The sequence below is a fragment of the Bradyrhizobium sp. UBA2491 genome (assembly GCF_002341725.1).
GTDB lineage: Bacteria > Pseudomonadota > Alphaproteobacteria > Rhizobiales > Xanthobacteraceae > Bradyrhizobium.
This window is the reverse complement of record NZ_DDOP01000001.1, coordinates 1-56,377: the sequence shown is the minus strand read 5'-3', so window position 1 is coordinate 56,377 and position 56,377 is coordinate 1. Positions and strand designations below refer to the sequence as shown.

Genomic DNA, 56,377 nt, shown 5'->3' with positions numbered 1-56,377 from the left:
CGGCGATCCATGCCGAAGCGCGCGGCAGGACCACCTGCAAAGGCGGTCTGCAATAGCCGTTTCTCGGGGCAGCGTCACGTCGTTTCCGGGGCGCCGGTGTGGCAAGAACCCCGCTGCTCCAGCGGCTTGGCTTCAGCGCTGGCAGGTGATCGCGACGTATTCGTCGCAGCCATTGCCGGTGCATTTGGCGTGCGCGGCGTGCGGAACCGCACCGGTGATCTCGTCGGGATCGACGCGGCGGTAGTTGGTGGCCTGCGCAAAATCGCGTGACCGACAATAGGCGCGGGCCGCGGACGCGCCGCAGCGGTCGCCGCGCGCCAGGCACTCGTCGATGCCATAGCCGTCGGCCTGGTTGGCGATGATGAAGACGCGGCTGTCGGCCAGCGCGGCCGCGGGGAGCAGCAGGAACGTGCAGGCAATCAGTGCTGAAATCGGCCGCATGGTGCACCAATGAAAAGGGGCGAGGAATCTTCGGTTCACCGGATACGCCCAATTCCTTAATAATGATTAACCATGAAGGCGTTGCCGTGATTTCTGGCCCCGCGCGATGGCCGAAAGGGAGCGAAAACAGGCCCTTGACGCGATGCGGGGGCCATGAGACATGGTGGAACCATGAACGGCCACCTCGCCATCTGCAGCATTTGCCGCGAGATTATGAGCTAGCGATTCGCTGGCTGAGGCCGTCTTTTCTCAATCGCCTGAGAATCACTGGACGCCTCGCCGCGAGGAACAGGTGATCCATGGATTTGCGCCTTTACGACACGTTGACCCGGGAGAAGCGGCCCCTCGTGCCGCTCGATGCCAACAACGTCCGCATGTATGCCTGCGGACCGACGGTCTACGACTTCGCGCATATCGGCAACGGCCGCGCGGCCATCGTCTTCGACGTGCTGTTCCGCGTGCTGCGCCATCGCTATGGCGCCGGTCACGTGACCTATGTCCGTAACATCACCGACGTCGACGACAAGATCAACGTCCGCGCAGCGCGGGACTATCCCGGCGTGCCGCTGAACGAGGCGATCCGCAAGGTCACCGAGCTGACCTATCGGCAGTACCAGGACGACGTCACGGCGCTCGGCTGCTTGGCCCCGACGGTGCAGCCGCGGGCGACCGAGCACATTCCGGAGATGCGCGCGATCATCGAAAAGCTGGTCGCCGGCGGCTTCGCCTATGTCGCCGAGGATCACGTGCTGTTCTCGCCGCAGGCGATGAACGCGGCCAATTCGGTGCTGCCGCGCTATGGTTCGCTGTCGAAGCGCTCGCTCGACGAGATGATTGCCGGCGCTCGTGTCGACGTCGCGCCCTACAAGCGCGACAACACCGACTTCGTGCTGTGGAAGCCGTCGAAGCCCGGCGAGCCGTCCTGGCCGTCACCCGCAGGAATCGCGGTCGAGGGCCGGCCCGGCTGGCACATCGAGTGCTCGGCGATGGCCTGGAAGCATCTCGGCGAGAAGTTCGACATCCATGGCGGCGGCATCGATCTGGTGTTCCCGCACCATGAGAACGAGCTCGCGCAGACCTGCTGCGCGTTCCACACCGACCGCATGGCCAATGTCTGGATGCACAACGGCTTCTTGCAGATCGAGAGCGAGAAGATGTCGAAATCGCTCGGCAACTTCTTCACGATTCGCGATCTGCTGGCCGACTGGCCCGGCGAGGTGCTGCGCCTCAGCATGCTCAAGACGCATTATCGTTCGCCGCTCGACTGGACGCTGAAGAGCGCCGAGGAGAGCGCGAAGACGCTCGACGATTGGTACGCGGTTGCGGCCGATGCCGAGCCCGGCGCGCCGTCGCAAGCCATGGTCGAGGCGCTCTACGACGACCTCAACACGGCGCAAGCGATGGCCGTGCTGCACGGCCTGCGCAGCGCATCGTCGAGCAGCGAGCAAAGCCGCAGGGAATTCGCCGGCTCGCTGCGGCTGCTCGGTTTCCTGTCAGAGAGCGCGGCCGCCTGGGAGGGCCGCAAGCGGCAGGCAAGCGGCGTCGATGCGGCGGCCGTCGAGGCGCTGCTCGCCGAGCGTACCGCGGCGCGCGCGCGGAAGGACTTCAAGGAGTCGGACCGCATCCGCGATCAGCTCGCCGCGATGGGCGTCGCGATCAAGGATGGCAAGGACGCCGACGGCAAACCGGTGACCACCTGGGAGGTCGCGCGATGAGCCGCTCCGCACCCGCATTGCGCCCCTATCTGCCTGACGACGCGCCGCTGCTGGCGGCGATCTTCGCGGCCTCGATCATGGACCTGACCGGCGACGACTACAGCGAAGCGCAGCAGGAAGCCTGGGCGGCGGCTGCCGACGACGAGCAGGCCTTCGGCAAGAAGCTCGCCGGCCAGCTGACGCTGATTGCGACCTTGCAGGGCGCCCCGGTCGGCTTCGCCTCGCTGAAGGGCACGGATTACGTCGACATGCTCTACGTGCATCCGAGCGCGGTCGGGCAGGGCGTCGGTGCCGCGCTGTGCGATGCGCTGGAGAAGATCGCCAGCGCCCGCGGCACCAAGACCCTGAAGGTCGATGCCAGCGACACCGCGCTCGAATTCTTCCGCAAGCGCGGCTATGTCGCGCAGCAGCGCAATTCGGTCACTATCGGCGACGAATGGCTCGCCAACACCACGATGCAGAAGACGCTCGACGGCGTGGCCGCGCCGGGAGGCCATGCATGAGCCGCGAACGCCTCTATCTGTTCGACACCACGCTGCGCGACGGTGCGCAGACCAATGGCGTCGACTTCACGTTGCAGGACAAGCAGGTGATCGCCGGCATGCTCGATGGGCTCGGCATCGACTATGTCGAGGGCGGCTATCCCGGCGCCAATCCGACGGACACCGAGTTCTTCAGCCGGAAGCCGGCCTTTGAGCATGCGCGCTTCACCGCGTTCGGCATGACGCGGCGGCCGGGCCGCTCGGCCTCGAACGATCCGGGGCTTGCCGGCATCCTCGAAGCCAAGGCCGACGTGATCTGCTTCGTCGCCAAATCATCGGCCTACCAGGTCCGGGTCGCGCTTGAGACCACCAACGCGGAGAACCTCGCCTCGATCCGCGACAGTGTCGCGGCGGCCAGGGCGCAGGGCCGCGAGGTGATGGTCGACTGCGAGCATTTCTTCGACGGCTACAAGGAGGACCGCGACTACGCGCTGGCCTGCGCGATGGCGGCCTACGAGTCCGGCGCGCGCTGGGTGGTGCTGTGCGACACCAATGGCGGCACCATGCCGCATGAGGTCGAGAGCATCGTCGCTGACGTGATCAAGCACGTTCCCGGCGATCATGTCGGCATCCATGCCCATAACGACACCGAGCAGGCGGTCGCCAATTCGCTCGCCGCGGTGCGTGCCGGCGCGCGGCAGATCCAGGGTACGCTGAACGGCCTCGGCGAGCGCTGCGGCAACGCCAATCTCTGCTCGCTGATCCCGACCCTGAAGCTGAAGGGCGAGTTCGCCGACAGGTTCGAGATCGGTGTCACCACCGAGAAGATGGCGACGCTGATGAAGGTGTCACGTACGCTCGATGACATGCTGAACCGCGCGCCCAACCGCCATGCCGCCTATGTCGGCGAGAGCGCGTTCGTCACCAAGACCGGCATCCACGCCTCGGCCGTGATGAAGGATCCGCAGACCTACGAGCACGTGCTGCCGAAACTGGTCGGCAACCACCGCAAGGTGCTGGTCTCCGACCAGGCCGGTCGCTCCAACGTGATGGCCGAACTCGATCGCGCCGGCATCGTCTATGACAAGAGCGATCCGCGGCTGACGCGCCTCGTCGAGGAGTTGAAGGAGCGCGAGGCCGCGGGCTTTGCCTATGAATCCGCCAACGCGTCATTCGACCTGCTGGCGCGCCGTACGCTCGGCAAGGTGCCGGAATATTTCACGGTCGAGCAGTTCGACGTCAATGTCGAGCAGCGCTACAACGCCAACGGCCAGCGCGTCACCGTTGCGCTTGCGGTGGTGAAGGTCGATGTCGCCGGCGAGCGGCTGATCTCGGCCGCCGAAGGCAACGGTCCGGTCAATGCACTCGACGTGGCGCTGCGCAAGGACCTCGGCAAATACCAGAAATACATCGATGGCCTGAAGCTGATCGACTACCGCGTCCGTATCCTCAATGGCGGCTCCGAGGCGGTGACGCGCGTGCTGATCGAGAGCGAGGACGAGACCGGGGACAACTGGACCACGGTCGGCGTGTCGCCCAACATCATCGATGCCTCGTTCCAGGCGCTGATGGATTCGTTGGTCTACAAGCTGGTGAAGTCTGGCGCGCCGGCGTGAGATTGTAGCCCGCATGAGCGAAGCGATATGCGGGATTGTCGCTCCCGGATGTCGCTTCGCTCATCCGGGCTACGCATGCGGAAGGAGGGCACAATGATCGACCACGTCTCCGTCGGCGTCCGCGATCTCGACCGCGCGGCGCGGTTCTATGAACCTGCGCTGGCCGCCCTCGGCCTCAGCCGTCTCGTCACCCGGCCCGCGACGATCGGCTTCGGCAAGGCCTATCCCGAATTCTGGATCAACCTGCGCGCGTCGATGACGCCGGTACCCCATGAGAGCGGCACGCACATCTGCCTGCGCGCGAAGACCACCGCCGAGGTCGTTGCATTCCACGCTGCCGCACTTGCCTCCGGCGGCCGCTCCGATGGCGCGCCGGGTCTCCGCCCGCACGATCGTGTCCGCTACTACGCGGCGTTCGTTCTTGATCCCGATGGCAACCGGATCGAAGCGGTGACGTTTCCGAGTGAGTAGATCTAGTCGGCAAGCGCTCGTCTCAACCCGTCATCCTGAGATGCGAGATCTTGCGAGCCTCGAAGGATGCACGGCCACCAGCGGGGCCGCGCATGCTTCGAGACGCGCGTTCCGCGCTCCTCAGCATGACGGGGAGAGGGCCACGAGGCCTTCGGCTACAGCCGCCGCGCCACTTCGGGCGCCAGTTCCTTGGCGGCTGCCGGTGTTCCGGCCACCGCCGAACGCAGCCGCGGCAGGATCTCGTCGACGCGATCGGCCATCAGCACGTTGATCGGCAGCGTCGCGCGGATGAATTCAGTCGCGCGCATGTGGTTCAGCAGCGAGAGCAGGGGCTCCCAGAAATTGTCGATGTTGGCGAGCAGGATCGGCTTGTGGTGACGGCCGAGCTGCTGCCAGGTCAATTGCTCGACCAGTTCCTCCAAGGTCCCGATGCCGCCGGGCAGTGCCACGAACGCGTCCGAGCGCTCGAACATCAGCCGTTTGCGCTCGTGCATGTCGGGTGTGACGATCATCTCCTGAACCGAGGTCAGCGCGTTCTCGCGCGCGCGCAGGAATTCCGGGATGATGCCGGTGACCGAGCCGCCATGGTCGAGGGTGGATTTGGCGACCGCGCCCATCAGGCCGATCGAGCCGCCGCCATAGACCAGGCGCACGTTGTTGTCGGCAAGGCTCTTGCCGAGTGCGATGGCAGCTTCAACGAAGCGGGGATTGTTACCGGGGCCGGAGCCGCAATAAACACAGACAGTCTTGATTTGGTTCATACGATCCTTGTGGCACTGCAGCGTAAACAGGGTCAAGACTGGCATATGGGGATTGAAGACCAAAAAATCCCGTAAATTCCCGCGAATCGCGAACAATTTTCGTCATAAGCCTGTACGCCGCATTCAAACGATCTATATGACGGGCACAATGGCAAATCGTGGAAAAGATGTGGCAGCGCACCGGCGCGCCACGGCGGCGAGAGCGGGCTCCTGATGGTGCCGCCGCAACAGACCGTGACCGGCGCTGCGCAGCCCACGGCCACGATTCCGGCCGCCGAGAAGGGCACGCTGCTCGGCACGCTCGTTCATCTGTGGCCGTATATTTGGCCGGGCGATCGCGCCGATCTGAAGATGCGCGTGATCTGGTCGGTGGTGCTGCTGCTGTTCGCCAAGCTTGCGACGCTGTCGGTGCCGTTCACCTTCAAATGGGCGATCGATGCGCTGAACGGCGCGGGCTCGGCGCCGGTCGAACCGTCGAACTGGGTGCTGTGGCTGATCGCCTCGCCGGTGTTGATGACGATCAGCTATGGCGCGGTGCGCGTCATCATGGCGGTGCTGACGCAGTGGCGCGACGGCATCTTCGCCCGCGTCGCGATGCACGCGGTGCGCCGGCTCGCCTACATCACCTTCGTGCACATGCACGAGCTGTCGCTGCGCTTCCATCTCGAGCGCAAGACCGGCGGCCTGACCCGCGTGCTGGAGCGCGGCCGCTCCGGGATCGAGACCATCGTGCGGATGGTGATCCTGCAACTGATCCCGACCATCGTCGAGGTCACGCTGCTGGCGGGCGTGCTGCTGTGGCAGTTCGACTGGCGTTATGTGCTGGCGGTGCTGCTCACCGTGGTCGTGTTCATGTACTACACCTACGTCGCGACCGAGTGGCGGATCGAGATCCGCCGCAAGATGAACGATTCCGACACCGAAGCGAACACCAAGGCGATTGACTCGCTGCTCAATTACGAGACGGTGAAGTATTTCGGCGCCGAGGAGCGCGAGGCGCGGCGCTACGACCGCTCGATGGAACGCTACGAGCAGGCCAGCGTGAAGACCTACACCTCGCTCGCCGTGCTCAACACCGGGCAGGCGGTGATCTTCACCGCGGGGCTGACCGCGACGATGCTGATGTGCGCGTTCGGCATCCGCAACGGCACCCACACCGTCGGCGATTTCGTGCTGATCAATTCGATGATGATCCAGCTCTACCAGCCGCTGAATTTCATGGGCATGGTCTATCGCGAGATCAAGCAGGCGATCATCGACATCGAGAAGATGTTCGACGTGCTGGCGCGCGATCCCGAAGTGAAGGACATGCCGGGCGCCATGCCGCTCGTGGTGTCCGCCGGCAGCGTGCGGTTCGATGACGTACGTTTTTCCTACGAATCCGATCGGCCGATCCTGAAAGGCTTGAGCTTCGAGGTGCCGGCCGGCAAGACGGTCGCGATCGTCGGTCCCTCCGGCGCCGGCAAGTCGACGATCTCGCGGCTGCTGTTCCGGCTCTACGACGTGTCGAGCGGCCGCATCCTGATCGACGGCCAGGACATCAAGACCGTGACCCAGGCCTCGCTGCGTTCGGCGATCGGCATGGTGCCGCAGGACACCGTGCTGTTCAACGACACCATCCGCTACAACATCCGTTATGGCCGCTGGGACGCCGGCGACGACGAGGTCGAGGAGGCGGCACGGCTGGCGCAGATCGACGGCTTCATCCGGATGTCGCCGCAGGGTTACGAAACCCAGGTCGGCGAGCGTGGCCTGAAATTGTCCGGCGGCGAGAAGCAGCGCGTCGCGATCGCGCGCACGGTGCTGAAGGCGCCGCCGATCCTGGTGCTGGACGAGGCGACGTCGGCGCTCGACAGTCACACCGAGGCCGAAATCCAGGGCGCGCTGGAGCGGGTGTCGCGCAACCGCACCTCGCTGGTGATCGCGCACCGGCTGTCGACCATCGTCGGCGCCGACGAGATCATCGTGCTGGACCAGGGGCGGATCGCCGAACGCGGCACCCACGCGCGGCTTTTGGCCGCCGGCGGCCTCTATGCCAGCATGTGGAACCGGCAGCGCGAGGCCGAGGAGGCCCGTGAACGGCTGGCCCAGGTCGATGACGACGGCACGGCGCCGAATCGCCTGCCGCCGGTGGTCACTGAATCGTCGGAGGATTCCACCCCTGACGTGGGTGAGAAACCCTTGCCGACCGCCGCGGAATAGTCGATTTAGGGCATGATCCGGAAAAGTGCGAAGCGGTTTTCCGAAAGGGATCATGCCTAAAACAGCCGACTAAAGCGCGATGATCGCGCTTTAAGGCCTCTCCCGCCAAACGGGGCGGGGAAACGCAAGCGAGCTCTGATGTCGATCGCCAATTCCATCCGCGCGCAGATCCCGCCGATCCACCCGGAGGGGTATCCCTTCATCGGTGGTTTCGCGCTGGCGAGCCTGATCCTGTTCTGGATCTGGACCCCGCTGGGGTGGATCGGGACGCTGCTCACGGTCTGGTGCGCATTGTTCTTCCGCGATCCGGTGCGCGTGACGCCGCTGCGCGACGGCATCCTGGTGTCGCCGGCCGATGGCCGGGTCTCCATGGTGGTGCAGGCGCTGCCGCCGGCCGAACTCGGTCTTGGCGACCAGCCGCTGCCGCGCATCTCGGTGTTCATGAGCGTGTTCAACTGCCACGTGAACCGCAGCCCAGTGGCCGGCCGCATCGACCGCATCGCCTATCGCCCCGGTGCTTTCATCAATGCCGAGCTCGACAAGGCGAGCGAGGACAATGAACGCAATTCGCTGGTCATCTCGACCGCCAACGGCCGCATCGGCGTGGTCCAGATCGCAGGCCTGGTAGCGCGCCGCATCGTCTGCTTCGTCAAGGAAGGGCAGTCGATCGGCGCCGGCGAGCGCTTCGGCCTGATCCGGTTCGGCTCGCGGCTCGACGTCTACCTCCCCGAGGGCACCAAGGCGCTGGTTTCCGAAGGCCAGACCGCGGTCGCCGGCGAGACCATCCTGGCGGATTTCCGCAACGCCGATCCCGGCCGCACCTATCGCGCCGATTAACTCTGTTCGGGCAGGCCGATCAGCCGGTTCCCGCGCCGATGGCGGAGCCGGACCATGCTTGCTATATTGATCGAGCCATGACGCCATTCGATAACAATTCCAGCGAGCTGCGCCGCCGCCGGTTCCGCCCGATCCCGGTGCGGATGCTGGTGCCGAACATGATCACGCTGCTGGCGATCTGCGCCGGCCTCACCGCGATCCGCCTGTCGACGGAAGGGCGGATGGAGCTTGCGGTCGCCGCCATCGTGTTCGCGGCGATCCTGGACGGCATCGACGGGCGGGTCGCCCGCATGATCAAAGGCCAGTCGAAATTCGGCGCCGAGCTCGACAGCCTCGCTGACTTCGTCAATTTCGGCGTCGCGCCGGGCCTGATCCTGTATTTCTGGCAGCTGCATGAGCTCAACAATGGCGGCTGGATCGCGGCGATGGTGTTTGCGATCTCCGGCGGCCTGCGGCTGGCGCGCTTCAACGCCTCGATCGACGATCCCAACAAGCCGGCGTTCGCCGCCAATTATTTCACCGGCGTGCCGGCACCGGCCGGCGCGATCACCGTGCTGCTGCCGATCTATCTGGCCTTCCTCGGCGTGCCGATGCCGCCGGCGACGCTGACGGCGTTCTACACGCTCCTGATCGCCTTCCTGATGGTGTCGCGGCTGCCGGTGTTCTCCGGCAAGACCGTGAAGATGCGCGTGCCGCCGGAGATGGTGTTGCCGGTGTTCGTCGCCGTGGTGTTCTTTGTCGCGCTGCTGATCGGCTACCCCTGGCACATCCTGTCGGCCGGTTCGGTGGCCTACCTGATCAGCCTGCCGTGGGGCTGGAAGTCCTATCGCGACCAGGAGCGCAAGCTCGCCGCGCAGAGCCAAGGCGCCGGGGCACCGGCGGCGGCCGCCACGCCCTACGCGGCGCCGGTCACGGATACGGACCACGACGACCGTCCGACGCATCTGCACTGAGGCTCCTGTGTAATCCGTCACCCTGAGGAGCGCGGAACGCGCGTCTCGAAGGGTCGACGGCCCCGCCGGTGGCCGTGCATCCTTCGAGACGCGCTGCGCGCTCCTCAGGGTGACGGTGAGAGCTTGTTCGCACTTCCCAAATATCAGCCATGAGCGGGCCTTGGTTGGGTTCGCTTCCGATCTCGGCTATAGGCTGAAACGGCTCAGCGAACGCCCAAATCAGGAGAGAAACGCCGTGACGACATCCGCTTCCGCCCCGCTTCCTGCCTCCGTTCTTGAAGCGTTGGCGCGCTATGACACGCCGACGATCTGCAACGCGATGGAGATCGTCGCGCCGGAGCGCCGCCTGATTGGCTACACGGTGAAGCCGCTGGTCTGCCCGTTCCCGACCTTGCCGCCGATCGTCGGCTATGCGCGTACGGTCGCGATCCGGTCGGTGCTGAAGTCCGGCCTGTCGGCCGAGGAACAGTCGAAGCGCCGCATCGATTATTATGAGTATGTCGGCACCGGCTTTGGTCCGCGCATCTCGGTCATCCAGGACATCGACGGGCCCGACGTCGGCTACGGCGCGTTCTGGGGCGAGGTGCAGAGCGCCGTCCACAAGGCGCTCGGCTGCCTCGGCGTCATCACCGACGGCTCGATCCGCGATATCCCGCAATGGGCGCCGGGCTTCCAGGCGCTGGCCGGCTCGATCGGCCCGTCGCACGCCTGGGTGCACGCCGAGAGCTTCGGCGGCGAGGTGCGTGTCGCCGGCATGACGGTGCGCTCCGACGATCTGATCCACGCCGACAGTCACGGCGCGATCGTGATCCCCTACGACATCGCGGCGAAGCTGCCCGAGGCCGCCGAGCTCTGCGGCCGCCGCGAGACCCCGATCCTGGAGATCGCGCGCTCCAAGGATTTCACCCTCGAGAAGCTGAAGGACGCGCTGAAGCGTTCGTCGGAAATCCACTGACGCAAGCGCGTATTCGATTGGGCGGACGGCGGGCTGGAAGGCCCGCCGTTTTGCTGTCGATTGTCAGACCGGCGCGACCTTGGCGATCTCGGATGCACCGCGGATCGTCATGTCGATTGCGACATAGAGGATCACGGCGAGGCCGACATAGGCGATCCAGCGGTGGTTTTGCAGCAACCGTGCGATGAAGGTGGCAGCCGCGCCCATCATCGCGATCGAGAGCGCGAGGCCGAATATCAGCACGATCGGCTGCTCGCGCGCCGCGCCCGCGACCGCCAGCACGTTGTCGAGCGACATCGAGACGTCGGCGACGATGATCTGGGTGGTGGCCTGCCACAGTGTCTTGCGCGGGCCTTCCGCACCGTCGGCGCCCATATCGGTGGCGGGATCGTGCGACGTGGCACGCAACTCGCGCCACATCTTCCAGCATACCCACAGCAAGAGGATGCCGCCGGCGAGCAACAGCCCGACGATCTGCATCAATTGCGTGGTGAGCAGCGCGAACAGGATGCGCAGCAGCGTCGCGGCGCCGATGCCGATCAGGATCGCCTTGCCGCGTTGCTTCTCGGGCAGGCCTGCCGCGGCAAGGCCGATCACGACGGCGTTGTCGCCGGCCAGCACGAGGTCGATGACGACGACTTGCAGCAATGCGCTGAGGGCGTCGAATGAAAGCAGTTCGGACATGAATCATGTTCCCCTTGAGGTCGGGGAGTGGACTCGTTCCGACGAAGCCGGTTGTTGCCGTCATGCCGACGGCAAATCCGCCGCGACGGTTTCACGTCGCGGGTCGAAGCAGGGCCACTCCAACTGAGTTCCAGTCCGACATCGCAGCTTGTGGCTGCCAGAGGGGCCCGGCCTGGGATTTATGGTCGCGAGACGGGTCGTAGCGCGGCCTGTTCCTCGAAGAACAGCGCCGCCTGATCCGGCTCGCCGAGGATTGACGCCGCGCATCCCATGAAGGTGAACGCCCCGGCAAAATCCCACAACGTAAGACGTGCCACGCTCGTGCGCACGCGGATCACGCGTGCCGCGATCGCGGCAATGGCTGCCTCGGTGAACAACAGCAGGCTGAGCGCGGGCAGCACGAGTGCGGGCTCGACCCAACGAAGCGTCAGGACAATCGGCAGCGCTGACAGCACTGCGAACAACAGGAGCATGCCGAAAGGCTCCAGCGAGGGAGTTTTCCGCGCGATCCGGTCTGGAATGGTCGAGGACATTCCGATCCTGACTTGTCGTCGTTCCGGTCAACAATACCAGAACGCATGCATGTTGACGCGCGACGCGGCGCCGCGCGACCGCAGGCCGCGCCGCAGGCTGTACGCCGGTGAGCACCGAGGAGCGCCCGGCCGGGTCATTTTGGTGCCGTTTTGGCGTTGATGGCGCCATGGCAAAGTCCGCAGCGGGGATTTATCTTTGCTGGCAGCGCTGGGCGGAACGATCGAAAGGCGATTTTCGATGAATATGGCAGGCAAGACCGTGCTGATCACCGGTTCCACCGACGGCGTCGGCCGCTATGTGGCGATGAAGCTGGCGGCCGCCGGCGCCCGGGTCCTGATCCACGGCCGCGACACCCAGAGGGCGCAGACGCTTGCCGACGAGATCAAGCGCGTCAGCGGCCGCGAGCCGATGTTCTACCAGGCCGACCTGTCGTCGCTTGCCGATGTCCGCGAGTTCGCCCAGCTGGTGCTCGACGACCAGGATCGCCTCGATGTCCTGGTCAGCAACGCCGGCATCGGCTCGCAGAACGAGGGGCCGGCGCGGCAGACCAGCAAGGACGGTCACGAGCTGCGCTTCGCCGTCAACTATCTCGCCGGCTTCCTGCTGGCGCATCTGCTGCTGCCGCGGCTCAAGGCGAGCTCGCCCGCGCGCATCGTCAATGTCGCCTCGCTCGGCCAGCACCCGATCGATTTCGCCGACGTGATGATCACCAGGAACTACAGCGGCGGCCGCGCATATGCCCAGAGCAAGCTGTCGCAGATCATGTTCACCATCGATCTCGCCGAGCAGTTGCAGGGCTCCGGCGTGACCGTCAATTCGCTGCATCCGGCGACCTACATGAACACCACGATGGTGCGTGCCAGCGGCGCCACGCCGATCTCGACCGTGGAGCAGGGCGGCGAGGCGATCCTGCGGCTGGTGCAGGGGGATGACGTCGCCGAAAGGAGCGGGCTGTTCTTCGACGGCCTGCGCGAGGCCCGCGCGCATGCGCAAGCCTATGATGCCGAGGCGCGCAAGCGGCTGCGGGCGCTGAGCCTCAAGCTGGCGGGACTTGGCTGAGATTGTCGTCTGTTCACTGGGTCCGCGGTCCGGCCAGGGCGACGACCTTGCGCCAGCGCGCCGTCTCGGCGGTGAGCATGTTGCCGAAGGCGTCCGCGTTGCCGATGATCGGCAGCGCGCCGAGCTGGCCGATCTGCTGTTTGATCGCCGGATCGGCGAGTGCGGCATTGATCTCGCGGTTGAGCAGATCGATGATTTCGGTCGGCGTGCCGCTGGGGGCGCCGACGCCGTAGAACGAGCTGGTCTCGTAGCCGGTCAACACGTCCGATATCGGCGGCACGTCCGGCAGCGTCGCCGAGCGCTCCTTCGTCGTCACGCCGAGCGCGCGGATCTTGCCGGCGCGGATCAGCTCCAGCGACGAGGTGACGTTGTCGAACATGGCCTGGATCTGCCCGGACATCAGGTCGGTCAGTCCGGGCGCCGAGCCGCGGTAGGGAACGTGGACCAGATCGATGCCGGCCATCGCCTTGAACAACTCGCCGGACAGGTGCAGCGAGGTCCCGACGCCCGACGATCCGGTGCTGAGCTTGCCCGGGTTGGCTTTCGCATAGGCGATGAACTCGGCGACATTGCGCACCGGCAGGGCGTTGTTGACCACGAGCACCAGTGGGATTCGCGCGATCCCCGCCACTGGCGCGATGCTCTTGCCGAAATCGTAATGGATGGTCGGATCGAACGAGGCGTTGATGGCATTCGCCGTGCTGGTCAGCAGCAACGTGTAGCCGTCCGCTGGCGAGGTGATCACGGCCTCGGTGCCGATATTGCTGCCGGCGCCGGGCTTGTTCTCGACCACGAAGGGATGCCCGAGCCGTTCGGTCAGGCGCTGGCAGATCAGGCGCGACAGCACGTCGGTGGCGCCGCCGGCAGCATAGGGCACGATCCAGCGCACCGGCCGCGCCGGGTAGGCGGCCTCGGCGAAGGCTGGATGGCGACCGGCCGTCGTGGCGAGACAGGCGGTACCGAACAGCGAGAGGAACGCTCTGCGGGCGATCATGCTGGGCTTCTCCCTTTGCGCCCTTCGGACATACGGCCGCTTGGCCCGCGGCGCATCATGTTCCCGACGGTGTGGTAAAGACGGCTTGGCCTGGATCGAAGAAAGCGGGGCGCAATCCGGCCGCCGGCCGTTAATCAAGGATGAGGGATGAGGGCGTGGTCCGCAGGCTTAACCATCGCCGTTAACGTTCGCGGGCGCGCGGGCGGCTATAGCCGATGGGATGACGCGGTCCTGATCTGATGATGACCATTTCGAATCGAGCTGGCGGCAATGACGGCAAGGCAACGTCGGCCGCGAAGCTCTGGCTCAAGGCGATCGAGCTGACCTCGCGGATCGACGCGACGCCCGATCGGTTGCTTGCCGATCTGATCGACGACTGGGCCGCACGCAGTCCCGCGCAGCCGGCGCTGCTGTCGGACCGCGAGAGCCTCGATTATCGCGAGCTCGCCGGGCGGATCCGCCGCTATGCGCGTTGGGCGATGGCCGAACGGATCGCGGCCGGCGATTGCGTCGGCCTGCTGATGCCGAACCGGCCGGACTATCTCGCGGCCTGGCTCGGGCTCAGCCGGGCCGGTGTGGTGGTCGCGCTGATGAACAGCAACCTGGTCGGCGCCTCGCTCGCGCATTGCATCGATGTGTCAGGTGCCGGGCACCTGATCGTCGCGGCCGAACTGCGCGATGCATTCGAGCGCGCGATGCCGCACCTTGCGCGCCTGCCGAAGCTTCTGCTGCAAGGCGGCGAGGCGGGCGGGCTCGCTACCGCGCTCGCCGGATATGACGACGGCCCGCTATCGCCGGCGGAACGCCGTGCGGTGACGCTCGATCATCGCGCGCTGATGATCTTCACCTCGGGCACCACGGGCCTGCCCAAGGCCGCCAATGTCAGCCATCGGCGCGTGCTGACATGGGCGCGCTGGTTCGAGGGCCTGATGGAAGCGACCACCGCCGACCGGCTGTATGACTGCCTGCCGCTCTGTCACAGCGTCGGTGGCGTGGTGGCGCCTTGCAGCATGCTGGCGGCGGGGGCCTCGGTGGTGATCGCGGACAAGTTCTCGGCCAGCCGGTTCTGGCAGGACATCGCGCGCTGGGATTGCAGCATTGTCCAGTACATCGGCGAGCTCGGCCGCTATCTGCTGCAATCGCCGCCGTCCGATGCCGACCGAGCGCACCGGCTGCGGCTCGCCTGCGGCAACGGCCTGCGCGGCGACATCTGGGAGGCGGTGAAGACGCGCTTCGGCGTTCCACGGATCCTGGAATTCTACGCCGCGACCGAGGGCAATTTCTCGCTCTACAATGTCGAGGGCAAACGGGGCGCCATCGGCCGCGTCCCGCCGTTCCTGAAGCATCGCTTTCCAGCCGCGATCATCCGCCTCGGCGCCGACGGCGCGCCGCTGCGCTCGGCTGACGGATGGTGCGAATTGTGCGGGCCTGATGAGCCCGGCGAAGCGATCGGCCGCATCGGAGCCAGCGAAGAACGTGGCGGCCGCTTCGAGGGCTACACGGATGCAGCCGACACCGAGCGGAAGATCCTGCGCGATGTGTTCGCGCCCGGCGATGCCTGGTTCCGGACCGGTGACCTGATGCGGCTCGACCGCGCCGGCTATTTCTATTTTGTCGATCGGATCGGCGACACTTTCCGCTGGAAGGGCGAGAACGTCGCGACGGCGGAGGTCGATGCAGCCTTGCTCGCCTGTCCTGGCATCGTCGATGCCGTCAGCTACGGCGTCATGATCCCGGGTGCCGACGGCCGCGCCGGAATGGCGGCGATTGCCATCGACGACCGCTTCGACATCGCGGCGCTGCATCAGCATCTTGCCGGCCGGTTGCCGCCCTATGCCCAGCCGGTCCTGATCCGCATCCGCGACCGCCTCGACCTCACCGACACGTTCAAGCTGAAGCGCAGCGAGCTGGTCCGCGATGGCTTCGATCCTGCGACCGTCGGCGACCGCCTGTTCTACCGCGATGCCGCGGGCATGACCTATCGCCGGCTCGATGTCGAAGGCTTCGCTGCCATCGTTGCGGGTAGGTTGCGCCTTTAGAGCATGATCCGGAAAAGTGTGAAGCGGTTTTCCGAAGAGATCATGCTCAAACAAGGAGCTCGAGCGCGATGACGATTCAACTCAATCTCATTGCGCTTTAGAGACCGTAGATCGCAAGCTCGGTATCGGCGAGGTCGCCGAGCTGGGGCTGGTGCGGTCCCCTGAAATACTTCCGGCCCTGCTCTTCACTGTAGCGGCCGGGAATTCCGGCCAGCGGGCCGTTGGCATCGAGGATGACGACAGGCTTGCCGCGCAACAGAAGATAGCGTCCGAGCGCCGCGGCGCAGGCCGTGAAGTCGGCGATCGACGGGCAATAAGCGAGCTGCATCGCGGGCATCGGGATGAAGCCGCGCCGCTTGCGCAACGGCATGAAGATGAACGGCCGCGCGCGGCCGCCGCCACGGCACACCAGGCTCAGATTGCCGTAGTCGGCATGACGCCGCAGCATCGCGGTGTCCTCAGTGTTCACGCCGTCGATCGGCGTGCTGCCGCCGGCGACCCGCGCGACCGACATCGTGGCGCCGCGCCACGACAGCCACGGCAACGCGAAATATTGCCCGCTGCAATAGCGCCGGTAGCCCTGCGCTTCGAGGATCGGCCATGTCGGCTGCACCGGCGTGACGTTGAAATAGGTGACGTCCTTGCGCTTCTGCACCATCGAGGCGAACAGCGCGCCGAAGTTGCGATACGCGGGGTCGACGTACCAGCTCGAGACGTTGCATCTGTCCGCGATCGCGCCATTGATGGTTCGGCGCGTGCAGATCAGCAGCAGGCAGCCGACGGCCTGGCCGTCATGCTCCATCAGATAGCCGAAGCGCGGCGCATTCGGCGGGATCTCGCGCTTCGCCTGGCGCAGCAGGCCGCGCATCCAGTACTCGCGCGATCGGTACACGAACCCCCGCGTCAGCAGGTCGCCGACGGCGTCGAGATCCTGTTCCGTGATTTCCCGGATGCGGGGCGGCGGGCTAGCCATCGATTTACCAAGGCCTGCAAAAAGACCGGCAGAGCCGCAGCAAATTGTCGCGGGCCGGCCTATGTTTCTTGTCATAGCTGGCACGGAAAGCAAAAGGCCGATGTCGATAAGGTTAAAGATCATTGCCGAGATGCAGCAGGTTGCGCGGGAGCAGAACGTCACGCTGCCGCCGTTGAATGACGACCTGGCGCTGCACGCTACGGGCCTGGATTCCCTGGGCTTTGCGATTCTGGTCGCGCGGCTCGAGGACGAGACCGGACGCGATCCTTTCACGGTGTCGGACGAGGTGTCGTTCCCCCTCACGATAGGCGACTTCGTCAGGGCGTATGAGAATGTCCCGGCCTGAGCTTCGGGCCTTGCGCGGTTGGCTCGGCGCCGCGCCCGCGGGCCGGACCATGTCCGACGCCGAGGCACGCGTGTCGCTCAGCGGCATGTCGGAGCAAAGCTGGTTCGCTGGCGGGCTCGTGGAGCTCGCCGGCCGTTCGGTGCTGCTCGATCTGTCGACGCAGCTGCAATCCGCCATCGCGCTGGCCGAACTCGACGGCGTTGCACGGCGGATGTTGCTGCTGCCATCCGATGTCAGCCCCGATCATCTCGCAGCGCTGGTGACGGCCGCCGCGATTGATGCCGTGGTGTCGGACGATCCCGCGCGCTGGGCCGGCAGCAATATCCCGACATACACAATGTTGGCCGAGCCGCAGCCGTCACGGCCGCCAGCCGACGCAGCCGCCGCGACGGAGTGGCTGATGCTGACCTCGGGCACGTCGGGCGTACCCAAGATCGTCAGTCATACGCTCGCGGGCCTCAGCGGTGCGATCGTCGCCGATACGGTTGCGGCCGGATCGCCGGTGTGGGCGACCTTCTACGACATCCGTCGCTACGGCGGCTTGCAGATATTGCTGCGCGCCATGATCGGCGGCGGCTCCATGGTGCTGTCGGATCCGCGCGAGGAGATGGTCGATTGGGTCGCCCGCCTGAATGCGCGCGGCGTCACCCACATCTCAGGTACGCCGACGCATTGGCGCAAGCTCTTGATGAGCGGTGCCGCGCGTGGTTTCGCACCACGCTACGTGCGCCTGTCCGGCGAGATCGCGGATCAGGCGATCCTCGATGCGCTCAAGCAGGCATTTCCGGCGGCGTCGGTCGGCCATGCCTACGCCTCGACCGAGGCTGGGGTCGGCTTTGCCGTCAATGACGGTCTGGAGGGTTTTCCCGAGGCGATGCTCGGCGGCGGCCGCGACGGCGTCGACATGAAGATCGAGCACGGCTCGCTGCGGATTCGCTCGGGCCGGGTCGCGACCGGCTATGTCGGCGCCAAAGCGGCATTGACCGATGCCGACGGCTTCGTCGACACCGGCGACATGATCGAGGTTCGGAACGGCCGCTGTTATTTTGCCGGCCGGCGCGGCGGCATCATCAATATCGGCGGCCACAAGGTGCACCCCGAGGAGATCGAGGCCGTGATCAACGCCTGTCCCGGTGTGCGCATGTCGCGGGCGCGGGCGCAGCGCAACCCGATCACCGGCGCAATCGCGGCGGCCGACGTCGTGCTCGCGGATGGCTCGCAGGCCGGCGACCACGCCGCAATGCGTGATGGCATCCTGACCGCATGCCGCGCGGCGCTGGCGCCGTACAAGGTGCCGGCCATCCTGCGCTTCGTGCCCGCGCTGGCGGTGACGCCGGCCGGCAAGCTGGCGCGCGCCGATGCGTAGCATCCTCGTCACCGGCGCAAGCCGCGGCATCGGACTTGCCATCGCCCGCCGCCTGGCGCGCGGCGGCGATCGCGTGATCGCGGTGGCGCGCAGCCGCGGCGCGGAGCTCGACGACGCCATTGCAACTGGGGCCGGCAGCGGCGGAGAAATCTGCTTCAGGGCGTTCGATCTCAGCGAGGTCGATGCGATTCCGGCCTTCGTGCAGGAGCTGCGCCGTGCGTTCGGTCCGATCTTCGGCCTGGTCAACAATGCCGGCATCGGGACCGAGGGCCTGCTTGCGACCATGCACAACAGCCAGATCGAAGCCCTGGTCCGCCTCAACGTGCTCTCGCCGATCATCCTGACCAAATACGTCGCGCGGCAGATGATGGCCGATGGTGCGGGCCGCATCATCAACATGTCCTCGATCGTGGCCGCGACCGGCTACAAGGGCCTCTCGGTCTATGGCGCGAGCAAGGCGGCTGCCACCGGCTTCACGCGGTCGCTGGCGCGCGAGGTCGGCCAGCTCGGCATCACCGTGAATGCGATCGCGCCCGGCTTCATCGATACCGAGCTGACCAAGGGACTGGGCGACGACGACCGCGCGCGGATCGCTAGCCGCAGCGCGCTGCGCCGGCTGGCGACGGCCGACGATGTGGCCGCGATGGCGGAATTCCTGCTCGGCGAGGGTGGTAGCAACATCACCGGCACGGTTCAGGTCATCGACGCCGGCAGTACGGCCTAGCTCTGCCGCTGTGCGAGGTAGAAGCCGGCCAGAACCGTGATCAGTCCCGCTGCCTGCAACGTGGTCGGCGGCTCGCCGATCAGCAGCCAGCCCAACAGCAGGGTCAGCGCCGGTACAATCGCGGGAAAGACCGCCGCGCGGGCAACGCCGAGACGCTGGATCGACTGGGCGAACATATAGAGCGCGGCGGGCCCGGCCAGGATGCCCTGGGCGATCGCCTGTAGCGCATTCTCGTCGAGGCCGATGGCCGCGTCGCGAGCGAGACCACCCGATGCGGCATAGAGCGGAAACAGCGCGAGCGACAGCACGCTGATGACCGTCGCGACCGAGAACGCCGACACACGCCAGTAGCGCACCAGCGTGGCGAAGCCTGCAAACATCAGCCCGGTGAGGACGAAGATCAGATCGCCCATCACCGCGCTCGGTCCCATATGGCCGATCGACTCGCTGCCGATCACGGCAAGGCCGCACACGATGACGACGGCGCCGGCAAGCCGGGAGAGCGAAATCGTTTCCTTGAGCAGGACGACCGCGAGAAACAACCCGCCGAGTGTCGCACAGGAAGGCTGGATCACGCTGCCGTGCCCGAGCGGCACGAACATGAAGCCCGCATAGCTGATGATCGACATCACCGGTCCGCCCAGCATCATCAGCGCCATGCCGCGGCCCCATCCGATGCCGCAGAGATCGCCGAGGCCGGCGCGCAGGACCAGCGGGACGAACACGATGCCCGACCACAGATAGCGGTGCATCAGCAGGTCCACCGGCGTGAACCCGATTTTCAGGCCGTGCCGGGTCGCCACGAAGCCGAGCGCCCAGCAAAGCGACGCGCCGAGTCCGCATGCGATCCCCGGCAACATGGATTTGGTATCGAGAAGGGGTGTCGTCCCGGCGCCGGCCGCGTGTTCGGTCATCGTGGACGACTACGTGACCTCTTGGGGCGGATCAACCCATCCGGATGCAAGGCTGATTGGCGCTGAAGCCGATCGTGTCAGGAGTCCTGCTTCGCCTCGGCCGGCTTTTTCGCAAACTGCGGAAATGTCTCGGCCACGACCGGCCCGTCCAGCCGCCACGAATAGCAGCCGCCGACGAAGAACGGCGGCTCCTTGACGTCGCGCTGGTGATCGAGCGCACCGCGGCCCTGCGGGTCCTTACCCGAGGTCGCGGTCTGAAACAGCGTCGTCACCGCCGGTCCGAGCAGCTCGGCCAGGTGAGTGCAGGTCTCGAGCTTGCCGATCTTGTGGCGGACCAGCTCGCGCCAGCCCTTGCCGATGCGCTCGCCGACCAGGCGCTGCAAGATGCCTTCGACGTCGAGGCAGGACGGGTAGGGCGTCGAGGCCATCGTGGTGCCGGTCTCGCGGATCGTGAAACTGTCGTCGACCGCGAGCCGCAGCCTGATGTCGTGCACGGGATCGTCGGGCTGCTGTAGGCCGCGATGCTTGTCCTGCCGTGCATAGGGCTTGGTGTCGACGAGGCGGGCCTCGACCTCCCACAGGCCGTCGTCGCGGAGAAAGCCGAGGCATTCGACGGAGCGACGGTGCATCAGGCGGCGGCCCTTGCCGTCGGCGTTGGTATCGGGTGCGGACATCGGAACTCGCTCGATTGAATCTGGAATCAATCCAACCGGCCGCGTGCGCTGATGTCAACGGGCGCTGCCCGCGCAGCGGCATGCACCGCGTAGGGCAGGTTAGCCGCAGGCGAAACCCGCCGTCTTTGTGCGGCGAAATGGCGGGTTACGCTTTGCGAACCCGCCTTACAATCCCGCGATCAGCTCACCCGCCGTTCGCGGTTCTCCCAATACGGCTTGCGCAGCTCGCGCTTCAGGATCTTGCCGGCGCCGGAGAGCGGCAGCGGGGTTGCGGTGATGTCGACGCTGCGCGGGCATTTGTAGCCGGCGATCAGCGCCTTGCAGTGCTCCATCAGCTCTTCCGCTGTGGCGCTGGCGCCGCTCTTCATCACCACGACGGCGTGGACCTGCTCGCCCCAGCGCTCGCTCGGAATGCCGATCACGGCGCATTGCGCCACCGCGGGGTGCTGGGCGAGGGCGTTCTCGACCTCGGCCGAATAGACGTTCTCGCCTCCGGAGATGATCATGTCCTTGACGCGGTCGACGACGTAGACGAAGCCGTCGGCATCCATGTAGCCGCCGTCGCCGGTGTGCATCCAGCCGTCGATCACGGCGCGCGCGGTCTCTTCGGGCCGCTCCCAATAGCCCATCATCACCATATCGCCGCGCACCGCGATCTCGCCAACGGTGCCGAGTGGGACCACCTGATCCAGGGCATCGACGATCTTCACTTCGGCACCCAGCGTCGCCCGGCCGGCGCCGCGATGCCGGCCCTTGGCACGGCCATCGCCGATATGCTCCTTCCAGTGCAGCAGCGTCGCGATCGGCGACAGCTCGGTCATGCCGTAAGCCTGGGTGAATTCGACATGCGGCAGCGCCTTCATGGCCCGCATCAGCACCGCGTCGCTGATGACCGATGCGCCGTAGGCGATCCGCTTCATCGACGACAGGTCGTAATTGCCGAGCGTCGGATGATCGACGAACATCTGGATCATGGTCGGCACCAGCAACACATCGGTGATGCGCTCCTTCTGCACCGCGGCCGCGACGCCATCGGGCGTGAAGCTCTGGATCACGACGTTGGATCCGCCGGACAGCAGCACCGAATACATCGCCGCGCCGTTGGCGAGGTGGAACATCGGCGCCGCATGCAGATAGATCGTGCTGCTGGGCCACAGGCCTTCGCCGAGCGCATTCAGCGCGTTGGCCATCAGATTGCCGTGGCTCAGCATCACGCCCTTGGAGCGGCCGGTGGTGCCGCCGGTGTAGAAGATGCCGGCGAGATCGTCGCGGGTGCGCATCGCATCCGGAATAGGTTCGCTACGCGCGATCAGCGTCTCGTAATTCTCCATGCCGGCGGGCGTTTCGCCCTCGTCGGCATAGATCAGCTTGAGGCCGGGGATCGCGCTTGCCAGCGTGGTACCGACCGCTGCGAACGCCTTGTCGACGAACAGGATCGTGGCGCGGCAGTCGCGCAGCGCGTCCTCATTCTCGATCGGCGACCAGCGGATGTTGAGCGGCACGATCACCGCGCCGGTCCAGCCGACCGCCAGGTAGAGCTCGAGATAGCGGTCCGAGTTCAGCGACAGGATCGCGACGCGGTCGCCGGTCTCGGCGCCGAGGCTGCGGATGCCGGCGGCGAGGCGGGCGACCCGTTCGCCGACCTCGCGCCAGCTGCGGCGTCGCTCACCGCAGACGACTGCGAGCCCGTTTGGATTGACCTGCTGCGCGCGCCGCAGTCCGTGCGTGATGTTCACCCTCATCCTCCCTTGGTGCGTTTCCGTTGCGAGGCGGTTTGTCCGCCTTCTCTGCAGCCGGAACGGCTGCCTTCTGCGCTGTCTTGCGCGTTGTTGTCGTGGCAATCCCCTCGGTGAGGCGGATTGCGAATTCCTCGGCCACCGCGCGTCCGGTCATCTCGCCGCCGGGCTGAAACCAGTGCCCGATCCAGTTCAGCGAACCCGCAATCGCGAATGCCGAGAGCTTCGGATCGCACTGTTTCACCGAACCGTCTTTGATGCCATCGGCGATATAGTCGCGGAAGGCGCGGTCGATCCGCCGCTTGGCGGTCTGCACGATCTTGCGATTGTGTTCGCTGAGATCGCGGATGTCGAAGCGGACCAGGCTCTTGCCGTAGTCCTCGGTCATCAGCTCGGCATAGCGGACGATCAGCTTGCGCAGCTTGGCAAGCCCGCTGCCGCTGCCCGCCGATGTTTCGGCGATGCATTCGTCGACCAGTTCGTTGCCGAGCGACCAGCACTCGTAGAGAATCTCGTCCTTGCCGCGGAAGTAGTTGTAGAGCGCCGGCTTGGTAATGTTGAGCCGCTTGGCGACCTCGTTCAGCGTGGCGCGGTGATAGCCCTGTTCCAGGAACAGCGCGACGGCCGTGCGCAACACCGCCTCGCGCTTTTCGTCGCGGGCACGGCGCCGGCTCTCGAACGGCAGCCAGGGGGAGGCGCTGGAAGAGGGGGTATGTTCGTCCATCTCGTGAAGCCGATGCCGCATTGACTCTGCGTGATGCGACGTATATTACCCATGGGTAATAAATAGTCCAGTGGGTAATTTTCGGGAGGACACGCGATGACGTCACGCACCTATGTTGCCGGGGTCGGCATGATCCCGTTCGTCAAGCCCGGCGCCAATGCGCCGTATCATGTAATGGGCGCCGAGGCCGCGAAGCTTGCGCTCGCCGATGCCGGTCTCGACTACGGCCGCGTGCAGCAGGCCTATGTCGGCTATGTCTATGGCGACTCCACCTGCGGCCAGCGTGCGCTCTATCCGGTCGGCATGACCGGCATTCCGATCGTCAACGTCAACAACAACTGCTCGACCGGCTCGACCGCTTTGTTTCTGGCGCGGCAGGCGATCGAATCGGGCGCGGCCGATTGCGTGATGGCGCTCGGCTTCGAGCAGATGAAGCCCGGCGCACTCGGGGCCGTGTTCACTGATCGTCCGAGCGCGTTCGACGATTTCGACGCCGCCGCCGACAAGCTGGTCGACGCGCCCGGCGTGCCGCTGGCGCTGCGCTATTTCGGCGGCGCCGGCCTCAGCCATATGAAGAAATACGGCACGCCGCTCTCGGCGTTCGCGAAAGTGCGCGCCAAGGCGAGCCGCCACGCCAAGAACAACCCGCTGGCGCTGTTCCGCAAGGAGGTCACCGCCGACGACGTGATGAACGACCAGGTGATCTGGCCCGGCGTGATGACGCGGCTGATGGCGTGCCCGCCGACCTGCGGCGCCGCTGCCGCGATCCTGGTCTCGGACAAGTTCGCCGAGCAGCACGGCCTCAACAGGCAGGTCCGCATCGCCGCGCAGGCGATGACGACGGATACGCCGTCGACCTTTGGGGCCTCCGACATGATGCAGGTGGTCGGCTACGACATGGCGCGCGATGCCGCCAACAAGGTCTATGAAGCTGCTGGCATCGGCCCAAAGGACATTGACGTCGTCGAGCTGCACGACTGCTTCGCGCACAACGAGCTCATCACCTATGAAGGGCTCGGCCTGTGCGGGCAGGGTGAGGCGGCGAAGTTCATCGACGACGGCGACAACACCTATGGCGGCAAGTTCGTCACCAATCCCTCCGGCGGGTTGCTGTCGAAGGGCCATCCGCTCGGTGCCACCGGCCTCGCACAGTGCTACGAGCTCACGCGGCAGTTGCGCGGCACCGCTGCGGCGACGCAGGTGGAGGGCGCGCGGCTCGGCTTGCAGCACAATCTCGGCCTCGGCGGCGCCTGCGTCGTGACGCTCTACCAACGCGCCTGAGGTCACCATGGTCGATCAATCCGCTGTCGGGCGTACATTCGCGCCCGTGACCGCGCGCGTCGAGCCGGGGCGTCTGCGCTTCTTCCTCGACACGCTCGGCGACACCAACCCGGTCTATCGCGACGGGGCGGCCGCACGTGCGGCCGGCTTCACTGCGGCGCCGGTGCCGCCGACCTATCTGTTCTGCCTGGAGATGATGGACGCGCCCGATCCGTTCGAATTCCTGACCGCGCTCGACATCGATCTCGCCCGCGTGCTGCATGGCGAGCAGCGCTTCGACTATCACGCGCCGGTGGTCGTCGGCGACACGCTGACCCTGACGTCGCGCGTCACCGAAGTCACCGACAAGAAGGGCGGGGCGATGACCCTGATCGTCATCGTCACTGCGGTCACCAACCAGAACGGCATTCACGTCGCCGATACCTCGCGCACGGTCGTGGTGCGCAATGCGAGGCCGTCATGAGCGCTGCCATTCCGTCGGTCGGCGACCGCCTGGTCCACAAGGAGTTTCCGCCGATCACCCGCCATCGCCTGGCGCTGTATTGCGGGGCTTCGGGGGATCACAACCCGATCCATGTCGATCTCGATTTCGCCAAGGCGGCGGGTTTCCCCGACGTGTTCTCGCACGGCATGCTGGTGATGGGCTATCTCGGTCAGGCGTTGACCGATGCGGTCGTGCCGTCGCGGATCCGCTCGTTCTCGACCCGCTTCGCCGCCATCACGCAACTTGGGGCGAAGCTGACCTGCGAGGGCGTGGTGATCGAGCTGATCGAGCATCATGGCGAACGGCGCGCAAAGCTCGCGCTGACGACCAAGGACCAGAACGGCGAGATCAAGCTTGCCGGCGAAGCCATCATCGCGCTGTAGGGAGAGATCATGTCGAAGCTGCAAGGGAAGGTCGCGCTGGTCTCCGGATCGGGGCGCGGCATCGGGCGGGCGATTGCGCTGAAGCTCGCGAGCGAGGGCGCGCGCGTCGTGGTCAACGACCTCGATGCCGAGCCGGGCGACGCCGTCGTCGCCGAGATCAAGGCCATGGGCGGTGAGGCGATCGCGGTCAATGGCAGCGTGACCGAAGCCGGTTTTGCCGATCGTTTTGTAGGTAGCGCCATCGAGCAGTTCGGCGGCCTCGACATCATCGTCAACAATGCCGGTTACACCTGGGACTCGACGATCCAGAAGATGACCGACGAGCAGTTCCAGGCGATGCTCGACGTCCATCTGGTCGCGCCGTTCCGCATCATGCGTGCGGCATCCGAGCCGATCCGGGTGATGGCGAAGAAGGAGGCCGAGGCCGGGCGCGAGGTGTTCCGCAAGGTCGTCAACATCTCTTCGATCGCGGGCCTCTACGGCAATGCCGGGCAGGCGAGCTATTCCTCGGCGAAGGCCTCGCTGATCGGGCTGACGCGGACGATGTGCAAGGAGTGGGGCCGCTACAAGGTCAATGTCAATTGCGTGGCGTTCGGCCTGATCAACACCCGCCTGACCCAGCCGATCGAGACCCAGCAGAAGACCATCGACGTCGCCGGCCGCGACATCAAGGTCGGCGTGCAGCCGCAGATGCTGGAGGCGATGGGCCGCATGATCCCGCTTGGCCGCGGCGGCACGCCGGAAGAGGCAGCCGATGCCGTCTATCTGTTCTGCAGCCCGGAATCGAACTACATCAGTGGCCAGGTGATCGTCGCCGGCGGCGGTCTGCTCATCTGACACGAGGATAACATGCACTACCGATCGTCCTGGATGACCGAGGAGCTGGACACCTTCCGTGACCAGTTTCGCAAATTTCTTGCCAAGGACCTGGCGCCGCATGCCGAGACATGGCGCGCGCAGAAGCTGGTCGACCGCTCCGCCTGGCGCGCGCTCGGCGAGATGGGCGCGCTGCTGCCGAGCGTACCCGAGGCCTATGGCGGCCTGGGGACGACCTTCGCCTATGACGCCGCTGTCCTCGACGATCTCGAGAGCACCGTCCCGGAATTGACCACCGGCGTCTCCGTGCACAGCGCGATCGTCGCGCATTACATCCTCAACTATGGCTCGGAGGAGCAGAAGAAGCGCTGGCTGCCCAGGATGGCGTCCGGCGAGATGGTCGGCGCCATCGCGATGACCGAGCCCGGCACCGGCTCCGACCTGCAGGCCGTCAAGACCACGGCGAAGAAGCAGGGCAATTCCTATGTCATCAACGGCCAGAAGACCTTTATCACCAACGGCCAGGCCGCCGATCTCGTGATCGTCGTCGCGCGCACCGGCGCCGCGGGCGCCAAGGGCATCTCGCTGATCGTGGTCGAGACCGCCGGCGCCGAGGGCTACCGCCGCGGCCGCAACCTCGACAAGATCGGCCTGCATGCCTCCGATACCTCGGAGCTGTTCTTCGACAATGTCACGGTGCCGCCGGAAAACCTGCTCGGCAACGAGGAGGGCAACGGCTTCGTGCAACTGATGCAGCAACTGCCGCAGGAACGGCTGTCGCTGGCGATCGGCGCCGTCGCCTCGATGGAGCGCGCAGTGAAGATCACCGCCGAATACACCAAGGAGCGCACCGCGTTCGGCAAGCCGCTGATCGAGTTCCAGAACACCGCCTTCACGCTGGCCGAGCGCAAGACCGAGGCGACGATCGCGCGCGTGTTCGTGGACTGGTGCGTCGAGCGGCTGGTGGCCGGCGATCTCGACACCGTGACGGCCTCGATGGCGAAATGGTGGTGCTCGCAGAAGCAGGTCGAGACCGCCGACGAATGCCTGCAACTGCACGGCGGCTATGGCTACATGCAGGAATATCCGATCTCGCGGATGTTCATCGATTCCCGCATCCAGAAGATCTATGGCGGCACCAACGAGATCATGAAGGTCCTGATCGCGCGGTCGTTGTAGGGCGGATTGGGCTGCTAGTTTCGTCATTGCGAGCGAAGCGAAGCAATCCAGCTTTCGGCTTTCTGGGTGGGCATGGATTGCTTCGCTTCGCTCGCAACGACGGCGGATGGGACCTGGGCCGGGACCCGTTCTGCAGAATCGACCGGCTGCGCAAGTCGCCAGCACACCTTTTCCCACCGCATAGCCCAATGCGGCCGCCGCATCCCGCGGCGAGTTCGGCCTTGCGCCACATTCCGGTCTATCATACCCCCGTCGGACCACGTTCCGCGCGGCCCGCCAGGCGCGCGCCAATGCCCGCAGGGAGCCCTCATGACCAAATCGAACGCCCGCACCGGAGGCCAGATCCTGATCGACCAGCTGGTCGCGCAGGGAGTGGAACGCGTCACCTGCGTGCCCGGCGAGAGCTATCTGGCGGCGCTCGATGCCCTGCATGACAGTCCGATCGACGTCGTGATCTGCCGCGCCGAGGGCGGGGCTGCGATGATGGCGGAGGCCTATGGCAAGCTGACCGGACGTCCGGGCATCTGCTTCGTCACCCGCGGCCCCGGTTCGACCAACGCTGCGCACGGCGTGCACATCGCGATGCAGGACTCGACCCCAATGATCCTGTTCGTCGGCCAGGTCGACACCGGCATGCGCGAGCGCGAGGCGTTCCAGGAGCTCGACTACAAGGCGGTGTTCGGCACCATGGCGAAATGGGCCGTCGAGATCGATCGCCCCGATCGCATCCCCGAGCTGGTCGCGCGCGCCTTCCGTGTCGCGCTACAGGGCCGCCCCGGTCCGGTGGTGATCTCGCTGCCGGAGAACATGCTGACCGAAACCGCAGCGGTCGCCGACGCGCCGAAGGTCGAGCCCGCGGCGACCTGGCCGGCACCGGCTGACCTCGAGCGCCTCGGCGCCATGCTCGCATCCGCCAAGGCGCCGATCGTGGTGCTCGGCGGCTCGGCCTGGACCGCTGATGCCGCCAAGGGCATCGCGCGCTTTGCCGAGCGTTTTGATCTCCCGGTCGCGACCTCGTTCCGGCGCGCGTCGCTGTTCGACGCCGATCATTCGCACTATGCCGGCGATCTCGGCATCGGCCCGAGCCCGAAGCTGAAGGACCGTATCACCGGCGCCGACGTCATCCTCTTGATCGGTGGCCGGATGTCGGAGATGCCGTCATCGTTCTACACGCTGCTCGACATTCCCGTGCCGAGCCAGAAGCTGATCCATGTCCATCCTGGCTCGGAAGAACTCGGCCGGGTCTACCAGCCGGCGCTGGCGATCCAGGCGACGCCCGCGGCCTTTGCCGCCGCGGTCGAGAACATGAAGCCCTCGGCCGCGCCGGGCTGGAAGGGCGAGGCGGCAAAGGCGCATGCGGACTATCTGGCCTGGACCGACAAGCCGCGCGAGCTGCCGGGCAGCTTCCAATATGGCGAGGTCGTCACCTGGTTGCGCGACCGCTTGCCGAAAGACGCGATCGTCTGCAACGGCGCCGGCAACTACGCCGGCTGGATTCACCGTCACCATCGCTTCCACAGCTTCGCCGCGCAGCTCGCGCCGACCTCGGGCTCGATGGGCTATGGGGTGCCGGCGGCCGTGATGGCCAAGCGGCAGCATCCGGATCGCGTCGTCGTCGCGTTCGCCGGCGACGGTTGCTTCCTGATGAACGGGCAGGAGTTCGCCACCGCCGTGCAGTACGACGCGCCGCTGGTCGTCGTCATCATCGACAATGCGCAATACGGCACCATCCGCATGCATCAGGAGCGCGACTATCCCGGCCGGGTCGTCGGTACCCAGCTCAAGAATCCGGACTTCGCGCTGTACGCCAAGGCGTTCGGCGGCCATGGCGAGCGGGTCGAGCGCACCGAAGATTTCGCGCCGGCGTTCGAGCGCGCACTGGCTTCCGGCAAGCCGGCGATCCTGCACTGCCTGGTCGATCAGCGTGCGCTGTCGGTCGGCAAGGATTTTGTCCCCGGGCAGGCCTGATCCGGAAAAGTGCGAAGCGGTTTTCCGAAAGAGATCATGCCCAACAGAAAGGCCACACGCTGATGGTGCAGCCGGCCGGCCGTCACGTCGCGATCATCGGTGCCGGCGCGGTCGGCGTCATCAGCGCCATCGAAGCGCTGCGCGAGGGCCATCGCGTCACGCTGATCGATCCGGGCGAGCCCGGCGGCGAGCAGGCGGCGAGCTATGGCAATGCCGGCTGGCTGTCGTCGCATTCGGTGATCCCGCCGGCTGAACCCGGCACCTGGAAGAAGGTGCCGGGCTATCTGATGGACCCGCTCGGGCCGCTGGCGATCCGCTGGTCGTACCTGCCGAAGGCCTTGCCGTGGCTGGTCAAATACCTGCTGTCGAGCCGGACCGAGGCGCAGGTCGAGGCCACCGCGCGCGCGATGCGCGACCTGCTCCAGGACGCGCCGCTGCTGCACCGGCAGCTCGCCGAGGAGGCCGGCGTCCCCGAGCTGATCGAGCGGCGCGGCGTGATGCACGCGTTTCCCTCGCGCGCCCCGTTTGACAAGGATCTCGGCTGGCGCATTCGCAAGCGCGTCGGCATCGAATGGCTGGAGCTCGACGAAAACGAGATGCGCCAGCGCGAGCCCGACCTGCATCCGCGCTACAAGTTCGGTGTCGTGGTCGAGGAGGCGGGCCGCTGCCGCGATCCCGGCGCCTATGTCGCGGCGCTCGCCGCGCATGCGATCGCGAACGGCGCCGAGCGCGTCGCTGCCAAGGCCACCGGTCTCAAGCTGTCCGGCGACAGGCTCGTCGCCGTGATCACCGAGAGCGGCGAAATTCCCTGCGACGCCGCAGTGGTCGCCGCCGGCGCGCGCTCGAAGCAACTGACCGCATCGATCGGCGATCGGTTGCCGCTGGAAACCGAGCGCGGCTATCACGTGATGATCGAACATCCGGAGTGCGGTCCGCGCAATTCGATCATGGCATCCGACGCCAAGATGGTCGTCAACTGGACCGACAAGGGCCTGCGCGCCGCCGGCACGGTGGAGATCGCGGGGCTCGACGCCGAGCCGAACTGGCAGCGTGCCGAGATCCTGCGCGACCATCTGCTCAGCATGTTCCCGAAACTGCCGCGGGATATTCCGCCATCGCGGATCAAGACCTGGTTCGGCCATCGCCCGAGCATGCCCGACGGCCGCCCCTGCATCGGCCACAGCCGCGCCACGAGCGACGTCATCTACGCCTTCGGCCACGGTCACGTCGGCCTGGTCGGCTCGGCCCGCACCGGCCGACTGGTCGCGCAACTGCTGAGCGGAAAGCCGCCGGAGATTCCGCTGGCGCCGTTCGCGCCGTCGCGTTTCCTTTAGGTCAGTCCGCGTTACCGGAATGCCTTGACCGGATCGAGCCGCGCAGCGCGCCACGATGGATAGAGCGTCGCGAGGAACGCCAGCGTCAGTGCCATGATCACGACTGTGGCGGTCTCCACGACATCGACCTCGGCCGGCAGCTCTGACAGGAAGTAGAGTTCGGGTGGGAAGAGCTGCCTGCCGGTCAGCCATGACAGGGCTTGACGGATCGCCTCGATGTGGCGGCAGACGACCAGGCCGACCGTGAAGCCGACCAGCGTCCCCACCACGCCGATCGAAGCTCCGGTGATCAGGAAGATCCGCATGATGGAGCCTTGTGAGGCGCCCATCGTGCGGAGGATCGCTATGTCGCTGCCCTTGTCCTTGACCAGCATGATCAGCCCGGACACGATGTTCAGCGCCGCCACTAGCACGATCATGGTCAGGATCACGAACATCACGTTGCGTTGGACCTGGAGCAGGCCAAAGAAGGTCGTGTTGCGCTGACGCCAATCCACCAGGAAGACCGGCCGCTCCGCTGCCTCCAGCACCGCCTTGCTGAACTGGTCGATGTGATCCGGATCGGTGGTGAAGACCTCGATCCCGGTGACGTTCGTGCCGCGGTTGAAGTAAGCCTGTGCCTCCGCGATCGGCATGAAGACGAGGCCGGCGTCATATTCGGACATGCCGATCTCGAACACGGCTGATACCTGATACTTCTTGATCCGCGGCATGACGCCCATCGGCGTGCTCGCACCACGTTGCGCGATCAGCGTGATGCTGTCGCCTACGCGTGCCGCGAGCTGATCGGCGAGCCGGCGGCCGATGACGATCCCCTGGTCCTCGTCAAAATTCTCGATCGACCCCTTGATGGTGTTGCCGACGGAGGGGAGACGCGAGAGGTCGGCGGCGCGGATACCGCGGACGAGGACGCCGGAAGCCTCGGAGGATGATGCCAGCGCGGTGCCGTCGACCACCGGTACAACGAGTCGGATGCCCTGTACCCGGGTGATGCGTTCGGTGACATCCTGCCAGTCGGTCAGGGGCCTTTCCACCGGTTGCACCAGAATGTGGCCGTTGAGGCCGAGAATCTTGCCAAGCAGTTCCTTGCGAAAGCCGTTCATGACCGCCATCACGATGATCAGCGTGGCGACACCGAGCATGATGCCGAGGAACGAAAATCCGGCGATCACCGAGATGAGGCCTTCCCGGCGCCGCGCCCGCAGGTAGCGTGCCGAGAGCATCCATTCGAACGGGGCGAACGGCGTGGTTTGCGATGGCTCTGCCACAATCTTGCTCATGGGCCCAATGGGATCGGCATACCATTCTTTTTGCCGCGGGGCTCGGCCCGGTCAGTTATTGCACGGTCGGCTCGCCCTGGACAGGCCGCGTCGCGTTGAGATCGACGACATTGTCGCCGTCGGCGAGGATCGCGCGTCGATGCGTGATGGCCAGCACCGTAACGTCGTCGACCAGGGTCCGCACATGCTCCATGATGTCGCGCTCGGTCGCATCGTCGAGCGCGGAGCTCGCCTCGTCGAGGAACAGCACCGTTGGCCGGCCATAGAGGGCGCGGGCGATCGCGATCCGCTGGCGCTCGCCGCCCGACAGTTTCAGGCCGCGTTCGCCGACCGTGGTCTCGAAGCCGTCCGGCAGTGCCTCGATGAAGGACAGGATGGCTGCTTTCTCCGCCACCTCGCGGAGCCGGGCGTCGTCGCGCCCGCGCCCGAGAATGATGTTGTCGGCAAGGCTCTCGTTGAGCAGCGCGACGTCCTGGGGCACCACCGCGATGGTGCCGTACCAATCGGCACGCGCGATCTGCGCGAGGTCGATGTCGTCGACCAGGATGCGGCCCGCATCCGGCTCGACCGATTTCAGCGCAAGCTTGAAGATGGTCGACTTGCCGGAGCCGGTCTCGCCGACGATGAATGTGATGGCGCCACGGTGCGCGACGAAGCTGATCCCAGCGATGCCGCGGCCGTTGCCATAGGCATAGTCGACCTTTTCGAAGGTGATGCGCCCGTTGCGGGGAGCGAAGCCTTGCGCATCCTTCGTTTCAATCTCCTCGGGTGCCTGCCACATCCTGGCGAGCGGGACGAGCTGTGCCCGCGAGCGTGCCACATTGTCCATGGTCTGGGAGATCATCTCGAACGGCAGGTTGAGCTGCAGCAGCAGGGTGTTGAACAGCACGATGTCGCCGACCGTTGTCGTCCCGGCCTGATAGCGGGGCAGCAACAGCAGAAAACTGACGGCGAATTGCACCGAGAGTCCGAGACCGAGCAGCGCCAGCGTAAGGGCGCGACGCAGCATGTAGGCCCGCCAGCTGTCCTTGACTGCGCGGGCCTTTTCGGCGAAGCGGCCGCTCATCCAGGCGTGGCTGCCGAGATGGCGCAAGGCTTCCATCGCGTTCATCGCGTTGCCGGTGAAGCGCGCGTTGTCCTGTGAGGCGGATACGGCGGCATCGAGCAGCATCTGCGAGCGGCTGGTCGAGAGATAGGTCAAGATCAGCACCAGGGCGCCGTAACCGGCGACGATGGCCACGATCTGGTTGTCGAGCAGGGCGCCGAAGGTGACCAGCGTCAGCGTGACCTGCGTTGCGGCCGGAATGAACACGATCAGCACGATCTGCAGGAGCGTGGTCAGCGCGCCGCGGCCCTGGTTGCCGGCGGTCTGGATCTCGGCCGCGTTGTGCTCGATGAAGAAGTCGGATCGCTTGCGCAGGATGCGCGCGAAGAACTGCGTGCTGACGATGAAGCCGAGGTTCTCGGCGGTGATTACCGAGAGATTCTGCACCACGCGTTGCAGCGCCGAGGCCAATCCCACCAGCGCGGCATAGATCAGGAACGCCCACAGCAGGTCCGCGACCACGGTCTCCCGGGTCAGGCGATCGATCAGGCGGGAGAACAGGTAAGGAGCGGCGATGCCGCTCGCGCTCGCCAGGAACACGATGGTCGCCACCAGCAGCAGCGCCCATCGGTCGGACTTCCAATAGGCACGGAATATCTCGGCGACCGGGCCTCTGGGGAAGGGCTCGCTCATGCGGTTTGACCGGCTGGAATTGGGGCGGATGGGAATGCGTCAATTCCGTCGCGGCGTCAATGACCGATCCACGACTGCCGAACGATTTTGGAAGCAATCCAGCCAAGCCGGTCGCTGGATGCTCTCCCGGCATTTTCCGCGTCGGCGCGGACTTCAGCTGTCGCCGGCCCAGGCGGCGATCACGGCCGGTGCGATCACGCGCCGGGGCATGTGCGGATTGATCGTTCCGGCACTGACATCCTGCGTCTGGACGAGCAGGGTGCGTGCGAACGCCTTGGCGTCCTGCTCGGTGGTGAAGGTGCGGGTCTGGCGTGCGAAGCGGTGGTGTCCGGCGTCGGGATTTCTCACGGCAAACGAGACGTACCAGATGGCCTTGTCGGTCTTCATCGCGCCTCGCTCGCGGCGCCGGTCCAACTGCGCGATCCGGAGGGCCTGCTGACGGCCCGATGTGCAAAGAGTACCACGACGAAAGATCCTGAAATGCAACAGTGTCCGACTGAATGGCCGTTCGGCAGCGAGGCCACCCGACAATATCGGCACGCATACCGATGCTGGCGAGTTATTATCTCTCAACCGATGGGTGAATGACAATGCGCCGCCGCTCCATTGGTTCCCGCGATCCGGCGCCGCGGCTTTCTGGCTGTCCGAAGCTGCTGGAGTGGCCAGGTGGCGCGTGTCGCGCTAGGTCGCGTTGTTCGCCTTGCGCGCCGTGGCGATGGCCTTTTCGACTTCGGCGGCGAGGGAGGCGAGGTGCTCGGCAAGCTTGGCGAACAGTTCGCGCTTCCTGATGTCCGTGGTCAGGTCGCGGATCAGCGCGCACTCCGCAGCATCGGTGCGAAGTTTCTCGAGATGCGTCAGCATGTCCTGCATCTTTGCCGTCCCCGGGGGTCTTCGACAAACGCTAGGCGGCGAGAACCCCGGCGACAATAACGTGTGATAATTTGCCGCTGGCATCCGACGAAGCAGATTGCGCCTTCGTCATCCCCGAAGCGCAAAGCGCGCCGGGGCATCACGAAGCAACGGATTAGCCCCTGCTACTGAGTTGCCCGACGGGGCAATCGGCAAAAACGCGTCAAGTCCCCATCCGCGAAATATTTCGCTTTATCCGAAGTGCAACCCGGTGTATGGTCCGCCCGTCTCACCCGATCGAGGGGCGCTTGCGCATCGTCAGGAGTGTTGCGGTGAGATGCGGTGGACGCTGCGGTCACGAGTGACGACGCGTGACCGAGGCGGACGGTGAAGTCGTGTGGTCCTGACGCCCTAGCGGCAGGTGTCCTCTCGCAGGACGCGCAAGCGTTTTGCAAGGGCGGTGACAAGCAAGCCCAGTCTCGCCGGGGAGAGCACGAAGTAAGCCGTAACCCATCGCGCAGGGAAAGCCGGATTGCTCCGGTTACACCTGTGGTCCTACCCCCGTGCTTTCTACCCTTCGCACGGGGCCCATGGGTGCGATCGGCACCCGGCTTTCCCTGCGCCCTCTGCCAAAGAGAGGGCGGAACGACGAGCAAACCTCGGACAAATCATGTCGCGAGAACGCGGATATCTGCGCGCTTCAGCGCACCGGACCGAAACTCTTCAGCGCCTCCGTGACGATGATCTCGCCGGCCTCCTGCACGAAATGTCCGGCATCGGGCAGTTCGAGCGGCGGCGGACAGTTTCGGATCACCTGCCGCAGCTGGCCCATCACCGGCGGCCCGAGCACCGGGTCCTTCATGCCGACTGCCATGAAGCTTTGTCCGCTCCAGTGCTGCGACCAGAAGTCCCGCGCGCGCCGCGACAGCGCCGCGCCGCCGGCGTCGGGTCGATCCGGGACCAGATTTGGAAAGCGCCGGACGCCGGCCTTGTACCGCGCGTCCGGATAGGGCGCGGCGTAGGCGGCGGCTTCCTTGTCTGCGAGAGTGGGGACCGCTCGTTGCATCAGCGCTGCGATATCCATGTCTGGGCTGCGGTTGGAGAAGCCGCGCCACGCCAGGAAGCCTTCGCCCAACGGCACGTCTCCCGTGCCGAGCATCGTATTCATCACCAGCAGCCGGTCGAACCGGTCCGCCATGTCCATCGGAATCGTCAATCCGATCAATCCACCCCAATCCTGGCACACCAGCATCACGCGGCGCAGGTCGAGCGCCTCGATCAGGGACATCACCGAGGACCGATGGAAGTCGAAGGTGTAGATGGCTTCGTCGACGGGCTTGTCGGAGCGACCGAAGCCGAAGAAGTCCGGCGCCACGACGCGGAATCCCGCGCCGAGCAGCATCGGGATCATCCTGCGGTAGAGGTAGGCCCAGGTCGGTTGGCCGTGCAGGCAAAGCGCCACCGGCGCAGTCTTCATTCCATCGTCGAGATAGTGCATGCGCAGCGGGCCGATCTCGATGTAACGGGGAGCGAAGGCAAATCCGGGCAATCCGGCGAAGCGCTCGTCCGGTGTTCGAAGCGTCTGCATGTCTCTCCCTTTCGATTCGTCATCGGCCCGCGCGAGGACGTCGAGCGAGCCGTTCCATGGTAACCTATCACATGGCACCGCGGGCAACCGGCGGGGATGCCCCGCAACCCGTGGTCTGGAGATGAAATGACCGTCATCACATCAAGGACCGACGATACGCTTCTCGTGACGATCGATCGGCCACCCGTCAACGCGCTCGATCTCGATACGATCACGTTGCTCGAGCGGACGTTTGCGGCGGCCGCCGCGGAGGCACCGTCGAGCGGCGTCGTGCTCACCGGCGGCGGCCAGGTGTTCTCCGCCGGTGTCGATACGCGCGCCTTCGCGGGCTACGCTCGGGAGCAACGCCACGAGATGGTTCGCGCGATCACGCGGATGCTGGCGCGCCTGCTCGCGATCCCCGTGCCTGTCGTGGCGGCGATCAACGGCCACGCGCTGGGCGGCGGTTTCGTGCTCATGCTGGGCTGTGACTATCGTCTCGCGGTCGACAGCGCGGCCGCCAAGCTCGGCATGACCGAGGCACAGGCCGGCATCCCGTTCCCGGCCGGGCCGCTCGAGGTGATGCGCCATGAGCTGTCGCCGGAATTGTTGCGCCGCCTGACGCTGACCAGCGCCGTCGTCGACACGCGCGAATGCCTCGATCAGCGGCTGCTCGATGCACTGTGCCCGGCTACGGATCTGCCGGCCCAATCGATCGCCGCCGCAAAGCGCCTCGCTGCCCAGCCGGGATTTCGCGCGGTGAAGCGGCAGATTCGCGGTGAACTCGCCGCACGCCTCGAACGCCTGGCCGCGACCGGCCAGGATCCATTTCTTGCTGTGTTCGGCTGATCACCGTCGTCCCGGCTTTGGCTGCAACTCCGTCCGATGATCCAGGCGACCCGCGTGCTAGCCGATCCGCACCACCATCTTGCCGAGCGCGGCACGAGTCTGCATGGTCGTGAATGCATCGCGGAAATCGTCGAATGCGAACACCTTGCCGACCACCGGCGCCAGCCGGCCGTCGTTGAGCCACGCCGACAATTGCGTCATCACGCGCACCTGGGCCTCAGGCTCGCGGCGTGCGATCTGGGCGGCATCGACGCCGATCAGGAGGCCGCCCTTCAGCAGCGGCAGGTTGAACGGCAGAGCAGGGATCTGGCCGGCGGCAAAGCCGACCACGACATGGCGGCCGTTCCAGGCGATCGAGCGGAATGCCTGCAACGAAACTTCGCCGCCGACCGGATCGAAGATGACGTCGGGGCCGTGGCCAGCGGTCGCGTCCTTCAGGGCGTCGCGCCAATCGGGGGCCGTGTAGTCGACCACAGCGTCGGCGCCGAAGCTCATGGCGAAGTCGCGCTTCTCGTCGGTCGAGGCGGCGGCGATGACGCGGGCGCCGAGCAGCTTGCCGACCTGGATTGCGGCGATGCCGGTGCCGCCGGCGGCGCCCAGCACCAGCAATTGCTCGCCAGCCTTGAGCGCGCCGCGCTCGCCGAGCGCATAGAGTGCGGTCAGGTAGTTGGTGCGGAAGGCGGCGGCTGCCTCCATCGACAGGCCGTCGGGCATGACCTCGATCGCAGTGGCCGGCACCACGACCTGCTCGGCCAGCGCGCCGGAGCGCGCCGCGCCCATCACCCGCATGCCCGGAATGATGCCGGCGACATCGCTTGCGACCGCGTCGACCACGCCGGCGAACTCCGCGCCGGGCGTGAAGGGCAGGGGATCCTTGGTCTGGTAGCGACCCTCGACCTTCAATCCGTCGACGAAGCCGATACTGGCGGCATGGACCTTGACGCGGACCTGTCCGGGACCGGGTTCGGGGGTGGCGATCTCCTTGAGCCCGATCCGATCGATGGGTGCATATTGCTCGACGACGACCGCCTTCATCCTGTCCTGCTCACTGGTTGGTTTCCTCTCGCGCCGGCTCCGCTCCGATTGAAACGGAACGAGGCTCCCGATTCTTGTGTTGACGCGTTTTGCTCACGCAAACCGGTAGTCATCCCGGATCAAGTCCGGGACAGGCTTTCGCGCGAAAACGCCTCCCACAAACCTATCTCATGTCCGTTGTTCTACGGGGAGGGCTTTTGCGCATGGCGCGGCGGCGGTCTGAGCAGAAAGCCAACATCTTCAACGACATCGCGAAATTGCCGGCGTTTACCCGTTGTTATCCCTACCAAATTCGGTAACGCGTCCTTAAGCGCATTAACGTTAGGGTTTTTCCACGCGGCCCAGCTCGGGCCGTGCGCCGTCCAGGACAGGCGGGTGTCGCGTTCGCGTTGGAGTCTCCGATGGATATCATGACAGGCGCCGGGCTCTTGGCCGGCATCATCGTCATCGCGGTGATGATGTTCATGGGCGGCGACCTGCACATGTTCATCTCCGAACATGCCATGATCATCATCTTCGGCGGTTCGATCGCGGCGACCATGATCCGTTTTCCGCTCGGCGTGATGCTGCACGGCCTGCCGCTCGGCGCCAAATTTGCCTTCACCATGAGCCGGCTGTCGGCCCGCGACCTGGTCGACGAACTCGCCCGCATCGCCGAGATCGCCCGCAAGCAGGGCCCGGTCGGCCTCGAGAAGGTCGAGACCGACGAGCCGTTCCTGGCCAAGGGGATTCGCTATGTCGCCGACGGTTACGACCTCGAATTCATCCGCGACAATCTGGAGCGCGACCGCGACAATTTCCTGATGCATCTCGACGAGGGCAGCAAGATCTACCGCGCGATCGGCGACTGCGCGCCGGCGTTCGGCATGATCGGCACCCTGATCGGCATGGTGCAGATGTTCGCCAACATGACCGACCCCTCCAAGCTCGGCCCGTTCATGGCGACCGCGCTGCTCGCGACGCTGTACGGCGCGCTGGTCGCCAACCTGTTCTGCCTGCCGATCGCCGACAAGCTGCACGGCAAGCTGCTCGACGAGGAGACCAACCGCACGCTGATCATCGACGGCATCCTGATGATCCGCGACTCCAAGAGCCCGGCGCTGGTGCGCGAAATGCTGCTGGCCTATCTGCCGGAGAAGCATCGCCACGAGGAAGGCGAGCCGGTGCCGGCCTGACCGGCCGGCGCGGGCGCTGCAGAGATCTGATCGATGGCGAAGAAAAAGCGCGGCGATGCCCATGGTGGAGGTCACGGCTGGTTCGTGACCTTCGCCGACCTGATGGGCCTGATGATGAGCTTCTTCGTGATGCTCGTCGCGTTCTCCACCATGGACAACAACAAGCTGAAGATCGTCGCCGGCTCGATGCGCGACGCCTTCGGCGTGCAGACCAATGTGCGCTATTCCGGCATCGTCGAATCCGACGGCCTGCCGACCCGGCCGAAGCTCAAGAACGTCGACCACATCTCGCCGGAGGAATCCTCCGCCAATCCGACGCCGGACGAGCAGGAGCGCAGCCAGATCAACGGCGCGCGGCTGAAGATCGACCGCGAATTCGCGCTCGCTTCCGCCTCGCTGCGGCAGGCCTTGCAGGACATGCCGGAGCTCACCGAGATCTCCAAGAACATCATGTTCGAGGAGACCAAGGAGGGGCTCAACCTCGAGATCATCGACCAGGACGGCCGGTCGATGTTCGCCGATGGCTCCAGGGAACCGTATGATCGCACCCGCCGGCTGATCCAGAAGCTCGCCGCGCCGTTGAAAGCGACGCCGCTGCGGGTCGCGATCGTGGGGCATACAGCCGCAGGCTTCGTGCCGGCGCGCAGCGATTACGATGCCTTCGACCTGTCCGCGGATCGCGCCAATACGGTGCGGCAGATCCTGGAGCGGGAGGGGTTGCCGCCGTCGCACATCTTCGCGGTTTCCGGCAAGGCGGACGGCCAACCGCTGTTTCCCGACGACCCGACCCTGCCGGCAAATCGTCGCGTCACCATCACGTTGATGCGGGAAAATCCGCCGTTGCCGCCGGACTTGAAGCCGTAGTTCCGGGTTACCATGCTACCGTCAAGCTAGCAGTGTTGCGCGGTTGACACGCGCGGCGGAAGCGTCGATAGCCGCGCGGATCAAAATCAACGGGTCGGACGTTCCAACCTCGCCATGGCTGTCAGCGCCTCATCCACCGAAGCCCGGGAAGCCCAAGGTGCGGGCCAAGGTACCGGCCAAGGCACAGGCCAAGGCAACACCACCTCCAGCTTCTGGGCGCTGACGCTGGGCAGCATCGGGGTGGTGTTCGGCGACATCGGAACCTCGCCGCTCTACGCATTCCGCGAGGCGGTCGGCGGCGCCGCGCACGGCCAGCCGGTCACCCGCATCATGGTGCTCGGCGTGCTCAGCCTGATCCTGTGGGCGCTGTTCACCGTCGTCACCGCGAAATACGTCCTGCTGCTGCTGCGCGCCGACAACAATGGCGAGGGCGGCACGCTTTCGCTGATGGCGCTCGGCCAGCGCGCGATCGGTCGCCGCAGCTGGCCGCTGCTCGCGCTCGGCGTGGTCGGCGCCTCGATGTTCATCGGCGATTCCATGATCACGCCGGCGATCTCGGTGCTGTCGGCGGTCGAAGGCCTCAAGCTCGCCACGCCGCATCTCGAGCATTACGTGGTGCCGCTGACGATTCTGATCCTCGTCGTGCTGTTCTCGGTGCAGCGCAGCGGCACCGCCCGCGTCGCTTCCGCGTTCGGGCCGGTCATGGTGGTGTGGTTCGCCTCGCTGGCGGTGATGGGGCTCGTTCACATCATGGACGATCCGTCGGTGCTTGCGGCGATCAATCCCTATTATGCGCTTCAGTTCTTGCTGACCCACGGCACCATCGGCCTGGTGACGCTGGGCGCGGTGTTCCTCGCGGTGACCGGCGGCGAGGCGCTCTATGCCGATCTCGGTCATTTCGGTCGCAAGCCGATCCAGTCCGGCTGGCTGTTTTTCGTGCTGCCCTCGCTGCTGCTGAACTACTTCGGGCAGGGCGCCCTGGTGCTGTCCGATCCCGCGGCGATCGAGAACTCGTTCTACCGCATGGTGCCCGACGTGCTGCTGCTGCCGCTGGTCGGGCTTGCCACCGCCGCGACCGTGATCGCAAGCCAGGCAGTGATCACCGGCGCCTATTCGTTGATCAGCCAGGCGGTGCAGCTCGGCCTCCTGCCGCGCTTCGAGGTCCGTTACACCTCGGAGACCCATGCCGGGCAGATCTATCTGCCGCGGGTCAATCGGCTGCTCTTGATCGGCGTGCTGCTGCTGGTGCTGTTGTTCCGCACTTCAAGTGGACTCGCTTCGGCCTACGGCATCGCGGTCTCCACGACCATGGTCGCCGACGGCATCATGGGCTTCATCGTGATCTGGAAGCTGTGGAACTGGCGTGTCGCTTCGGCGGCGGCGCTGATCCTGCCGTTTGTGATCGTCGACATGACCTTCTTCAGCGCCAATCTGCTGAAGCTGTTCGAAGGCGCCTGGGTGCCGCTGCTGTTTGGCATCGTGATGGCGACGATGATCTGGACCTGGCGTCGCGGCGCCGCGATCCTGATTGCCAAGACCCGCCGCACCGAGGTGCCGCTGCGCGACCTGATCCACAGCCTGGAGAAGCGGCCGCCGCATATCGTCAAGGGCACCGCGGTGTTCCTGACCAGCGATCCGAGCTTCGTGCCGACAGCGCTGCTGCACAATCTCAAGCACAACAAGGTGCTGCACGAGCACAATGTGATCCTGACCATCGAGACCGCGCCGACGCCGCGCGTCGACCTGTCGGAGCGCGTCGGCATGGAGAAGATCAGCGACAAGTTCACCGCAGTCCGGCTGCGGTTCGGCTACATGGAATCGCCGAATGTGCCGAAAGCACTGGCCGTCGCACGCAAGCTCGGCTGGCAGTTCGACATCATGGCGACCTCGTTCTTCGTGTCGCGGCGTTCGCTGAAGCCGTCGGCCCAGTCGGGCATGCCGCAATGGCAGGACCATCTGTTCATCGCCATGAGCCGGTCCGCCAACGATGCGACCGACTATTTTCAGATCCCGACCGGCCGGGTGGTTGAAGTCGGTACCCAGGTAACCATTTGAACAAGCAGCAGGATTCCCGAGTTGAAAAATCGTGATCTATGCGTGATACGCATAGTTGAGGCCTGAATCCGTGCTAACCTATGCATTCCTGCCGGGAGTATAGGCCTGCGGTCCGGCGTTGTGCAGTGCGGCAGAAGATAGAGGCGCATCCTCCCATGTCATCCGAGAGTGCGGTCACCGCGGCGGAAACGCCCGCGGCCAATGGCCATGGCGAGGCGCATTCGACCGCCACTTTCAAGGCGCTGATGCTTGGCAGCATCGGTGTCGTCTATGGCGACATCGGCACCAGCCCGCTCTACGCATTCCGCGAAGCTGTCGTGGCCGCCGCGGGCGGCGAGGGCGGCGTGACGACGCATGCCGTGCTCGGTGTGCTCTCGCTGATCTTGTGGGCTTTGATCGTCGTCGTCACGCTCAAATATGTCGTGATCCTGCTGCGCGCCGACAACAACGGCGAAGGCGGCACGCTGGCGCTGATGGCGCTGGCGCAACGTGCAGCCACCAAGGGCGCCGGCGCAATCGTGCTGCTCGGCATCATCAGCGGCGCGCTGTTCTACGGCGATGCCGTCATCACGCCGGCACTCTCGGTGCTGTCGGCGATCGAGGGCATCAAGCTCGTCACGTCGACCTTCGATCCCTATGTCGTTCCCCTCACGGTGATCATCCTCGTCGGGTTGTTCTCGGTGCAGTCACGCGGCACTGCGCGGGTCGCGGCGTTCTTCGGGCCGGTGATGTGCGTGTGGTTCGCCGTGATCGCGATCGCGGCGTTGCCGCAGATCGTGCGGCATCCGGAGGTGCTGCACGCGCTGAACCCGCTGCTTGCGGTGTCGTTCATGCTGCATCATGGCGTGATCGGCTTCATCACGCTTGGTGCGGTGTTCCTCGCGGTGACCGGCGCCGAGGCGCTCTATGCCGACCTCGGCCATTTCGGCAAACGCCCGATCCAGACCGCGTGGCTGTTCGTCGTGCTGCCGTCGCTGGCGTTGAACTATCTCGGGCAGGGCGCGCTGGTGATCGGCGATCCCAGGGGGATCGAGAACCCGTTCTTCCTGATGTTCCCGGACTGGGCGCTGATTCCGATGGTCGCGCTTGCGACGGCCGCGACCGTGATCGCAAGCCAGGCCGTCATCACCGGCGCCTATTCGCTGACCCGTCAGGCGATCCAGCTCGGCCTGCTGCCGCGGTTCGAGATCCGTCACACCTCGGAAGCGCATTCCGGGCAGATCTATATGCCGCGCATCAACCGCTTCCTGTTCATCGCCGTGATCGTGCTGGTGCTGATGTTCCGCTCGTCGAGCGCGCTGGCGTCGGCCTATGGCATCTCGGTGACCGGCACCATGGTGGTGACGGCGATGATGGGCTTCGTGGTGATCTGGCGCGTCTGGAAATGGTCGCCGCTCGCGGCCGCCGCGCTGGTTGCGCCGTTCCTGTTCCTGGACATCACCTTCCTGGCCGCCAACCTGCTCAAGGTGTTCGAGGGTGGCTGGGTGCCGCTCGCGCTTGGCGGGGCGATGATCGTGGTGATGTACACTTGGCGGCGCGGCAGCCGGCTGTTGTTCGAGAAATCGCGCAAGCTGGAATTCCCGCTCGCCGATCTGGTCGCGATGCTGGAGAAGCGACCGCCGCAGCGGGTCTCCGGCACCGCGGTGTTCCTGACCAGCGATCCCGTCAGCGCGCCGACCGCGCTGATGCACAGCCTCAAGCACTACAAGGTGCTGCACGAGAAGAACGTCATCCTGACCATCGAGACCGCACAGACGCCGCGCATCGATCCGTCCGAGCGGGTCCGGATGGAGCAGCTGACCGAGACCTTCTCCAAGGTGACGCTGAAATTCGGCTTCATGGAACAGCCGAACGTGCCGAAGACACTGGCGATCGCCCGTAAGCTCGGCTGGCAGTTCGACATCATGTCGACTTCGTTCTTCCTGTCTCGCCGCGCGCTGAAGCCGGCGGCGCATTCCGGCATGCCGAGCTGGCAGGATCACCTGTTCATCGCGCTGAGCCGCTCGTCGAACGACGCCACCGATTATTTCCAGATCCCGACCGGGCGGGTGGTCGAGGTCGGGACGCAGGTCACGATCTAATAGGGCTTGGACTAGCTGACGCCGGGTGATTTCCGGGAAGCGTTTGGACACCCAGAATTATCGAGTCGGACCCGCAGCGAAAGCCGGCTGCGGCGCAGCATATCGATCCATCGAACGGAATGCTAATCCAACTCCGCGAGAGCCGCGTCAACTCGCGTCAGTATGGGTGTCTTGCCAAACTGAGAAAGAATTCGCCTCGACTCAGTAAGGTGATGCAAGGCGGGTGCGGTTCTTTTCTTGGCCTTGTAAAGCAAGCCGAGAAGCATGTGGGCTCGGCCCGGCATGTATCCATCTGGATGGAAGCGCGGATTGGCCAAGAGACTCTCCATCAAGATACGAATGCTTGGCGACGCAGTGCCCATCACCTTGAGGAGAGTCAGGAGGTTTCTCAGCAAGATCTTGAGCGGCACCTTCTCCTTTCCTTCAATGATCTGCAGGTAAACCTCGCCGAGGAACAAACGATACCAATCCGCGGCAGCCCGGTAGCCCTCGTTTTCCCGCTTCGATATGGCTTCCTTCAGCAACCGAATTCCCTTGCTGATGTCTCCTTGGATCACCTTCGACACTCCGAGGATGGCATCGCTCGTCGTCAGAGAATACAAATCGCCATCAACGGCGCATCGGTTCCGAAAGGCCTCCAGGATACTCAAACCTTCCTCGGTCCGCCGCAGAAGCGCGAGGACGCACCCCTTGATGTTGAGAGCTGTTTCCCGATCGAACGGCGTAACCGCGAGGGAAATCGATTGCTCACTGAATTCCAGCGCCTCCAGGTATGCATCGGATAGCATCGCAATCAAGGCCAACACGCAGAGGCCAAGCCCCGTGGATCGGGGGTCATCCAGCCGCTGGCCAACTTCCATGAGGGCTCTTGCCGAGTCCCGCGCGTCGTTCATCCGACCTTGGTGGAATTCCTCCCACGCGACCACAAACCTGGCCCAATTCTGAATGTGAGCGTCCGCCGTGTCGGAAGCGGCGCTGATAGCGTCGCGCTTGAGAGACTCAAACTCATGTGGCGGCTTGGGTGCAACAATCGTGGAGAAGAGGATCTCGCTGGTCAACGCATAGGCCCGTGGTCTGCTATCGCCGAGACGTTCCGCCATTTGCCGGGATTGCAGCTGCACGTCGCGCGCGAGGCGATATCGCGTATTCCAGAGGAGCGCGAATACATAGTTGTGTCGAATGAGAACAGCTCTCGGATCATCCAGAAGGCGATCGATCCGTGGCAGGTAGCGTTCGGCGACGTCGATCGTGGATTTGATCTGCGCGGTCATGTTCAGCAGAAACGTGTAGGACACCAGGAATTCGGCGACCTGATCGTCGGAGGCGCAGTCGCTATCGCTGTGAAGCAGGCCAAGAGCTGCGGTGAAATGACTGGTTGCCTCTTCCAGTGAATAGACACTGAGGCTTTTGGTGCCAGCCATCGACGAGTAGGCGAACGCCTTTTTGGCGCGGCTGGCCTGGCTGTAATGATATGCGAGTACCTCGGCCACTTCAGTGAGCCTGTTGCCGCCGCGACGCTCAATCTCCTCAGCGATCCGCAGGTGCATGGCTGTGCGCGCTTCGGTGAGCAGACTGTGGTACAACGCGTCTCGAACCAGAGCATGCTTGAACAGATAGCTGTTGGATTTCACCTCAGGGTGTATGAGGTCAGCCGCCTGCATCGCCGCGAGTTGTGCTTCGACCTTGTCGGCCTCTCCGAACACCGAGGTGAGCAGGTCAGGGTCAAACCGCCTGCCAATGACAGAGGCGGCTTGCAGCAACCTTCGGTCCTCTGCGGCGAGCCGGTCGACACGCGCAGTCAAGAGGCTCTCTACAGTCGCGGGCAGGGCTGATGCCAGAGCGGTGGAATCAAATTCTACCTTCCCCGCAATCAGCCGAACCACGCCCCGTTCGCCGAGAAAGCTCACGATTTCCTCAGCAAACAGCGGATTGCCTTCGGCCTTATCTACGACCTCCCGCGCAAGCGCTTCAGGCAACGCCGCGACACCTAACCGCGTCTGGATCAGGCGGCGGATGTCACCACCAGGGAGCGGATCCAGGCTGAGACTGAGGACGAATGTGCTATCCAGCCAAGGCGGCTTGTATTCCGGCCGTCGGGTATGGATGAAGAGAAGCCGCTGCTCGGCTTCGCTTTTGACGAGTTTGTCCAGCACCTCCTGGGACACACTGTCGATCCAGTGCAAATCCTCCACCACCAAAATCACGGGCGAGAGACGGCAGCGCGATGCAAGGAGTTGAAGCAGAAGCTCGCGCGTGCGCAAGCCGATCAGCACCCCATCGAGCCCTGTCAGCGCGCCATCCGGTACCTTGAGGCCGAGCAGATGGAGCAACAGGCCAAGATTTCGTGACGAGTGGAGCCCAAGAGCGACAAGCCCCATTTCAATCTTCTGCACGACATCCGCTTCGGCTTCGCCGATCGCGATCCGGAACGAGCCGCGCACCACCTCGATGAGAGGAAAGAACGATGTTTGCTGGCTCTCTGGCGAACAACTCCCGGACAGCACGAAGGCGCGGTTGTCTGCGATCGTTTGACGAAACTCGTGCACAAGGCGTGATTTGCCCATGCCAGGCTCAGCCACGAGGTCGACGACACGAAGTTGGGTCCGGGCTTCCGCGAGGCTGCGCTCCAATTCCTCCAACTCGAGGCCTCGTCCAACGAAGGCTCCCAGGCCCCGACTTACCGCCACGTCGAAACGCGTAACACCCTGTCGAAGGGCCCCAAGCTTGTAAACGCCTTGCCGGTCGGCCTTTCCCTTGATCTCGTGCTCGCCCGAGAAAGTTGTCTCTACCAATCCCTGTACCAATCGGAAGGTCGTGCTGCTTATGACGACCGAGTCCGGCTCTGCCAAAGTCTGAAGGCGCGCCGCGACGTTGACCGTGTCGCCGAGTGCCGTTGCGGCGGCTCCCGTGCCGCCCTGCACCGTCCCGACGACCGCCAGACCCGTATTGAGACCCATCCGCAGTTGCGGTCGCAACCCATGCGCGGCTTGGATGTCCGCTCCAGAAGTCTTCAACTTCTGCAAGATCGACAGGGCTGCGCGGCATGCCCGCAGCGGCGCATCCTCCAATGCCGCCGGGGCGCCGAAGACTGCCATTATCCCATCGCCGGTAAAGCCCTGCACGACGCCACTTTGCTCATGCACGGCTTCCTCCATGAGCTTCGCCAAGTCGCGCATGAGCAGGAACGCCGCTTCCTCGCCCTTCCGCTCCGAAAAGGCCGTGAAGTCAACCAGGTCTGCGAACAGGACTGTGATCTGTCTCCGCTCGGGCTCCACATGGGCCTCCCAGCGCTGAAAGGCAGAACCTAACACGTAGGAAGAAGCGTCCAACAGCAGGATAAGGCGCTGAGAACACTGGCCTCACACCGGACCGCACTATTGTGGCTCACTGTTTCTCGTCGTAGCGAAGCTCTCAGCCTCGGCCCGGTTTGGTGTTCAAAGCGGGGGATAACGGGCCGGCGCGACAACTTCAGACGCCCGAACGCGTTGCCAAGTCGATCGGGGTCCAGCGCCGTCTGCGCGACATCTAACCCGTTTCGGGCGCTTGATTTTCTCCGCGCGAGAGGCGACTTTGCGCGCCGGACCGGCGAGCCGCGTGACGCTCGCCAATCGGATGATCGGGAGGATATTTCCGTGGCGGACCACAAGGTGGAAGATTTGTTTCCGGACGAGGTGTCGAAGGGCATAGCGGAAGGCCGCTACCTCCTGGTCGACGTCCGCGAGCCCAACGAGGTCGCAGTCGAGGCCTATCCCGACGGCGTCGTGGTGCCGCTATCGACGTTCGATCCGTCAGCGATCCCCGATCCGAAGGGAAAGCAGGTGGTGTTCGCCTGTCGCTCCGGCAAGCGCTCGGTGACGGCCTCGCTGGCCGCGCAGGCCGCCGGCTTGCCCTACGACAAGCATCTGGCGGGCGGCATTATCGGCTGGAAGGCGGCGGGATTGCCCACCAAGACCGGCGGCTGATCCCCGACATGACCTCCATGAACAAGGTCTTCGCGGACCTTCCCGTCACCATTTTCGAGGCGATGTCGCAGGCCGCGCGCGACAACAACGCCATCAATCTCGGCCAGGGCTTTCCCGACGATCCCGGACCGGAGGACATCCGCCGCGCCGCCGCGGACGCCTCCATCAACGGTTACAACCAGTATCCGTCGATGATGGGCATCCCCGAGCTCCGCCAGGCGATCGCTTCGCATTACGGTCACTGGCACGGGCTCAAGCTCGATCCGATGACCGAGGTGATGGTGACCTCCGGTGGCACCGAGGCGCTGACTTCCTCGATCCTCTCGGTGGTCGAGCCGGGCGACGAGGTGGTGTGCTTCCAGCCGGTCTATGATTCCTATCTGCCGATCATCCGCCAGGCCGGCGGCATTCCGCGGCTGTTGCGGCTCGAACCGCCGGAGTGGCGGCTCAACGAGGAGATGCTGCGCAGCGTCTTCAATCACAAGACCAAGGCGGTGCTGTTCAACAATCCGCTCAACCCGGCAGCGGTGGTCTATCCGCGCGAGGACCTCGAGCTGTTGGCGCGGTACTGCCAGGAATTCGATGTCGTCGCGATCTGCGACGAGGTCTGGGAGCACGTCGTGTTCGACGGTCGCGAGCACATCCCGCTGATCACGATCCCCGGAATGCGCGACCGCACCATCAAGGTCGGCAGCGCGGGCAAGATCTTCTCGCTGACGGGATGGAAGATCGGCTTCGTCTGCGCCGCGCCGCCGTTGCTGCGGGTTGCGGCCAAGGTGCACCAATTCCTCACCTTCACGACGGCGCCCAATCTGCAAGCCGCCGTCGCCTACGGCCTCAACAAGCCGGACGACTACTTCATCGACATGCGCAAGGACATGGCGCGAAGCCGTGACCGCCTGACCCGGGGGCTCGAGAGCATCGGCTTTCCCGTGCTGAAGTCGCAGGGCACTTACTTCCTCACGGTCGACCTGTCGCCGCTTGGGCTCAATGAGACCGATGCGGAGTTCTGCTGGAGAATTGTGCAGGATTACAAGGTTGCGGCTATTCCGGTCTCGGCGTTTTACGAGCAGGATGCGGTGACGTCGGTCGTGCGCTTTTGTTTCGCCAAGAAGGACTCGACGCTCGACACCGCATTGGAGCGGTTGTCCGACGCCGTGCATCGCCGCAAGAGGTAGAGCAGAATGCAGAAGCAGAACCGTCGTCTCGTCAGCTTCGTCGGCGCAGTCGCGGCGGTCCTGCTGGTGTCCGTCTCCGCCGATGCGCAGGAGCGCACGGTCAACTTCTACAATTGGTCGAACTACATGGCGCCGGGAGTCCTCGAGGACTTCACCAAGGAAACCGGCATCAAGGTGGTCTACGACACGTTCGACGCCAATGAGACGCTGGAAACGCGGCTGCTCGCGGGCAAGTCGGGCTACGACGTCGTGGTGCCGACCGGCTATTTCCTGCAACGCCAGATCACCGCGAAGGTGTTCCTCAAGCTCGACAAGTCGAAGCTGCCGAACCTCGCCAATGCGTGGCCGGTGGTGACCGGGCAACTTGCCACCTACGATCCCGGCAACGTTTACGGCGCCAACTACATGTGGGGCACCACGGGCATCGGCTACAACGTCAAGATGGCGGAGAAGATTCTCGGGCCTGATGCCAAGATCGATAGCTGGGACATGGTGTTCAAGCCGGAGAACCTCGCCAAGTTCAAGGATTGCGGCATCCATATGCTGGATTCCGCCGACGACATCCTGCCGGCGGCGCTGAGCTATCTCGGCCTCGATCCGAACTCGACCAGGCAGTCCGACCTCGAGAAGGCCGCCGATCTCGTCATCAAGATCCGGCCCTATGTGCGCAAATTCCATTCGTCCGAATATCTCAGCGCGCTGGCCTCCGGCGAGATCTGCTTCGTGGTCGGATGGTCGGGCGACATCATGCAGGCGCGCAGCCGGGCGGCGGAGGCCAAGACCGGCGTCGAGATCGGCTACACGATCCCGAAGGAGGGCGCGCAGATGTTCTTCGACAATCTCGCGATTCCCGCCGATGCCAAGAACGTCACCGAGGCCTATGAGCTGATCAACTATCTCTACCGACCCGAAGTGGCAGCGAAGAACTCGAACTTCCTGTCCTACGCCAACGGCAATCTGGCGAGCCAGAAGCTGATCGATCCGAAGATCTTCAACGACAAGGACATCTATCCGGACGAGGCGATGCAGAAGAAGCTGTTCGTGATTTCAGCGCGCGATCCTGCCACGCAGCGCATCATCAACCGGCTGTGGACGCGGGTGAAGACCGGGAAGTAGGTCTATCCGTCATTGCGAGGAGCGATGCGACGAAGCAATCCACGTCTCGCGCCGCTGCGAGGTCGATTGCTTCGCTCGCAATGACGAGGGCTCAGGCGCTACCGCCAGCGCCGGTGCAGCCAGAGCCATTGATCCGGGTACTCGCGGACCCAGCCCTCGACGATGTCGGTGATCGCCTGCATCGTGCCCTGGATGTCGATCTGGCCGGATGGGTCGAACACCGGTTTCACTTCCTCGGTGACCTCGCCGCGGAAGCGGCCGTCGGGCAGGCGGATGATCCGGGTCCCGTGGATCGGGCAATCGATCTGCCGGCGCAGGCGTGCCAGCAGCGGGTTCGCGGTGGTCTTGCGGCCGAAGAAGGTGACGGGAACGCCATTGGTCAAATACTGGTCGACCAGCATCGCGACGTGCTGGCCGTTCTTCAGTGCTTGCGCCAGCTTGAGCGGCGCGTCGCGGCCGGCCGGGACCAGCGTGCCCAGATTGACCGCGCGGATCTTTTCGATGGCGCGGTCGGCGGCCTCGATGTTCGGCCGCCGGAACAGGATCGTGGCATCGAGCCCGTGCGCCGCGGCGGCAATTGGCGACAGCTCCCAGTTGCCGAGATGGGCGGCGAAGAACAACGCCGGCTTGCCGTCGTCGCGCAGTTCGTCGAACAACTGCTTGCTGCGCGCCGAGAACTCGACGCGGCCCGGCTTGTCCGGATTCGCGGGATCATGATCCCAGATGCGGTCGATATGCGCGAATTCGGCCCCGATGCGTCCGAGGTTGTGCCAGACGCCGGTCAGGATCTCCTCGATCTCCTGCGGCGACTTCTCGGGGAAGGCGGCCGTGAGGTTCTCGCGACCGATGCGATCTTCACGCAGCCGGCGGCCGATGAAATGCGCGGCGCTGCCGAAGAACCGCGCGGTCTTCTCCGGATCGAAATAGCGCGTGGTGCGCAGCAGGCCGGTCGTCAACGCGCCAATGGCAGCGTTGGTCACGGGCTTGGCAGCGTCACGGAGCTGCGCCCTGGTGCGAAGGATCAGGCGTTTCATCTGATGAGGCGAGGCCGCCGCGTTAGGCCGGCTCGCGCGTCAGGATCAGCGAGGCGTTCTGCCCGCCAAATCCGAACGAGTTCGACATCACGGCGGTCACCTTGGCGTCGCGCGCCTTGTTGCCGACCACGTCGAACGGGATAGCCGGGTCGGGCACCTCGTAATTGATCGTCGGCGGAATCCGCTGATGCTCGAGCGTGAGCAGCGAGAAGATCGCCTCGACTGCGCCGGCGGCAGAGATGGTGTGGCCGACCATCGACTTGTTCGACGACACCGGAATGTTCGGTGTGTGCTCGCCGAACACGGCGGCGGTTGCCAGATATTCCATCTTGTCGTTTTCCGGCGTCGAGGTGCCGTGCGCGTTGATGTGATCGATCTGTTGTGGCTCCATGCCGGCGTCGGCAAGCGTCTTCCGCACGCAGCCGATCGCCGGCTTGCCGTCGGGGGCGGAGCGGGTGCGGTGGAAGGAATCGGTGAGCTCGCCGCAGCCCGCGACGACGCCGAGGATGCGCGCGCCGCGCGCCATCGCGGCATCGTAGCTTTCCAGCACCAGGGCGCCGGCGCCTTCGGCCATCACGAAGCCGTCGCGGTTCTTCGAGAACGGCTTTGAGGCGCCCTGCGGCGGATCGTTCTGGGTGGAGAGCGCCGACAGCAGCGAGAAGCGCACCAACGCTTCCGGATTGACCGAGCCGTCGGTTGCTATGCACAGCGTCGCATCGGTCTCGCCGCGGCGGATCGCCTCGACGCCGAGCTGGATCGCGGTCGCACCGGACGCGCAAGCGGTCGAGAGCGAAATCGGCGATCCCTTGGTGCCGAAGGTCTCCGCGAGGCTGAGCGCGACCGAACCGAAGGTGAAACGCCGGTGGAAATGCGCAAACTGGCCGCCGCCGCAGGTCGCCAGATAGTCGATGATTCCGAAGTCCTTGGTCGGAACGGCGCGCGCGACTTCGAGCCGCTGCGGCCACTCGGTCTCGATCGGGGCGACCGCCAGAAACAGCGGGCCGGGAAAGTCACCCTTGCTGCCAATCCCGGATTGCGCCAGCGCCTCTTCAGTCGCGATCTCCGCCAGACGCTGCGACAGGCTGGTCGAGGAGAACGGGTCGACGGTGACGAAATCGACGGCACCGGCCATCGTGGTCTTCAAACTGTCGAGCGGAAAGCGCGTCACGGTCTTGATGCCGGACTCTCCCGCGGTGAGACGCTTCCAGTTGTCGGTCTTGCCGCCGCCGAGCGACGTCACGATTCCCATGCCGGTCACGACAACGATCGGTCGGCCGAATTTATCGCGTGGTGCTGTCATGATGTCCCCGTCGGTGCTTGCGCCGGACTTGAAACGCGACGAGATTCATCGCGCCCTAGCTGTTCATTTGAGCATGATCTTTTCGGAAAACCGCTTCGCGCTTTTCCGGATCATGCTCTAACTGACGGCCTCGACAAGCGCCATGCCTTCGCCCTGCCAGTGGCCGACCCCCAACACGACAATCTGGGTTGGCACTTCGGTCTTTTCAACCTCCAGCCCGGTTGGATCGTTGGCCGGGTAGAGCGCGCCGCGCGAGATCGACAACGCCGCGAGCGCGAGCCCGAGCGGGAATTGCGCCTCCATGGCATGCCCAAAGGTCGTTCCGGTGGCACGCACCGCAAGGCCGGGATGCTCAGCCAGGAATGCACGCTCCTCGGCGGTCGCGGGCTCGGCGCCGGTGGCGCCCGTGATCAGCATGGCGTGGTCATCGCGGATGCCGAGTTGCGGCCACATCGCCTGGAGCGACTTCGTCACCGCGCCTGGCTGCTTGCGCTTGGCAAGGTCGGCGACCACTCTGGTCAACTTGGCATACGGCTTCGCGCCGCGGGCCTCGGCATGCTCGCGCGATTCCATCACCAGGAAGGCGCCGGCGGAGCCGATCGCAAAGCCCGGGTTGTTCCTGCGGGCCCAGACCGAGCTATGCCGGTCCTTCAGCGCGAAGTCACCGAACGTATAGAGCATCAGCAGGTCGCCGCGATCGCCATTATGGGCGGCGCCGACTAGCGCGATGTCGCTCTGTCCGGCGCCGATGCGCGCGACTGCGATCCGTGCTGCGTCGATGCTGGAGGCTTCCTCGCCCATGAAGGTGCGCGAGGTCCCGCACACGCCGTGAACGATCGCGATATTGCCGGCAAGCAAATTGGAGAGCTGTGCCAGGAACAGCGTCGGCCGCAGTTCGTTCATCAGCTTTTCGTTGAGGACGGCGGGCGGCAGGTTACCCTGCGCGTCGGCATTCATGATCGCCAGGTCGACATTGAGGTCACGCTCGCCGCCGCCGGCCGCGATGATCATGTCCATCCGCGACAGGATTTCCTGATTGCCTTTGACGCCGGCGGAATCCAGCGCCAGCCCGGCGGCATAAGTGCCGATCCGCTGCCACAGCTCCATCTGGCGCTGATCGCCCTTCTTCGGGATCTGGGCGTCGAAGCTGACGGGGGCGATCGGATGAATCACATATGGCGCGAGACGCTGCTCATCGGCATTGACGCGCCTTTCGCCCAGCGCCTGCCAATGCGTATCCAGCCCCTCGCCAAGCGAGGAGAGCAGGCCTACGCCGGTGATCCAGACTTCCTTCTCAGCCATTGCTCATTGCCTGCATCGGAAAACCGATCTTGCTGGCCATCGCATCCATGTGCACGCGCAAGTCCGGGCTCGGGAACGGGATGTGGCGGAAGGTTAGGTCGGCATTGCATTTGAGCTCTTTGCCGACGCGGACCTTCGCCGAGGTCACGGTGAAGCCCGAACCTTCATGTTCGATCTTGGCCTCGATCGTCAGTGTCGAACCGGGGCTGACGAAGCCGCGCATCTTGGCTTCCTTGACCATGGCGAGGAAGGGCATGCGCGCGAACTTGGTCAGACCGAGGATCAGCCAACCCGAACTCTGCGCCATTGCTTCGGTCAGCAACACACCGGGCATGATCGGGTAACCCGGGAAGTGGCCGGCGAACACCGAGTGACTGTCGGGCGGCACGTCCGCCTCGACGACGATGGTTTTCGCGTCGAGGTCGAGGGCGACGATCCGGTCGATCAGCTGAAAGATTTCGAGCTGCATGATGGGCGATTACGAGCCCGTGCCCGTGCCCGCGTTCTTGGCCGCAACCAACTCGTCGATGCGATCGGCGAGATTCTTCAGCACGAAGTACTGCTCCGTCGTGGCCTTGCCGTCGTTGACTTCCTGGGTCCACTTCTCGAGCGGCATCTTGATGCCGAAGGCCTTGTCGATGGCAAAGGCGATGTCGAGGAAGTCGAGGCTGTCGATCCCGAGATCGTCGATCGCGTGGCTCTCCGGCTTGATCGTGTCGCGCGGGATGTCGCAGGTCTCCGCGATAATGTTGGCGATCTGCTCGAATGTGGAGGACATCATTAAGCCTTTGATATATTGAAGGTAATTCCGGGTCGGCTCAGACGAGGCGGGCGTATTGCCCCGGAATGCCCTATTGCTGCCGCCGGAGTCGTGTGCCCGTATATCGGAGCAGGGCCGTTAGTTCAATGGAGCTTGGCCGGCCAGTCAGAGGCGGTTTTTGGGTAAGGTTCCGGGCCGCCTAGTTGCGCGGCATCACCGCAATCTTCGCGCAATCCCGGCGTCCCATCAGCACGCAATCCTGGGTCTTGCGCAAATCGGCGATGCTCATGGCGAGCCAGATGCCGATCGCGGTGAGTGCCACGGTGAAGGCGAAGGCGGCGATGTTGGCGAGCATGCGCTGGCGGAAGTCGTCCGGCTCCTCACGCGGTCGCTCGTAGCGGGACAGGTCGTTGGCGACGGAAGGGGGGCGGACCGGCTCCTCACGCTTGCCGGGCGGCTGCGCCGAGGTACGCGGCCGGAATTTGAGCACCACGTGCTCGTCATCCGAGGAGATTGGCCGCTGCGTCTTCACTGGTGTCAGTCCGGTCGCGTCGCCGACTATGTGTAGCATGTTCGCTGCGCTTCACACCTAAAATCTTCATACGCGCAGAGGTGGTATTCATGCTTCGATCGTGTCGTGGAACCGACTGTAGTCGATCCTGAGGCGGCCGTCTTCCGTCGTGCGCAGGATCTCGACATAGCGATAGCCGATGCGGATGTCGGAATGTTCGTACGATTTTCGCGCATGCACAGTTTGCGCTGCAACGTCGTCATAGCCCGACACGACGACGCCGAGTCCGGCATTGATGGCTTCGAGGTCCGCGGCGTCGAGGCCGTGCAGCGGGCTGTCCTGGTTGATCACGTGAAACAGGGTCCAGCTCAGCGCCAGCGCCGGGCTTTCGCTGCGTGTGAGCGGTAGTTCGAAGAACCGGCGGTAGGACATGCCTTCCTTGCTGAGGTCGTTCTTGAACAACCACAGCCGCGCGGTGGCGTTGGCGATGATGTTGTGCCGCTCGTTGGCGAGGCGGATCATCAGCGTCCGCTCGCCCTCATGGTTCGAGATCACGGGATTGTCGGCGAACAGCAACCGCGCGCTCGGCCGTGAGAAGCGGGCGAAGATCAACCCGGTCATCAGCGACATCGAGAAGATGCCGGTGAACAGCTCGACGGCGGCGATGAAGTGCCCGTAATGCGTCTGCGGGTGCATGTCGCCGTAGCCGGCGGTCGAAAGTGTTTCGATGCTGAAATAAAGGTAGTCGATGTATTGGCCGCCGGGCACGTTGGCGATCGGGTTGTCGCCGAGCCAATAGAGCAGGGCGAAGACGGCATTGAAGATGATGAACACCAATGCTGCACCGCCAATAAAGGCGGGCCAGGATGCCGTCATGCAGCGATGGCTGATGTCGGCCCAGAAACTGAGCTCCAACCCTTCGGTCACGACCTCGCGGTTGCCGAGGCGGACCATGCGTGCCTTCGCTCGATCGCTTGCTCTCAGGGCCATTCCGCCGAACCGGCTCTTTCGCCTGCCTGTGACATCATGTCATAATGGAACCCATTCCGGAGTGCCGGTTGTCATTCGGCCTGCAA

The 56,377-nt window shown here is 65.0% G+C and carries 52 protein-coding genes; 28 read left to right on the top strand and 24 right to left on the bottom strand.

Annotated elements, in window-relative coordinates:
* Positions 1-132: 132 nt before the first annotated feature.
* Positions 133-441: a hypothetical protein gene (locus tag B2W55_RS00260; protein WP_024582278.1), complete on the bottom strand. Its 309-nt coding sequence runs from the start codon at positions 439-441 to the stop codon at positions 133-135.
* Positions 442-740: 299 nt separating this feature from the next.
* Between B2W55_RS00260 and cysS the strand changes: the two genes are divergently transcribed.
* The 4 genes from cysS to B2W55_RS00240 all read left to right on the top strand — a co-directional run bounded on the left by cysS (position 741) and on the right by B2W55_RS00240 (position 4,725).
* Positions 741-2,156 (top strand): cysteine--tRNA ligase, encoded by a 1,416-nt coding sequence (cysS, locus tag B2W55_RS00255; protein WP_024582277.1) that lies wholly within the window; start codon positions 741-743, stop codon positions 2,154-2,156.
* The gene (locus B2W55_RS00250; protein ID WP_024582276.1) at positions 2,153-2,659 is read left to right on the top strand and encodes a GNAT family N-acetyltransferase; all 507 of its coding nucleotides are present in this window, start codon (positions 2,153-2,155) and stop codon (positions 2,657-2,659) included. Before cysS ends, B2W55_RS00250 begins: the two co-directional genes overlap by 4 nt.
* Positions 2,656-4,254 (top strand): citramalate synthase, encoded by a 1,599-nt coding sequence (cimA, locus tag B2W55_RS00245; RefSeq protein ID WP_024582275.1) that lies wholly within the window; start codon positions 2,656-2,658, stop codon positions 4,252-4,254. The genes B2W55_RS00250 and cimA overlap by 4 nt, the downstream gene beginning before the upstream one ends.
* A gap of 93 nt (positions 4,255-4,347) precedes the next feature.
* Positions 4,348-4,725, top strand: coding sequence for a VOC family protein (locus tag B2W55_RS00240; RefSeq protein ID WP_024582274.1), 378 nt, complete (start codon positions 4,348-4,350; stop codon positions 4,723-4,725).
* A 155-nt stretch (positions 4,726-4,880) separates the two neighbouring features.
* Here the strand turns inward: B2W55_RS00240 and B2W55_RS00235 are convergent, their stop codons facing one another.
* Positions 4,881-5,486, bottom strand: a complete 606-nt coding sequence (locus B2W55_RS00235; RefSeq protein ID WP_024582273.1) for a TIGR00730 family Rossman fold protein — start codon at positions 5,484-5,486, stop codon at positions 4,881-4,883.
* 213 nt (positions 5,487-5,699) lie between these two features.
* Between B2W55_RS00235 and B2W55_RS00230 the strand changes: the two genes are divergently transcribed.
* The 4 genes from B2W55_RS00230 (at position 5,700) to B2W55_RS00215 (ending at position 10,433) form a co-directional block, all read left to right on the top strand.
* Positions 5,700-7,688, top strand: a complete 1,989-nt coding sequence (locus B2W55_RS00230; protein WP_024582272.1) for an ABCB family ABC transporter ATP-binding protein/permease — start codon at positions 5,700-5,702, stop codon at positions 7,686-7,688.
* 138 nt (positions 7,689-7,826) lie between these two features.
* A complete protein-coding gene (locus tag B2W55_RS00225) occupies positions 7,827-8,525 on the top strand; it encodes a phosphatidylserine decarboxylase (RefSeq protein WP_024582271.1) in 699 nt (232 codons plus the stop codon).
* Positions 8,526-8,602: 77 nt separating this feature from the next.
* The gene (pssA, locus tag B2W55_RS00220) at positions 8,603-9,478 is read left to right on the top strand and encodes a CDP-diacylglycerol--serine O-phosphatidyltransferase (RefSeq protein WP_024582270.1); all 876 of its coding nucleotides are present in this window, start codon (positions 8,603-8,605) and stop codon (positions 9,476-9,478) included.
* Positions 9,479-9,713: 235 nt separating this feature from the next.
* Positions 9,714-10,433 (top strand): RraA family protein, encoded by a 720-nt coding sequence (locus B2W55_RS00215; RefSeq protein ID WP_024582269.1) that lies wholly within the window; start codon positions 9,714-9,716, stop codon positions 10,431-10,433.
* Between the two features lie 63 nt (positions 10,434-10,496).
* On the opposite strand, the gene B2W55_RS00210 is transcribed toward B2W55_RS00215, so the two are convergent.
* The gene (locus B2W55_RS00210; protein WP_024582268.1) at positions 10,497-11,117 is read right to left on the bottom strand and encodes a TerC family protein; all 621 of its coding nucleotides are present in this window, start codon (positions 11,115-11,117) and stop codon (positions 10,497-10,499) included.
* A gap of 179 nt (positions 11,118-11,296) precedes the next feature.
* Positions 11,297-11,650: a hypothetical protein gene (locus tag B2W55_RS00205; protein ID WP_080891144.1), complete on the bottom strand. Its 354-nt coding sequence runs from the start codon at positions 11,648-11,650 to the stop codon at positions 11,297-11,299.
* A gap of 238 nt (positions 11,651-11,888) precedes the next feature.
* Between B2W55_RS00205 and B2W55_RS00200 the strand changes: the two genes are divergently transcribed.
* Positions 11,889-12,710, top strand: a complete 822-nt coding sequence (locus B2W55_RS00200) for an SDR family NAD(P)-dependent oxidoreductase (RefSeq protein ID WP_024582266.1) — start codon at positions 11,889-11,891, stop codon at positions 12,708-12,710.
* Positions 12,711-12,723: 13 nt separating this feature from the next.
* On the opposite strand, the gene B2W55_RS00195 is transcribed toward B2W55_RS00200, so the two are convergent.
* A complete protein-coding gene (locus B2W55_RS00195) occupies positions 12,724-13,704 on the bottom strand; it encodes a Bug family tripartite tricarboxylate transporter substrate binding protein (protein ID WP_024582265.1) in 981 nt (326 codons plus the stop codon).
* A 242-nt stretch (positions 13,705-13,946) separates the two neighbouring features.
* On the opposite strand from B2W55_RS00195, the gene B2W55_RS00190 reads away from it, so the two are divergent.
* Positions 13,947-15,743, top strand: coding sequence for a long-chain-acyl-CoA synthetase (locus B2W55_RS00190; RefSeq protein WP_024582264.1), 1,797 nt, complete (start codon positions 13,947-13,949; stop codon positions 15,741-15,743).
* A gap of 97 nt (positions 15,744-15,840) precedes the next feature.
* Here B2W55_RS00190 and B2W55_RS00185 read toward each other — a convergent pair whose 3' ends face one another.
* Complete coding sequence (locus B2W55_RS00185) at positions 15,841-16,716, bottom strand: GNAT family N-acetyltransferase (RefSeq protein ID WP_024582263.1); 876 nt, start codon at positions 16,714-16,716, stop codon at positions 15,841-15,843.
* Positions 16,717-16,816: 100 nt separating this feature from the next.
* On the opposite strand from B2W55_RS00185, the gene B2W55_RS00180 reads away from it, so the two are divergent.
* The 3 genes from B2W55_RS00180 to B2W55_RS00170 are packed head-to-tail and all read left to right on the top strand — an operon-like array spanning position 16,817 to position 19,152.
* Entirely contained in the window at positions 16,817-17,062 is a 246-nt protein-coding gene (locus B2W55_RS00180; protein ID WP_024582262.1) for a phosphopantetheine-binding protein, read from the top strand.
* Positions 17,049-18,428: a class I adenylate-forming enzyme family protein gene (locus tag B2W55_RS00175; protein ID WP_024582261.1), complete on the top strand. Its 1,380-nt coding sequence runs from the start codon at positions 17,049-17,051 to the stop codon at positions 18,426-18,428. The genes B2W55_RS00180 and B2W55_RS00175 overlap by 14 nt, the downstream gene beginning before the upstream one ends.
* On the top strand, positions 18,421-19,152 hold the full coding sequence (locus B2W55_RS00170; RefSeq protein ID WP_024582260.1) for an SDR family NAD(P)-dependent oxidoreductase: 732 nt from the start codon (positions 18,421-18,423) through the stop codon (positions 19,150-19,152). The genes B2W55_RS00175 and B2W55_RS00170 overlap by 8 nt, the downstream gene beginning before the upstream one ends.
* Here the strand turns inward: B2W55_RS00170 and B2W55_RS00165 are convergent.
* The 4 genes from B2W55_RS00165 to B2W55_RS00150 form a co-directional block, all read right to left on the bottom strand.
* Positions 19,149-20,012, bottom strand: coding sequence for a DMT family transporter (locus tag B2W55_RS00165; protein ID WP_244442235.1), 864 nt, complete (start codon positions 20,010-20,012; stop codon positions 19,149-19,151). The two genes, B2W55_RS00170 and B2W55_RS00165, sit on opposite strands and share 4 nt — an antisense overlap.
* 131 nt (positions 20,013-20,143) lie before the next feature.
* The gene (locus B2W55_RS00160; RefSeq protein WP_024582258.1) at positions 20,144-20,740 is read right to left on the bottom strand and encodes a DUF2889 domain-containing protein; all 597 of its coding nucleotides are present in this window, start codon (positions 20,738-20,740) and stop codon (positions 20,144-20,146) included.
* Between the two features lie 179 nt (positions 20,741-20,919).
* On the bottom strand, positions 20,920-22,476 hold the full coding sequence (locus B2W55_RS00155; protein WP_024582257.1) for an acyl-CoA synthetase: 1,557 nt from the start codon (positions 22,474-22,476) through the stop codon (positions 20,920-20,922).
* Positions 22,406-23,200, bottom strand: coding sequence for a TetR/AcrR family transcriptional regulator (locus tag B2W55_RS00150; RefSeq protein WP_029879354.1), 795 nt, complete (start codon positions 23,198-23,200; stop codon positions 22,406-22,408). The genes B2W55_RS00155 and B2W55_RS00150 overlap by 71 nt, the downstream gene beginning before the upstream one ends.
* Before the next feature lie 96 nt (positions 23,201-23,296).
* Between B2W55_RS00150 and B2W55_RS00145 the strand changes: the two genes are divergently transcribed.
* The 7 genes from B2W55_RS00145 to B2W55_RS00115 all read left to right on the top strand — a co-directional run bounded on the left by B2W55_RS00145 (position 23,297) and on the right by B2W55_RS00115 (position 30,645).
* The gene (locus B2W55_RS00145; protein ID WP_024582255.1) at positions 23,297-24,481 is read left to right on the top strand and encodes a lipid-transfer protein; all 1,185 of its coding nucleotides are present in this window, start codon (positions 23,297-23,299) and stop codon (positions 24,479-24,481) included.
* Between the two features lie 7 nt (positions 24,482-24,488).
* Positions 24,489-24,944 (top strand): MaoC family dehydratase N-terminal domain-containing protein, encoded by a 456-nt coding sequence (locus B2W55_RS00140; RefSeq protein ID WP_024582254.1) that lies wholly within the window; start codon positions 24,489-24,491, stop codon positions 24,942-24,944.
* Positions 24,941-25,348 carry a MaoC family dehydratase gene (locus B2W55_RS00135; protein WP_024582253.1) on the top strand — a complete coding sequence of 136 codons (408 nt, stop codon included), beginning with the start codon at positions 24,941-24,943 and terminating at the stop codon, positions 25,346-25,348. Before B2W55_RS00140 ends, B2W55_RS00135 begins: the two co-directional genes overlap by 4 nt.
* Before the next feature lie 9 nt (positions 25,349-25,357).
* Complete coding sequence (locus B2W55_RS00130) at positions 25,358-26,185, top strand: SDR family NAD(P)-dependent oxidoreductase (protein WP_024582252.1); 828 nt, start codon at positions 25,358-25,360, stop codon at positions 26,183-26,185.
* Between the two features lie 12 nt (positions 26,186-26,197).
* Positions 26,198-27,343, top strand: coding sequence for an acyl-CoA dehydrogenase family protein (locus B2W55_RS00125; protein ID WP_024582251.1), 1,146 nt, complete (start codon positions 26,198-26,200; stop codon positions 27,341-27,343).
* 309 nt (positions 27,344-27,652) lie between these two features.
* Positions 27,653-29,311, top strand: coding sequence for a thiamine pyrophosphate-binding protein (locus tag B2W55_RS00120; RefSeq protein ID WP_024582250.1), 1,659 nt, complete (start codon positions 27,653-27,655; stop codon positions 29,309-29,311).
* Between the two features lie 62 nt (positions 29,312-29,373).
* Entirely contained in the window at positions 29,374-30,645 is a 1,272-nt protein-coding gene (locus tag B2W55_RS00115; RefSeq protein WP_024582249.1) for an NAD(P)/FAD-dependent oxidoreductase, read from the top strand.
* An 11-nt stretch (positions 30,646-30,656) separates the two neighbouring features.
* Here B2W55_RS00115 and B2W55_RS00110 read toward each other — a convergent pair whose 3' ends face one another.
* The 5 genes from B2W55_RS00110 to B2W55_RS00090 all read right to left on the bottom strand — a co-directional run bounded on the left by B2W55_RS00110 (position 30,657) and on the right by B2W55_RS00090 (position 36,100).
* Positions 30,657-31,925, bottom strand: a complete 1,269-nt coding sequence (locus B2W55_RS00110; RefSeq protein ID WP_024582248.1) for a lipoprotein-releasing ABC transporter permease subunit — start codon at positions 31,923-31,925, stop codon at positions 30,657-30,659.
* A 55-nt stretch (positions 31,926-31,980) separates the two neighbouring features.
* The gene (locus B2W55_RS00105; RefSeq protein ID WP_024582247.1) at positions 31,981-33,663 is read right to left on the bottom strand and encodes an ABC transporter ATP-binding protein; all 1,683 of its coding nucleotides are present in this window, start codon (positions 33,661-33,663) and stop codon (positions 31,981-31,983) included.
* Between the two features lie 153 nt (positions 33,664-33,816).
* Positions 33,817-34,050: a hypothetical protein gene (locus B2W55_RS00100; protein ID WP_024582246.1), complete on the bottom strand. Its 234-nt coding sequence runs from the start codon at positions 34,048-34,050 to the stop codon at positions 33,817-33,819.
* A 294-nt stretch (positions 34,051-34,344) separates the two neighbouring features.
* Entirely contained in the window at positions 34,345-34,533 is a 189-nt protein-coding gene (locus tag B2W55_RS00095; protein ID WP_024582245.1) for a hypothetical protein, read from the bottom strand.
* A gap of 679 nt (positions 34,534-35,212) precedes the next feature.
* Entirely contained in the window at positions 35,213-36,100 is an 888-nt protein-coding gene (locus B2W55_RS00090; RefSeq protein ID WP_024582244.1) for a haloalkane dehalogenase, read from the bottom strand.
* Between the two features lie 126 nt (positions 36,101-36,226).
* On the opposite strand from B2W55_RS00090, the gene B2W55_RS00085 reads away from it, so the two are divergent.
* Positions 36,227-36,928: an enoyl-CoA hydratase/isomerase family protein gene (locus B2W55_RS00085; RefSeq protein ID WP_024582243.1), complete on the top strand. Its 702-nt coding sequence runs from the start codon at positions 36,227-36,229 to the stop codon at positions 36,926-36,928.
* Positions 36,929-36,985: 57 nt separating this feature from the next.
* Here the strand turns inward: B2W55_RS00085 and B2W55_RS00080 are convergent, their stop codons facing one another.
* Complete coding sequence (locus B2W55_RS00080; RefSeq protein WP_024582242.1) at positions 36,986-37,963, bottom strand: NADPH:quinone oxidoreductase family protein; 978 nt, start codon at positions 37,961-37,963, stop codon at positions 36,986-36,988.
* Between the two features lie 401 nt (positions 37,964-38,364).
* Here B2W55_RS00080 and B2W55_RS00075 point away from each other — a divergent pair, with 401 nt between their 5' ends.
* The 4 genes from B2W55_RS00075 to B2W55_RS00060 all read left to right on the top strand — a co-directional run bounded on the left by B2W55_RS00075 (position 38,365) and on the right by B2W55_RS00060 (position 44,138).
* A complete protein-coding gene (locus tag B2W55_RS00075) occupies positions 38,365-39,138 on the top strand; it encodes a motility protein A (RefSeq protein WP_024582241.1) in 774 nt (257 codons plus the stop codon).
* Positions 39,139-39,171: 33 nt separating this feature from the next.
* Complete coding sequence (locus tag B2W55_RS00070; protein ID WP_024582240.1) at positions 39,172-40,002, top strand: OmpA/MotB family protein; 831 nt, start codon at positions 39,172-39,174, stop codon at positions 40,000-40,002.
* 114 nt (positions 40,003-40,116) lie between these two features.
* Positions 40,117-42,057: a potassium transporter Kup gene (locus tag B2W55_RS00065; RefSeq protein ID WP_024582239.1), complete on the top strand. Its 1,941-nt coding sequence runs from the start codon at positions 40,117-40,119 to the stop codon at positions 42,055-42,057.
* Between the two features lie 155 nt (positions 42,058-42,212).
* Positions 42,213-44,138, top strand: a complete 1,926-nt coding sequence (locus tag B2W55_RS00060; protein ID WP_024582238.1) for a potassium transporter Kup — start codon at positions 42,213-42,215, stop codon at positions 44,136-44,138.
* Between the two features lie 122 nt (positions 44,139-44,260).
* Here B2W55_RS00060 and B2W55_RS00055 read toward each other — a convergent pair whose 3' ends face one another.
* Positions 44,261-47,413 carry an ATP-binding protein gene (locus tag B2W55_RS00055; RefSeq protein WP_145987194.1) on the bottom strand — a complete coding sequence of 1,051 codons (3,153 nt, stop codon included), beginning with the start codon at positions 47,411-47,413 and terminating at the stop codon, positions 44,261-44,263.
* 357 nt (positions 47,414-47,770) lie between these two features.
* On the opposite strand from B2W55_RS00055, the gene B2W55_RS00050 reads away from it, so the two are divergent.
* Genes B2W55_RS00050 through B2W55_RS00040 form a run of 3 tightly spaced genes read left to right on the top strand, consistent with a single transcriptional unit; the run spans position 47,771 to position 50,394 of the window.
* Positions 47,771-48,100: a rhodanese-like domain-containing protein gene (locus tag B2W55_RS00050; protein WP_024582236.1), complete on the top strand. Its 330-nt coding sequence runs from the start codon at positions 47,771-47,773 to the stop codon at positions 48,098-48,100.
* 8 nt (positions 48,101-48,108) lie between these two features.
* Complete coding sequence (locus tag B2W55_RS00045) at positions 48,109-49,278, top strand: aminotransferase (RefSeq protein WP_024582235.1); 1,170 nt, start codon at positions 48,109-48,111, stop codon at positions 49,276-49,278.
* A 6-nt stretch (positions 49,279-49,284) separates the two neighbouring features.
* Positions 49,285-50,394 carry a polyamine ABC transporter substrate-binding protein gene (locus B2W55_RS00040; protein ID WP_024582234.1) on the top strand — a complete coding sequence of 370 codons (1,110 nt, stop codon included), beginning with the start codon at positions 49,285-49,287 and terminating at the stop codon, positions 50,392-50,394.
* A gap of 98 nt (positions 50,395-50,492) precedes the next feature.
* On the opposite strand, the gene B2W55_RS00035 is transcribed toward B2W55_RS00040, so the two are convergent.
* The 7 genes from B2W55_RS00035 to B2W55_RS00005 form a co-directional block, all read right to left on the bottom strand.
* The gene (locus B2W55_RS00035) at positions 50,493-51,428 is read right to left on the bottom strand and encodes a lipid A biosynthesis lauroyl acyltransferase (RefSeq protein WP_024582233.1); all 936 of its coding nucleotides are present in this window, start codon (positions 51,426-51,428) and stop codon (positions 50,493-50,495) included.
* Positions 51,429-51,450: 22 nt separating this feature from the next.
* The gene (locus tag B2W55_RS00030; protein WP_024582232.1) at positions 51,451-52,728 is read right to left on the bottom strand and encodes a beta-ketoacyl-ACP synthase; all 1,278 of its coding nucleotides are present in this window, start codon (positions 52,726-52,728) and stop codon (positions 51,451-51,453) included.
* Between the two features lie 117 nt (positions 52,729-52,845).
* On the bottom strand, positions 52,846-54,030 hold the full coding sequence (locus B2W55_RS00025) for a beta-ketoacyl-ACP synthase (protein ID WP_024582231.1): 1,185 nt from the start codon (positions 54,028-54,030) through the stop codon (positions 52,846-52,848).
* The gene (locus B2W55_RS00020) at positions 54,023-54,499 is read right to left on the bottom strand and encodes a 3-hydroxyacyl-ACP dehydratase FabZ family protein (RefSeq protein ID WP_024582230.1); all 477 of its coding nucleotides are present in this window, start codon (positions 54,497-54,499) and stop codon (positions 54,023-54,025) included. The genes B2W55_RS00025 and B2W55_RS00020 overlap by 8 nt, the downstream gene beginning before the upstream one ends.
* A 9-nt stretch (positions 54,500-54,508) precedes the next feature.
* A complete protein-coding gene (locus tag B2W55_RS00015) occupies positions 54,509-54,808 on the bottom strand; it encodes an acyl carrier protein (RefSeq protein ID WP_024582229.1) in 300 nt (99 codons plus the stop codon).
* 181 nt (positions 54,809-54,989) lie between these two features.
* On the bottom strand, positions 54,990-55,322 hold the full coding sequence (locus tag B2W55_RS00010; RefSeq protein ID WP_024582228.1) for a hypothetical protein: 333 nt from the start codon (positions 55,320-55,322) through the stop codon (positions 54,990-54,992).
* Positions 55,323-55,409: 87 nt separating this feature from the next.
* The gene (locus B2W55_RS00005) at positions 55,410-56,255 is read right to left on the bottom strand and encodes an ion channel (protein ID WP_244442234.1); all 846 of its coding nucleotides are present in this window, start codon (positions 56,253-56,255) and stop codon (positions 55,410-55,412) included.
* Positions 56,256-56,377 lie beyond the last annotated feature (122 nt).

Bases quoted from the DNA above. Each gene is read 5' to 3' on its own strand.
- B2W55_RS00065 (WP_024582239.1), top strand. From the start codon at position 40,117: ATGGCTGTCAGCGCCTCATCCACCGAAGCCCGGGAAGCCCAAGGTGCG.
- B2W55_RS00120 (WP_024582250.1), top strand. From the start codon at position 27,653: ATGACCAAATCGAACGCCCGCACCGGAGGCCAGATCCTGATCGACCAG.
- B2W55_RS00040 (WP_024582234.1), top strand. From the start codon at position 49,285: ATGCAGAAGCAGAACCGTCGTCTCGTCAGCTTCGTCGGCGCAGTCGCG.
- B2W55_RS00185 (WP_024582263.1), bottom strand. From the start codon at position 16,716: ATGGCTAGCCCGCCGCCCCGCATCCGGGAAATCACGGAACAGGATCTC.
- B2W55_RS00170 (WP_024582260.1), top strand. From the start codon at position 18,421: ATGCGTAGCATCCTCGTCACCGGCGCAAGCCGCGGCATCGGACTTGCC.
- B2W55_RS00015 (WP_024582229.1), bottom strand. From the start codon at position 54,808: ATGTCCTCCACATTCGAGCAGATCGCCAACATTATCGCGGAGACCTGC.
- B2W55_RS00090 (WP_024582244.1), bottom strand. From the start codon at position 36,100: ATGCAGACGCTTCGAACACCGGACGAGCGCTTCGCCGGATTGCCCGGA.
- B2W55_RS00110 (WP_024582248.1), bottom strand. From the start codon at position 31,925: ATGAGCAAGATTGTGGCAGAGCCATCGCAAACCACGCCGTTCGCCCCG.
- B2W55_RS00225 (WP_024582271.1), top strand. From the start codon at position 7,827: ATGTCGATCGCCAATTCCATCCGCGCGCAGATCCCGCCGATCCACCCG.
- B2W55_RS00175 (WP_024582261.1), top strand. From the start codon at position 17,049: ATGTCCCGGCCTGAGCTTCGGGCCTTGCGCGGTTGGCTCGGCGCCGCG.
- B2W55_RS00025 (WP_024582231.1), bottom strand. From the start codon at position 54,030: ATGGCTGAGAAGGAAGTCTGGATCACCGGCGTAGGCCTGCTCTCCTCG.
- cysS (WP_024582277.1), top strand. From the start codon at position 741: ATGGATTTGCGCCTTTACGACACGTTGACCCGGGAGAAGCGGCCCCTC.
- B2W55_RS00140 (WP_024582254.1), top strand. From the start codon at position 24,489: ATGGTCGATCAATCCGCTGTCGGGCGTACATTCGCGCCCGTGACCGCG.
- B2W55_RS00240 (WP_024582274.1), top strand. From the start codon at position 4,348: ATGATCGACCACGTCTCCGTCGGCGTCCGCGATCTCGACCGCGCGGCG.
- B2W55_RS00190 (WP_024582264.1), top strand. From the start codon at position 13,947: ATGACCATTTCGAATCGAGCTGGCGGCAATGACGGCAAGGCAACGTCG.
- B2W55_RS00195 (WP_024582265.1), bottom strand. From the start codon at position 13,704: ATGATCGCCCGCAGAGCGTTCCTCTCGCTGTTCGGTACCGCCTGTCTC.
- B2W55_RS00210 (WP_024582268.1), bottom strand. From the start codon at position 11,117: ATGTCCGAACTGCTTTCATTCGACGCCCTCAGCGCATTGCTGCAAGTC.
- B2W55_RS00035 (WP_024582233.1), bottom strand. From the start codon at position 51,428: ATGAAACGCCTGATCCTTCGCACCAGGGCGCAGCTCCGTGACGCTGCC.
- B2W55_RS00130 (WP_024582252.1), top strand. From the start codon at position 25,358: ATGTCGAAGCTGCAAGGGAAGGTCGCGCTGGTCTCCGGATCGGGGCGC.
- B2W55_RS00205 (WP_080891144.1), bottom strand. From the start codon at position 11,650: ATGTCCTCGACCATTCCAGACCGGATCGCGCGGAAAACTCCCTCGCTG.
- B2W55_RS00070 (WP_024582240.1), top strand. From the start codon at position 39,172: ATGGCGAAGAAAAAGCGCGGCGATGCCCATGGTGGAGGTCACGGCTGG.
- B2W55_RS00030 (WP_024582232.1), bottom strand. From the start codon at position 52,728: ATGACAGCACCACGCGATAAATTCGGCCGACCGATCGTTGTCGTGACC.
- B2W55_RS00200 (WP_024582266.1), top strand. From the start codon at position 11,889: ATGAATATGGCAGGCAAGACCGTGCTGATCACCGGTTCCACCGACGGC.
- B2W55_RS00160 (WP_024582258.1), bottom strand. From the start codon at position 20,740: ATGTCCGCACCCGATACCAACGCCGACGGCAAGGGCCGCCGCCTGATG.
- B2W55_RS00095 (WP_024582245.1), bottom strand. From the start codon at position 34,533: ATGCAGGACATGCTGACGCATCTCGAGAAACTTCGCACCGATGCTGCG.
- B2W55_RS00100 (WP_024582246.1), bottom strand. From the start codon at position 34,050: ATGAAGACCGACAAGGCCATCTGGTACGTCTCGTTTGCCGTGAGAAAT.
- cimA (WP_024582275.1), top strand. From the start codon at position 2,656: ATGAGCCGCGAACGCCTCTATCTGTTCGACACCACGCTGCGCGACGGT.
- B2W55_RS00230 (WP_024582272.1), top strand. From the start codon at position 5,700: ATGGTGCCGCCGCAACAGACCGTGACCGGCGCTGCGCAGCCCACGGCC.
- B2W55_RS00080 (WP_024582242.1), bottom strand. From the start codon at position 37,963: ATGAAGGCGGTCGTCGTCGAGCAATATGCACCCATCGATCGGATCGGG.
- B2W55_RS00235 (WP_024582273.1), bottom strand. From the start codon at position 5,486: ATGAACCAAATCAAGACTGTCTGTGTTTATTGCGGCTCCGGCCCCGGT.
- B2W55_RS00045 (WP_024582235.1), top strand. From the start codon at position 48,109: ATGACCTCCATGAACAAGGTCTTCGCGGACCTTCCCGTCACCATTTTC.
- B2W55_RS00060 (WP_024582238.1), top strand. From the start codon at position 42,213: ATGTCATCCGAGAGTGCGGTCACCGCGGCGGAAACGCCCGCGGCCAAT.
- B2W55_RS00135 (WP_024582253.1), top strand. From the start codon at position 24,941: ATGAGCGCTGCCATTCCGTCGGTCGGCGACCGCCTGGTCCACAAGGAG.
- B2W55_RS00165 (WP_244442235.1), bottom strand. From the start codon at position 20,012: ATGTTGCCGGGGATCGCATGCGGACTCGGCGCGTCGCTTTGCTGGGCG.
- B2W55_RS00180 (WP_024582262.1), top strand. From the start codon at position 16,817: ATGTCGATAAGGTTAAAGATCATTGCCGAGATGCAGCAGGTTGCGCGG.
- B2W55_RS00150 (WP_029879354.1), bottom strand. From the start codon at position 23,200: ATGGACGAACATACCCCCTCTTCCAGCGCCTCCCCCTGGCTGCCGTTC.
- B2W55_RS00125 (WP_024582251.1), top strand. From the start codon at position 26,198: ATGCACTACCGATCGTCCTGGATGACCGAGGAGCTGGACACCTTCCGT.
- B2W55_RS00075 (WP_024582241.1), top strand. From the start codon at position 38,365: ATGGATATCATGACAGGCGCCGGGCTCTTGGCCGGCATCATCGTCATC.
- B2W55_RS00260 (WP_024582278.1), bottom strand. From the start codon at position 441: ATGCGGCCGATTTCAGCACTGATTGCCTGCACGTTCCTGCTGCTCCCC.
- B2W55_RS00115 (WP_024582249.1), top strand. From the start codon at position 29,374: ATGGTGCAGCCGGCCGGCCGTCACGTCGCGATCATCGGTGCCGGCGCG.
- B2W55_RS00145 (WP_024582255.1), top strand. From the start codon at position 23,297: ATGACGTCACGCACCTATGTTGCCGGGGTCGGCATGATCCCGTTCGTC.
- B2W55_RS00085 (WP_024582243.1), top strand. From the start codon at position 36,227: ATGACCGTCATCACATCAAGGACCGACGATACGCTTCTCGTGACGATC.
- B2W55_RS00020 (WP_024582230.1), bottom strand. From the start codon at position 54,499: ATGCAGCTCGAAATCTTTCAGCTGATCGACCGGATCGTCGCCCTCGAC.
- pssA (WP_024582270.1), top strand. From the start codon at position 8,603: ATGACGCCATTCGATAACAATTCCAGCGAGCTGCGCCGCCGCCGGTTC.
- B2W55_RS00105 (WP_024582247.1), bottom strand. From the start codon at position 33,663: ATGAGCGAGCCCTTCCCCAGAGGCCCGGTCGCCGAGATATTCCGTGCC.
- B2W55_RS00005 (WP_244442234.1), bottom strand. From the start codon at position 56,255: ATGGTCCGCCTCGGCAACCGCGAGGTCGTGACCGAAGGGTTGGAGCTC.
- B2W55_RS00250 (WP_024582276.1), top strand. From the start codon at position 2,153: ATGAGCCGCTCCGCACCCGCATTGCGCCCCTATCTGCCTGACGACGCG.